Genomic DNA, 51,058 nt, shown 5'->3' with positions numbered 1-51,058 from the left:
GCACATCCGGTTGTTTAACATTAAAACAATGATGTATTGTTCAGTTTTCAAGGTGCCTGCCTCAACAGTCAGCTTTTATATTATATCTAAACTGTTTAGCTTTGTCAAGAACTTTTTCTCATTCAATCTCTTGATGCTTTTTAAGTTCCTGTCGCTTTCTTAAGCGCAGGAATTATTATATCTCATAAAACGACAACTGTCAATACATTTTCTAGTATTATTTTCATATTTTATTATTTATCTCTGTCATTATATAGTAATTGTCTTTTTTCTTCTATAATAATGCCGTAATAAGCTGTTATCTATATAATTCATGATTAATTGTTATTTAAATCCAATTTATCATTTAATTTGCCCTAATTTATCTCTAAAATGCACTTTGCTCGTAAACCTAATTTTGACACGCAGGCTTTTGCGAAATACAATATATGTAGTTTTATTATTCCTCTTATTAGAAAGGACTTTATTATGAAAAAAACTAATGCCGCCCGTATTTTAGATAAAATGAACATTGCCTACGATATAAAAGAATACGAAGTAGACCTCAATGACCTTAGTGCCGTACACGTAGCTGCAAATGTTGGCATGGATATAAAAATGGTATTTAAAACTTTAGTTGCCCGCGGTGATAAAACAGGTGTCCTAATGGCCTGTATTCCTGGTGATGACGAACTCAATTTAAAAAAGCTGGCTACTGTCAGTAATAATAAAAAAGTGGAAATGGTTCATTTAAAAGAGGTACAAGGATTAACCGGCTATATCCGCGGTGGTTGTTCGCCACTGGGCGCTAAAAAAAATTTTCCTGTCTTCCTGCATGAAAGTGCCCTCGATTTCCCACGTATTGCTATAAGTGCTGGCAAGCGCGGTGAACAATTACTGCTTTCTGCTGCTGACTTAATAACTGCCGCCAATGCTCAAACTGCTGATATAATAAAATAAATCAAGGCCGGGCTATTTTGCCCGACCTTGATTTATTTTATAGCCATATTTTATGCATAACTTGCTTCCATCAATTGTATGCATTTATATAAAAGATTATTGGCTGGTGTTGGTACATTGACTTTTTTGCCAAGTCTTTTTATTGTTCCTGAAAAAAGCTCTACTTCACTGTGCCGTCTAGCCAAAGCATCTTGACGCATCGATGGTATTCCCTCTGGTGTCAGTCCTTCAATTATTTTCGCCCACATTTTAAAATCCTGCATATCAAGCCCGATTCCTGATTTTTGCGCTACTGCTATAACTTCAAGCATGGCTGCAAACATAACATCACGTGCCTCGCTTGCCTGCTGTAAGCCGCCATAATTAGTTTCAAATACCATGCAGGCCTGATTAACCCCAGTATTAAGCATTAACTTACTCCACAGACGACGCGGCATATCCTCAGCAATTTCATATTTAAGTCCAGACATATCAAAGAACTCCGCTACTGCTTTTACTTTTTCATTTATTACACCATTATGACTGCCATAACATAAATAACCCATCTGCTTTGCGTGGGATTTATTGCCCGCTTTCGCTGCATCCATGCCTTGTGCCGTACACAACAGCACATTATCCTTCCCAAAAACTGCTGCTAATTTTTCTTCACTGGTTATACCATTTAGTACCGACAAGATAATTGTGTGTTCGCCAACAAAAGGTTTTATTTCTTCAATAATATTATCAAGTGCCTGATATTTAACAGCCACAATCAATAAATCTGCCTTAGCTGACTTTTCCATATAATTGAAGTCATATTTTTTATCGTTATGATATATACCCTGTTCCCGATATCTTTCTGCACGCTTAGCATCGGCAATTATATTTACAGCCTCTTTACCCATAGCATCAAAAATTTGTGCTGCATACATTGTTCCCAACGCACCAAGGCCTACTAGTGCCGCCGATTGAATCTTCATTAAATAATCTCTCCTATTCATTAAATAACTTCTACATTTATTATATTTTCCAATTGTGATAATTTCATGTTTATATCATTTTGTACAATTGCTTTTTCTCTAAATATATTAAATTCCAAACAAATTATATCATTAGGTAGTCGTTTTATCTGCATATTTCGTATTTCGATACCATCAGCTTGTATTAAGCGACAGATTTTCATTATCTGTCCCGCAACATCTTCCGTCAATATAATAACCGTCAGTGCCCTGTAGTTCATCCAATTATCCATGTGCGATAACAGTACTAGTACAGTAACAACAATAACAGCAGTAACAACTGCCCCCCAATAATAACCAGCACCAACAGCAAGTCCTACTCCGGCTACAACCCAAACACAGGCTGCCGTTGTGAGTCCAGTGATATTAACACGTTCTTTAATAATGGCTCCAGCACCCAAAAAGCCAATACCGCTGACTACTTGAGCTGCCAATCGTGCAGGGTCAGCATTAGTTCTGCCTTCCACACTATTATATAAAAGCTGTGACAGCAGCATTATCAGACAGGAACCTACACAAACAAGAATATTAGTCCTAAGCCCGGCTGTTTTATGTTTATATTGGCGTTCATAGCCGATTACTCCTCCTAAGATCGCCGATAGTATCAATCGCATACAAGCTTCTTCCTGACTCATATTATTGATGTCCTTTCGATAAATTTATAATTTAGCTATCATTGGTGATTTTATTGACTATCTAGCGCCTAATATCATTTTGCAAATAAACATTTAATCAGTATTTCTTATCTTGTTGGACAAAAACATGAATTTCCCGTGTATATGTATAATAGTTATCCACAACTTTGCACATTTTGTTGATAACTTTGTGGATAACTAGATCTGTTTTAGTCAATGTCTTTTATTATAGCTTTTTTATCTGTTTACAATGTTATAATAATATATTTTATCTATTATTTCAAATTCAGCATTTCTGCTAAAAGCATTACATTAAGACCTGTAACTATTAAGCCAATCAATAACAGCATTATTTTTTGCTTTATCGTATTAGCATATTTACCCATTATTTTTTTTGATGAGGTCAAATATATCTGCAAAAATATTGTAAATGGCAGCTGCATACTCAAAGCCATCTGGGAGTAAATAAGTCCATCAAAAGGATTTGTTACAAAAAATATAATTATAACTGCCAGCGCGTATGTTAAAATTACACCATGCCAAGAATGACGATCTTTTATATCATATGGTTCGTTAAATAAACCGGCGTAGATACTGCCGCCAGCCATTCCGGCCGTTGTTGTCGAAGATAAACCAGAAAACAATAAGGCTATTGCAAATAAAAGTGCTGCATGATCACCTAACAGTGGCTTTAAGATATTAACTGCCTGTGCCAAGTCATCCACTATAACATTATGCGTGAAAAACACACTGGCCGCAATCAGTATCATAGCACTATTTATGGCCCAGCCTATACCCATAGAAAAAAGTGTATCCATAAATTCATATTTTAATTGACGTACGATAGCCTTTTCATCCTCAAGATTCCATTGGCGGCTCTGGATTATTTCTGAATGAAGAAAAAGATTATGTGGCATAACCACTGCCCCTAATACACTCATAACTACGACCAATGAACCATGTGGAATCGCTGGGTATACCCAGCCCACAGCGGCCTTGCCCCATTCAATAGGTACCATATACAATTCAATAATAAATGCCAATCCAATAAGCGATACAAAACCGATAATAATTTTTTCCATTTTTTTATAAGAATTAGACCGCAATAAAAATGTGCAAAAAACTGCCATTAATATAGTTCCATAAATTATAGGAATATTAAATAATAACTGCAGTGCTATTGCACCGCCCAATATTTCCGCCAATGCCGTTGACACTGCTGCTGCCATCGCTGAAATTAGCAAAAACCCCGATACCGGCCGTGGCAGATAGCTTGAGGCTGCTTCTGAAATACACAGTCCGCTAGCAATCCCTAAATGGGCTGCATTATGCTGTAAAACTATCAGCATAATCGTTGAAAGAGTTACCATCCACAGTAGCGTATAGCCATACTCCGAGCCAGCCGCCAAATTAGAAGCCCAATTACCCGGATCAATAAACCCCACTGTTATCAGTATGCCCGGTCCAATATACCGCAGGAAATCCTGTGCACTTTTCCGCGTTATTTCTGTCATAAAATATTTCTTTATATTAAGCATCTATTTCCCTCCTAATGTATCTCAAGTATATGGTCTAGTATAACAAATTGATTGTATAAATTAAAATATTATTATAAAATAACTATTATAAATTATACTTTTATATTTACCCTTATTATAAATTCTACATAATTCAGGAGAATCCTTATGTCATACAATACATATCTTTTTGATTTTGATTATACTTTAGCCAACTCGGAAAAAGGCATTGTTATGTGCTTTGAAAAGCTATTTAAACAATATAATTATCCAAAGCAATCCACTACAGCCATCGCTTCTACCATCGGTTTATCTATGCCCAAGGCCATCAGTATTCTTACTGGTGAGACAGACCCCGTTATTATAAAAAATCTGCAGAATGCCTATCGCAAATTTTCCGATATCCATATGACACCGAACACATTCTTATATCCCGAATCTATTCCAACTTTGAAAAAATTAAAAACTGCTGGTTACAATATCGGTATTGTTTCCAATAAAACAGCTCACCGTATCTCGCAAACCCTCAATGAAGCTAAAATTGATGATTTAATTGATATTATCATCGGCACCGAGGAAGCCAAAGAACCAAAGCCTTCTGCTAAACCATTAATTCAAGCATTAAATCATTTTTCCATCAATGCCGCTTCTGCTCTTTATATCGGTGACAGTACTATTGATGCCCAAACTGCGCAAAATGCTTCTGTCGATTTTGCGGCTGTTCTGACTGGACAGACTGGAAAAAAGGACTTTGCTGCTTTTAAATGCATTAAAATAATGGATTCATTGTCTGAATTATAATTACAATTACCGCTTGACAGCAACATAAAACATTGTACAATAAAATTATACTATTAAATATAAAGCTGTTACTTCCCTATGTAATTATGCAAACTTTATTTTTAATTTATAAATTAAATAAAAAGAGGTGTAAATGCTTTGCAAGAAAAAGAGTTGATTATTTCAGAAATAATGATGCCCAATCAAGCTAATGTCGAAGGTAATATTCACGGCGGCGAAATAATGAAAATAATGGATTCCTGCGCCTATGCTGTTACCCGACGTTATGCTCGTACCAATGTTGTAACAGCCCGTGTTGATGAGCTGCAGTTTCATCAACCCATAAAAGTAGGTGATTTGGTCATCTGTTCAGCAAAAATCGCCTTTGCTGGAAAAACTTCGATGGAAGTTTATGTCGATGTCCAAGTAGAGGATTTACGCTCACATATGCCGCCTATTCCGGCACTATCTGCTTATTTTACGATGGTTGCGCTCGACCGTAATTCTAAACCGGCTCATATTCCGCCATTAGAAATCAACAATGAAGAAGAGCAAGTTGAATTTGCTGCTGGTAAAGCCCGTTATGAAGCTTATAAAAACAAACGCCATAATGAAGTTAAAAATACAAATAAATAATAAAAGAGGCTGTGACAAAATGATTCCTCATTTTGTCACAGCCTCTTTTATTATCACCGCAATAACGCGCGGGGAAAGATTATTTCTTCACTATTTTGTTCATTTTTGTAGACAATTGCTTCTACATTAAATACTTTTTCCAGCAGCTGCACCGATAAGATCTCTTCCGGCTGTCCCTGGGCAAAAATTTCATGGTCATGTAAAACGATAACATTATCCGCATAAAGCCGAGCATGGTTTATATCATGCAAAACCATTATAACTGTCATTCCACTATCTTTATTAAGCTTTTTTACTATCTGCATAACTTCCAGCTGATGCGCCACATCAAGATATGTTGTCGGTTCATCAAGCATCAATATATCCGGCTGCTGGCAAAGTGCCATAGCAATCCAGGCTCTTTGCCTTTCTCCTCCAGATAAGGATATCAATTGCCTTTTTTTAAGCTGATACACCGATGTCTGCTCCATTGCCCATGCCGTAATAGCTGCATCATCTTTATTATTCGCCTGGAATATATTCTTATAGGGAAATCTGCCATAAGCCACAAGCTCTTCTACTGTTAAATCTTCCGGTACAACTGGATTTTGCGGCAGTATTGCAATTTTTTGTGCTAGCTGTTTTGCCTTTATTTTAGCCAATGATTTTTCTTCCAACAAAACTTCGCCTTGATATTTATGGATAAATCCTGAAATAATTTTCAATAATGTCGATTTGCCGCAACCATTAGGTCCTAAAATGGCTGTTATTTTATTGCTGGGAAACACTGTATTTATATCATTTAGTATCAATTCCTGGTTTAATGTAACTCTCAAATTTTTAACTGTAATTGCATTCATTATAGCTGCCTCCGTAATAAAAAGAGAAAAAACGGGGCTCCTAATATCGCCATAAAAATCCCCACCGGCAATTCCAAAGGTGCAAAAGCGCAGCGGGCTACCGTATCACTCAAGGCTACTACCGCACCTCCTAACAATACCGATGCTGGCAGCAAAAAACGATAATCACTGCCAATGATCAATCTGGCAGTATGCGGAATAATCAGTCCAACAAATCCCAGCAATCCGGCTACTGCTACTGAACTAGCCGCCAATAATGCCGCTATTGCTGTTAAAAAAATCCTGATACGTTCTACATTCATACCCAACCCCTTGGCAATTTCATCACCTAACTGCAGAACATTTAAATGTCTTGTAAATAACATTGCTAAAATTATTCCAATTATTGTATATGGCAAAATCAAATGCACATGTACCCATGACCGTGCTGCAAAACCGCCCACCATCCACATTAAAGCGCCATGTACTCTGTCACTATAAAGTATCAATAATGCCGAAATACCTGCACCAATAAATGATGCTACTGCCACTCCGGCTAAAATTATTCGCAGCGGCTTTATACCATTCTTCCAAGCCAATATGTAAATACTTATTGCCGCTGCCATTGCTCCTACAAATGCTACTGGTGTAATTAAAAAGCTGTACTGCGGCACAACTATCATTATAAATATTCCCGCTATCCCCGCCCCCGAGGAAATTCCGATTATATGAGGATCAGCCAACGGATTTTTCATAACGGCCTGCAATATTGCACCGGCTACAGCCAAGTTCATACCGACCAGTATAGTGAGCAGTGCCCGTGGCAGCCTGATATTCAATAAAATTTGACTGTTTATTCCAGTATTTCCTGAAAAAGCAGCAATAATATCACTGATTGGTATATGTACTGCCCCCTGGGATATACTAACTAATAAACTTATCACTAATAATATCGTTAATACTGCTAATATTAATATTCGCCATAAAGCTATTGGCATACCGCATTTTTTATTTTGTATTTGTTTCATATTACACCCTATATGTAAAAATTGCGCTTACCGTTTGTGGTAAGCGCTATTATATTCAAGTATTTTTTATTATAATCTATTATTTATTAGCTGTAAACAAATCAGGATATATCTTTTGCGCCATTATCTGGGCCGCCTGAGGATAATGTATACCTGGATTTAATAGAAATAAATGTTGCGGTAGATAATAAACATGCTTATTCTTTACTGCGCTAAGACTTTTCCAAGCATCGTTATTTTCCACATTTTTTTCCATTGCGGCCTTAATAGTTTTCATATCTCCCATGCTGGTTATAAATATCACATCAGGATTCTTCTTTACCAGCATCTCTAAACTATATGGCGCGGATTCAGTATTACCATCCGGCGTATTTACGTCAGCTGCAACATTAGTAAATCCTAACATTTTCGCAACTGAACCGGCAATGGAGTTATCCAACTGCACGGTAACATCCTGGGCTGTACTATGAAGTATTGCCATTTTTATTGCTTTTTGCGGCAATTTTGCTTTAACAGCAACAATCTGATCATCCATTTTCTTAATTACAGCCGCTGCTTTATCTTGTTCTCCCGTTATTTTGGCAAAAATATCAAGACAACGTTTTACCTGCTCATAGCTTTTCATATCCAGTACTATAACCGGAATATTATTGCTTTCCAAAGTAGACACAAATTTATCATTCATGCCTTTCATCGCTATAACAAGATCAGGCTTAAGCCCCACTACTTTTTCAATATTTATGTCATAAACAGCACCAACTTTTGCCAAGTCTTTATAATACTCCGGAACTCCCATCTTTGAAGATGGGCAGCCAATTACTTTGGCATCAACATCATGCAGCGGCTCTAAAAAAGATGTTGATAAAGCGACTATTCGTTCTGGTTTTTTAGTCAAAGACACTGTTCTATTGGCATCATCAGTTATTGTTACATAGCCTTTATTCTGTGCTGTCTTTTTATCACTGCCACAGCCGGAAAAAATTGCAGCAATAAGTGCAATCACTATAAACAAGAATATCATTTTCCTGTTCATATCCATCGTATACACCTGATTCCATAATTCTTATTTTGTTCGCCGTGTTAAAATTGTTGATAAATAATTAGGTACGGCATTAACCTGTTCTATATTATCAATACGCTCTTCATCAGGCAGACCGCAACGACTGACCATAACAGCATTTTTGGCTAAATCCTTTTCTTTGAGCGTCGTGACAATATCATCAAAGTTCTTATATACCTTCATGATAACAGCATTATCAGAAAATGCTAATGCTTGTTTTATCTTATCAGCTTTAGCCGTAGCTGGTATAATACTTATTATATCGTTACCTTCCACCAATGGGTAGTCGGCCGCTCCAGCAATAGCACAAAAAGCTGGTATCCCCGGAATTGTTTCAATATTTATATCCTCAGTTTTCAGCAAACGATAAATATAAATATAAGTACTATAAAACATAGGGTCACCTAATGTTAAAAATGCCACATTTTTCCCCTGTTTTAATAATGATAATATTTCTTTTTTATTATCCTGCCATTGCTGAGGAGATGCTTCGAAATTCTTAACCATTGGAAATACTTGATAAATAATCTCAATTTCTTTTTTAAAGTGCGGTCTAGCAATAGATAGTGCTACACTGCCGTCTTTTTTTTCTGTTTTAGGCGCAATTATTACATCAACTTTTTCTAAGGTTTTAATTGCCTTCATTGTAAGTAAATCGGGGTCGCCAGGGCCAACACCTATTCCATAAAAAATACCTGTCATTAGTGATTCTCCTCAAATAAAATAAATAATATACACAGTTTAAAATTATACAAAATTTTCCTGTCAAAGGCAAAGATTTTTATAAAGCAATACCGCCCCCTAATTAGCAGGGGACAGCATTATTAAAACATTATTGGGGATGGCTCTATAACTTATTTAGCTTCTAATGCCTGCCAAGCTTCATTAGCACGTTCCACAAAAATCTGACGTACTGCCTTATTTTCACCTAAACCATGAATATAAGTTTTTACAGTAAAGCCTTCTTTTTCTAAAATAGATTTATGGGAATCAGGTTCATTACCCGCCATATCATTATTCGCATGGTCACCAGCAACCATCATCATTGGCATGAGGGTTACTTTTTTAATTCCTTTTGCTTTTAGTTGCGGAATTACAGTTTCAAGACTTGGCCAGCCTTCAACAGTATAAATATATGTGTTTTTCATATTAAGCATATTCATGTGATTCTGGATAACTGAATAGTACGCATTATCAGGGCTTGGAGTCCCATGTCCCATAATTAATACAGCTTCATCTTTAGCTGTATTTTTCGGGAACTGAGTAGAAAATGCTTTTAAGAACTCAGTCACATCATCGCGCTGGTTTTCCTGTCCCATCCAATACATAGCGGAAACGCCCAAGGTCATTTTTTTGAAGTCTTTTTTATAAAGATCATATACTGCTGTATCATAAGCATATTCCATACCAGGAATAACGTCCAAAGATGCTATTGCTACACGGGTATAACCTTGTGCTTTTAAATCCTTAAGGGCTTGTTCCGGAGTTGGAATATCAAGTCCTTCGTTTTTCTTGATACGATCGATAATAATATGGGAAGTAAAAGATAAAATTACTTTGGTATTAGGATGAGCTACTTTAATCGCATTTACAGTTGCATCAATTGTTTTTTGACGCGTATCTTTAAATGTCGTACCAAAGCTCATAACCAATATAGCATCTTTATCCGCTGCATTAGCCATCTGAGGATTATTATAAGTGCGAACACCTATTTCTGCGGCCTTTTTAAGTGCTGGGGTAGCATCATGAACCATTGGGTTTAATTTATAACTGGCATAAGAAGTTGCCATAAATCCCGTCATTGTCATACAAGCCATTGATGCGACTACCATTTTTTTCCAACTAAACATTGTTCAAACACGCTCCTATAAATTTGATTTAATAACAAATTTCAGCGTCAATCACTTATTTAGGCACAGACATCCCCATATACAAATAAAAAACCCTTCATTTAATAAATTAAAGAAGGGGGTATTTGCTGGCACCATATGACTATGCTGTCCGAAAATACCACCTACCCATCGCTCGCAGGTACTACAAGATAAAACCATATAGGCAGCTTATCCTACAAGGAAACGACAAGTCGGCCTTATGGATTAACTTTATCTTGTAACGGTGATCGACAAACAGGTAGTTCTCCTGGCTCTGAGTCATAGTTCATCTGCGCCTTCCCATACAGCATCATCGCTGTACAGTGACATCTTGCAGGTTTACTCGTCATTACAGTGGCGGGACCGCGTTGGTATTGCACCAACTTTTCTTTTATGTCTTACGACACCTGTTTCACTGATATTAAGTTTTGTCTCATTTATAATACAATTGATTTTATATATTGTCAATCGAAAAAGCAATATTTTCATAAAAATTATTACCGTTATTATTTTTTTACTAGAGCTATTGGCAAAAACATTGTATAATCTGATATAAGATTATTATGAAAAGGACAATTTTATGGAACAATATTCAGCTTTATTTTTAGGATTTATCAGCTCATGGGGCTATTTAGCCATTGCACTACTGATGGGGCTCGAAAATGCCTGTATCCCTATTCCCAGCGAACTTATTTTGGGTTTTGCCGGTTATCTTGTATTTATGGGTAAATTAACTTTTACGGGAACAATTATTGCCGGGATGATCGGCGGAATGATCGGATCAATAATCACCTATTATATTGGTCACTTTGGCGGGCGTCCATTTATCGACAAATATGGTAAGTATTTTTTTATGAAAAAATCCCATATCGATACTGCCCAGCGCTGGTTTGATAAATATGGCATTAAAGCCGTTTTCTTCAGCCGCATGCTGCCGGTTGTCCGCACTTTTATTTCCCTGCCCGCTGGCTTTGCCGGAATAAATATGAAAAAATTTATAATTTTTACCTTTGCCGGTTCACTGCCCTGGACCATTTTAATAATTCACGTTGGCAAAATACTCGGTGAAAACTGGATAAAAATGCTTTCTATCGGACATGAATTCAGCTTATTAATTTGTATATTAATAGTAGTTTGCATTATATTTTTCTATATTCGTCATTTAAGGAAAAAGAATAATTCCAATTAATATTCTCTCATTTTCAGACAAATATTACTTTTAATATTTTATACAATGGAGTGATTTTATGAAAGACTTATATCTTGATTGTTTCTCCGGCATAAGCGGCAATATGCTGATTGGTGCACTGCTCGATGCTGGCATGCCGCAAGACCAATTAGTTAACGAATTACACAAGCTCAACCTAGATGACAAAGAATATGCCATAACAATAAAACAAGTAAATAAGCAAGGCATCACTGCCTGTTATTTCAACGTAACAACCAATGAGCACAGCCCCCATCGCAATCTGCATGATATAACGATGATAATTTCCCAATCCAGTCTTGCCGATGAGCTAAAAGAAACTGCGGTAAATATTTTTACTAATTTAGCCCAGGCGGAAGCACATGTTCATGGTGTATCTATCGATAAGGTTCATTTTCATGAGGTAGGTGCTATTGATACTATAATTGATATTGTAGGCACTGTAATTTGCTTAAATTATCTGCAGGTAAAAAATATTTATGTGAGTAATTTGCATACTGGTACGGGTTTTTTTGACTGTGCTCATGGAAAAATGCCTATTCCAGCACCGGCTACAGCCTATTTGCTGAAACGCTTCCCATTTAAATCCGGTGAAATAAATAAAGAATTAATCACCCCTACTGGCGCTGCTATACTTAATACATTAGCCTGTGAAAATGCCAGCCAGCAAATTCCCTCTTTTGAAAAAATAGCATATGGCGCCGGTTCCTGGGAATTGGAACAGCCCAATGTCCTGCGCATGTATGTAAAAGATGTTTTAGCTGCTGCCCCGGTAAAAGAAGATTTACTGATACTCGAAGCCAATATTGATGATATGAACCCACAGATATTTGATTATTTAAGCGAAAAACTGTTCATTGCCGGTGCTCTGGATGTCTGGATTGCACCAATAATGATGAAAAAAAATCGACCAGCCCAAATGCTGTCAGTATTGACTAATAATGACAAACATGCCCAATGCTGCAGTATCATATTTACTGAAACTACTACTTTAGGCATTCGTCTGGCACCTGCCAAACGCATTGCTTTAGCGCGTAAAATAAAGCTTGTATCTACCGTTTACGGGCAGGTTCATTGCAAAATCAGTATGCATAATAATGCTATCAATAATATTTCAGCGGAATATGATGACTGTCATCGCATTGCCTTGGAAAAAAATATACCCCTGAAGACCGTCCAGCGCGAAGCGCTACGGCTGGCTTATTATCTTGCTGAAAACGGTTTATAATATATTGTTAAAAAGAGCACTGGCCTAAGCCCGTGCTCTTTTTTCAATATAATCAAATTTTAAACTTAAATACTGCACGTTCCAAACCTTCAGCCATTTTAGCTAAATGTTCACTAGCTCCGGCAATTTCTTCCATCGATGCTGATTGTTCCTGGGTTGATGCTGAAATAGTCTGTGTCTGAGCTGAATTTTTCTTGGCGGCATTATCAATATCATTAACTACTGTTACAACATCCTGGGTGCTGCTGGTTATCTGCTGCACTGCTGCTGAAATTTCGTGAATTTCACCTGACATCCTATTAACCATAGCCAATATTTTTTCAAAACTGCTGCCTGCACCAGCAACAACTTTTGCCCCTAATTCAACTTCATTTTTACCGTCATTCATATAAATAACAGCATTATCGGTTTTCTTCTGCATATCACCGATAAGCTCAGTAATCTGCTTAGCGGCCTCCTGTGACTGCTCAGCTAATTTTCTTACTTCTTCTGCTACAACAGCAAAACCTTTGCCGCCTTCACCAGCACGAGCTGCTTCAATAGCTGCATTTAAAGCAAGCAAATTAGTTTGACCAGCTATGCCGGCAATGACATCAACAATTTGCCCGATTTGTTTGGATTTTTCTTCAAGTTCACCAATTACCTGAGCTGTCGAATTGGTCTTATTTTCAATGGTATGCATCTGCTCTACAGCTTTTTGGATTGATTCACCACCATGATTTGCAGCACCGGCCGTATCCTCAGCCGAATTGGCAACCGTCTGGGTATTATTGGCAACCTGGGCAATAGCTGTAGAAATCTGCTCAACAACATCATTAGCATTATTAGCCGCATTTAATTGTTCTTCTGATGCTTCAGCTACTTTAGCTATGGCTCCGGCAATCTGGTCAGAAGCCTGCGCCGATTGCTCAGAATTAGCGGTGAGTTCCTCCGATGACGACGACAATTGCTCAATAGCATTTGTCAGTTCTTTTATTAAAGAAACTATATTTTCCTTCATTGTTTCGACAGCACGTGAAACCTCACCAAATTCACTTTTATCATTTAGGCTGGCGGCACTGATTTTCTTGGAAAAATCACCCTCGGCCAGAACAACAAAATACTGTTTAAAATCAGTTAATCGTCCAGCTATCTGTTTATAAATAAGAATACTTAATACGGCTATAATTATCAGCGATAGTATATCAATAACAATATACACTGCTTTTGTATATACTGCTAATGTGGTATTGTTTTTATCTATCTGGGCCGCTGTTGTTTCTACATCCTGCGACAGTGCCAATAAATCATCGTTTATTATGTCGTTAAGAGGCTTACCTTTAGATACAAACAGTTCAAAAGCCTCCGCCTTTTTATTCTGCATGGACAACTCTACTACCTTAGTCCTTATGGCACGATATTCCTGTACATGTTCCATTATCTTTTTTTGCAGACTACGCTGCTTATCTGACAAATCAAGCTGCTCAAAAGTCTTAGCATCTTCACTAAATTTCTTGGAGCGCACTGTTATATCATTATTATATTCCTGGTTTAGTGATACATTATTAGACGCCATTATGGCATAAATATCAGCTTCTAATTTACCCGTATGTGCACGAGCGTCATTAATGAGCATTGATGCCTTTAACTGCTGGGCATACATATCCTGTAAAGCATTAGTTGCATGATTTATTGATAAGTATCCTATTATCCCCACAATGAATAACGTTATTATTGAGCCTATCCCCAATATTCCTAATTTTACTCCTACCTTTAGATTGTTAAACCAACTCAAAAAAACCATCTCCCTGATGTAAACTTATCATTCTTTTGTAATTATTTGAATAAAATCTAATTACCGTAAAATTACTCATAATACTACACTAACTATTAATATATCACAAAATATTTATTAAGGCATTATTTATTTATCTACGATAAATCTATTATCAGTAAAATTTCAAAAAAAGACTATCGCATGTCCTTAGTAACATACGATAGTCTTCATTTATATATAATAATTCGAATTATGCTAATTGAATTTTAGATGCCTGAAAGGCTCCCATATAGGGGAGCTGGCAGCAAAGCTGCCTGAGGGGTTAACCCTTCCGACTTGACTTCGTCAAGCCACCTTCCTTATGTTGTAGCTCTTAATGCTTTAGCATTCTAGAGATACAGTACACACAGTGCAGGGACGGCTTTAGAAAACAGTAATTTATTAAGTAGCACAACATGAATAATAATTAGTATTATATCTTAAATTTACGAACAGCTTTCTCTAAGTCTTCTGCCATCTGCGATAAATGCTCACTGGAAGTCGCAATTTCTTCAACAGATGATGCCTGTTCCTGTGTTGATGCTGAAACAGTCTGCGTTTGAGCTGCATTTTCCTTAGCACTGATGTCAATATCCCTTACCACTGTAACAACATTTTCAGTACTGCTGCTGATTTCTTCTACAGCTGCTGAAATTTCATGCATTTCTGTTGATATATTTCTAATCATATTTAGTATTTCTTCAAAACCATGACCTGCTTCAGCGACGACTTCTGTTCCTCTATCTACTTCTTGTTTATTATCATTCATATAAACAACAGCATTGTTGGTTTTCTTTTGTACCTCATTGATAAGTTCTGTAATCTGTTTAGCAGCATCCTGTGATTGTTCTGCCAACTTTCGTACTTCATCAGCTACAACGGCAAAACCTCGGCCTGATTCACCGGCACGAGCAGCTTCAATCGCCGCATTGAGTGCCAATAAGTTAGTCTGACCAGCAATACTGGCAATCACATCAACAATTTGTCCTATCTGCTGTGATTTTTCTTCCAGTTCACTTATTACACCAACTGTTGAATTGGTTTTATCGGCAATTGCTTTCATCTGTGTTACAGCCTTTTGTATTGCTTCTTCTCCAGTATTGGCTGCCTGCGCTGTATCTTCTGCCGAATTGGCAACAGTCTGCGTATTATTAGCCATTTGACCAAGTGCTGAAGAAATTTCCGTAACTACGTTTTGGGCATTATCGGCGGCCTCTATTTGATTTTCCGATACACCGGCAACCTTGGTTATAGCTGTCGCAATCTGATCAGAAGCTTGTGCTGACTGTTCAGAACTAGCTGCTAATTCTTCAGAAGAAGCTGCCAATTGATCAATCGTTTCCGTTAATTCCCTTAGTAAGTTTATAATATTATTTTTCATGATATCTACCGAACGGGAAACATCACCAAATTCACTTTTGTCATTAAGGCTGGCTTCACTTATAGGTTTAGCAAAATCACCCGTTGCTAAAATCTCAAAATAACGAATGAAATCATTTAAACGTCCGGTAATTTGTTTTATGATTAAGATGCTTAATAATACAACAAAGATAGCTCCTACGGCAACTACACTCTTAAATAAATTTTTATGGAATTGCGCATCCTGCTGATTGATCTTATTAAGGTTTTCCGCCCTTGTTTGTATCTCATCTGACAATATCTTTAAATCGCTGTTAAATTTATCGGAAAGATGTTTACCATCATGCATGAATAAAGCAAAGGCCTCTTTATTTTTATTCTGCATTGCCAGCTCAATTATTTTGCTGCGCACATCACGATACTCTTTTAGCTCCGCCAGAATATTTTTATACTGACTACGATTTTGCGATGTAAGTTCTAATTTTTCAAAGGCTGCTGAATTAGCATTAAAATCCTTAGCTACTGCAGCAATATCCTGATAAAATTTCTCTTTTAGTACCGGATGTTCGTTGGACGTAAATGATACTATATAGGTTTTTGCGAAGAAGTATATATTGTTCTAACTGAGGGGGGGATAACACCCAAGGAATAATATTATATCGCAATAAATCATTCAGCCCTTTTTCGGGCCTTTTTTGAAAAGAGATAATTGGTCTTTGCAAGAAACAGGGTAGATCGGACTAGAAGTTATAGTTTTTAAAGTAGAAATTATCGTTTTAATAATTTCCCATGGTTGGCGAAGATTAACTTTTTTGTTTACGATGTAGTCCTGCACTATGCATATCGAGCATCATGGTGGCATTTGCTAGAATAGCGACGCGAAGTGCATGATACATGTTAGGATATTTTCCGGGAATTGAGGTTGGAGAAATGGGGGGACAATTTAATGATGCATTAGTTCGACAGTTAAATTACATTGGCTAGTTCTGTCAGTTTTTTACTAATTTATGTTATAATTATAATATTATTATGAAAAACGGAATTTTATAAAAACATGGAGGTTGGGTTATCAGGCAATCCTTCCTCTGAAAAATTGTCCGGAAAAGCGTTGCCGATCCAGCTCCTCAAGAAAACTGTCCATTTTATTGTAGCCTATCCATTGGCTTGTGAATATCATCCAAAAGGTTTTGAGATGTCATATACTGATCCTAATACAGAATATACATTTACTTCTGCGCCAATTGGTAATGTGAAAGTGGAAACTAGATCTAGTACCAATTATTATGTATATTGCTTATCTTGTGTATATGATATTAATTTGTATACGCAATTCGAAGCTGATGCATGTTTGGTTATAAAAAACACAGCGTTATTCAAAGAAAAGTTGTTTAAAGCATTTGAGGAAAAAATGTCGAATGGGTGGATTGGCTCTTACCGAAAGATAAAATATATAGATCCTTTACAAGACTTTGATAAGAACCGGATTGTTTTTACAGAAAAAGTTTTTGATTATTGGTATCAGCAGGAAGTGCGATTCGCATGGGTACCAGAGCAGATTCAAGATAACAGTCTAGAACATGTTTTTTTGGATATTGGCTCAATGGAAGATTATTGTGAGCTAATTCAATTAAAATAAGAATATTGTCTCTGTAATTGGATTAGATGGATTAAGGGTAGCCACGCTAATGAGAATAATATAGTTGCTGAGGAAATTTAACGTACAGTATGGTAGTAAAGAAAAATTACAGACCTATTTTAATTTGGAAAAGTTTTCTATTCTCCAAATTGTTGAGGTTGCATTCTGTTGAGGTATACAAAAATTGAGAAGGCAGAATAAAAATATCTTTGAGGTTATTATACGCGCGGTCGTTATAGAGTAGTAGATGGTGACAGGAAGATGACTGATGTACGAGCTATCGATATTCTTAAAAATCATGATAGCTAGGGAAATGAATTTTATTGGTTACGATATGGAGCGATTGGAAATTTAATACCGCAAATTATGAGTGAGCCTGTGGGGTATCTGACTTGGCGATGCACACGGTCGAATCGATGTTGCACCAGTTTCATAAATCGTTTAAATGATACAATCGTCATGATTGTATCATTTTTGTTCTGCGCCAGGACGTAAGATGATCGAAAATGATACTATATGTAGGTTGCGTGGATGTAAAATAACAATATATTGAGGCATTTTACTATGTAAAGGAGATTGTTTTAACATCGCTAAGGAAAAATATTATATCGTGATAAACCATCAGGCCCTTCGGGGCCTTTTTTATGCAAATCAATAGAATCCAGTCTGCCAAAAATAGGAGCATGGGCGTGAAAGCTATAATTTTAAAGTATAAACTATTGTTTAAGGGTTTTTTCTTGGAATAAGGGAATAATAGAGGAATTATCTCAAAAATATGGAAATATATAATGGAACTATGAATTAAGACAACTTCGAAACTATTTCTTAATGTGAATCTCGTGGTATACTGGAGGCGATCAATGAAAAAGGAGATAATCATCATGTCACGCACGCGCCGTCATTTCACGTCGAAATTCAAATCCGATCTCGTCATCGAGCTGCTCAAGGGTGAGAAAGACCTCAACACGCTGGCGGCTGAGAACGAAATCCTGCCGAACCTCTTGCGGAACTGGAAGAACGAGTTTCTCAGCAAGGCAAGCATCATATTCGATGATTCCAGAGAGGACAACCTCAATCAAAAACTCGAGACCGAGCGGAAGGAGAAAGCCTCCTATGCCCGCAAAGTTGGCCAACTCACCATGCAGGTGGATTGGTTGAAAAAAAAATCTGAGGAAATTCTTGGACCGGACTACGAGAAACAGTATTCTCCAAAACCTTTCGAGGAGTGAGTGCAAGGAGCTTTCCCTTCGGAAAGCAGCGAAGCTGCTCGGCGTCAACCGCACAAGCCAATACTACCACCCCAAAGAGAACACTCCATCAGATGAAGAGCTGGAATGCAAGCGCATCATCGATCGTTTCCACACGGACAATCCTGCCTGGGGCGCAAGGCAGCTGGCCTCGCAGCTGCAGCGCCTCGGGCATCAGGCCGGACGACGCAAGACAGCTCGCTATATGCGCGAGATGGGCATCGACGTCATCTATCCGAAGATGAACCTTTCCAAGCGGCAGCAACAAGCGCAGGTGATGCCCTACCTGCTGAAGCATGTGGATATTCAGCAGCCTAACCAGGCATGGTCCATCGACATCACCTACATTCCCCTGGAGCACGGTTTCGTTTATCTGACAGCCATCATCGACTGGTACAGCCGCTGCATTGTTGGCTGGGAGGTGGACGATACCCTGGACACCCGGATGGTCATTGCCGCCGTAAGGAAGGCTCTCCGTATAGCAAAGCCGCAGATTCTCAACTCCGACCAAGGATGCCAGTTCACCAGCAAGGAGTACAAGGCTTTTCTCAAGGAACACAACATCCGCCAGAGCATGGATGGCAAGAGCCGCTGGGCCGACAACATCAAGATTGAGCGGTGGTTCCGGACATTCAAGTATGAGGAAGCCTATCTCACGCAGTACCGCAACATCCGGGAGGCTCGCAAGGCCATCCGCAATTACATCAACGTGTATGACTTCCAGCGCTGCCACTCAGCCATCGGGAACGTCCCGCCAGCAGAGCGCTACTTCCCGGCACTGCTGCTCAATGCTGCAATGTCTGCTGCCTGATACATTTAGAAATTTATCGATTTTGGTCTTGACAAGCGTGCCACTATAGATTCTATTTGGAGGGTAAGTTCTTCACAACATAATAGAGGTGCTATTAATTTACTCAATAAAGAGGTATTTGAAAATTTATATGGAAAATTATAAATATGTATAATGGTTTTTAGAAAAACGAATTCTATAGAACTTTGATTTACAAAAGTCCTATAGAATACAGGCAGTCACGCCTCTGGAAACTTCTCCAGAAAAGTGTTGATAATTCAATGCCGAAATAGAGAATTAATAATATTTGCTGTAGCAATAATTGAGACGGCGAACAGGGTGGTTATTTTATGGACGAACAGGAGAAAGAAAAGGCGATCGACTTATTTCAGTTCATCAGGGAAATGAGTTTATTGCGTACCAAAATTATAAATGATATTCATGGACAAAACTGGTACCGTTTTTTTGATAGCATTCCACAGGATGAGCAGAATATTACGCTTAATTATCGGGATCGTGTAGAAGAGAACGATGATATTGGTGGAGCGGAAGAAGTGATTCTTTCTGTACATAAACCAGCATTTCAGTCTTGTCCTGAACCTAATGAGGTATTTAAAGACTGGTTGAATCCAGGATGGGAAAAGTTTTCTATGAAAGTAACCATAAAAAAGAGTCGTGCTTTCCCATCTGAAGATGCTGACCAGAAAATTCGTTATGAGTCGTTTTCATCCAGTGAAATTCGTGTGAGTCTTTATGAAGCCTGGCTGAAACAACGGGACATTTGGGTCCTAAAACAACAACAGATAGATGTCGTGCGCCGTCTTTTTGTTGATTTATATCAATTATATGTAGATTTAGAACGTGATGCTGAAACTATAGAGCTTATGGTGGGAAATGGTCTGCTAATGGATCAGCAGAAGAAGATAGTTAATCATCCTATTTTGCTTAAAAAAGTCAAAATGAAATTCGATGCAGAGCATAATATCCTTTTAATTTGTGATACGAATGTAGAATCTGAACTTTATACTACTTTGCTTAGTAGTATAGATGATATCAATCATACCATTGTACAGAAGCTAAAAGAGGATTTGTATACCGGGGATTATCATCCACTAGATCGTCATGATGCGTATGATTTTCTGAAAAGTGCTATTCATAGCCTGTGTCCGGATAGCCTTTTCTTGTACGAGGAAGAGTCTGTACCTGCTGGTACGTCAGATAAGCTGTTTTTGGCAGCTAAGCCCGTATTTTTTGTGCGTAAACGGGTCGATGGAGTAGACCGATTTATTGAACGGACGCTGGAAAATATTAAAGCGACGGATTATATCCCTACAACGATTATTGACGTAATTGGTGGAGGGAAAATAGATGCTGTGCCAGAACTGAAGGAAAAAAACATAACAGAACAGTTGGCGGAAGTTGGCGGTGAGGATAGAGACATCCTTCTTGCCAAACCAGCAAACAAGGAACAGTTGGAAATTGCGCAGCAGATTGAACGGCATAATGCGGTGCTAGTACAGGGGCCACCAGGTACAGGGAAAACTCATACGATTGCGAATCTGATGGGACATTTTCTGGCAACAGGCAGAAGTGTCTTGGTAACCAGTTACACCAAAAAAGCATTATCAGTGTTGAAGGGACAGTTACCGAAGCCTTTGCAAGATTTGTGTGTATCGGTGATAGATGACTCCAATAATGATATGGAGCGTTCAGTGGATGGCATAACAGAATACCTTTCTCTTTATACAGCTAGTGAATTATTGAAAAAAGCAGATTCAGCCAAAAGGTCTCGGGATGAAATTATTCATAAAGTAGCAGATCTTCGTCAAAAAATCTATGCAATAAAATATAGTGAGTTCAAACCGATTGCCTACAATGGTGAAAGTATCTCGCCTTCAGCTGCAGCCAGGTTTGTTCATGAAAACGCTGAATCATTGGCCTATATTCCGGGAAAGGTGGAATTATATCGTCCTTTACCGTTGAGTTTTGAAGAACTGTCAACGCTTTATCATAGCAATGCAAGAATCTCATGTGACGAGGAGAAAGAACTGGCTTCTGATTTGCCAGACCCATCTCAATTACTATTGCCAGATAGATTCACACAATTATTGTCTGTTATAGAGAATCGGCAGAGAGATATAGAGCAAATGGTAGCTTCTTTGGGTATGCATTGTAAATTTGATGATGCAGGAGAGAAACTTGTTTTAGAATCGGATGAAACATCTATGATACTGCAGACGGCGGAAGAAAGCTCAGTGCAGGCATTGGAAACCTATTTAGCTACTTTTGAATCAATAAAGGATTGGATGACTTATGCAGCTGTCGATGGCAAAAGAGGCGGTGGTGCCCGTAAAAAATGGGAGATTCTTTTAGATAGTATTCAACAAACTTGTGGTTTTGCCGATCAAGTTGCCGAAGAAACTTTTGGTAAAAATGTGGAATTCAGCAATGTATGTGATTTTGGCATGCTGCCGGATACAATACGTAAAATGCAAGAAATCTTTACCGAAAATGGGAAGATATCGCGGTGGAAACGTATGTTACATAAGGATTATGATAAGGTTGACCAGATGGTGTCAATAAATGGACAGGCACTTTCTTCGCCTGAGGACTGTTCTACAGTTTTGCATATCATGAAGTTGCAGGAGCACCGTGAACAATGTTCCCGGTATTGGGATGAGCTTTTGGGAAAACATGAAGTACCGGAATTTATGAGTCTGAATGATGGTGAGGAACCAGAGGTTGTTGCTGAGCGAATGGTGCAGCCAATCAAACGATATCTTGATTGGTATGAAAAGGAATTTGGAAAGCTTATAGGTCTTGTGGAAGATGCTGGTTTAGAACAAGGGAAAGTGTTTTCACGGGGACAGTTTGATTCAGAAATTGAGTCGATGCAGAATGTTTTGTATGCTGTGGCGGATATATTGCCATGTCTCACGAAAATACAAGCAGCCTTTTTGCTTTATTGTGAAGCAAAACAGGAATTGTCTGTTTCATGTGATAATTTAATTGCATTATCTGGGAGACATTCAGTTTTGTGCAATATATTGTATGGAGCGTTTTCCGCCAAAGACTCAGTGAGATATGCTGAGATTTTTGCGGAGTTAGATCAGCTTTATTCTAAATATGCACTACAGATGAATCGTAATGAGTTGCTGCAACGTCTTTATACTGTAGCACCTGAGTGGGCTGATAGTATCCGTAATCGTATTGGCATTCACGGCGAAAGCCAGGTGCCAGATAGAATAGAAGATGCATGGCGATGGAAACAGTATGCAGGAATTATACAGGAACTGACGGCAGAACCATTTGAGGAATTACAGCGTCAAAGTTTGAGCCTGAGTAAAAGTTATCGAAGTATAACGACTGAGCTTGCAGAATATAGTGCATGGTATTATTTGCTGAAACGGACAGAATCAGATTTTACGATGCGGCAGGCTCTGCAGGGGTGGAAACAGACGACTAAGAAGATTGGTAAAGGAACTGGTAAAAATGCGCCCCGACTTCGAGTGGCTGCGCGAAAACTTATGGCACAATGCCAAACTGCCGTGCCAGCTTGGATTATGACGATCAATACCGTGATGAACAGCTTAGTACCAGGGAAAAATATGTTTGATGTAATCATTGTCGACGAGGCTAGTCAGGCTGACGTTTCTGCGTTACCAATAGCATATCTGGCAAAGAAAATTATTATCGTTGGTGACGATAAACAAGTGAGCCCGATGGCTGTTGGTGTAGACTTCGATAAGATGAATGCTTTAGTAGATATGTATATCAAGGACAAGATACCAAACTGGCATCTGTATACAGCAACATTCTCTCTTTATGATGTTGCTAAGACAGTATTCCAGCCACTGATATTGCGGGAACATTTTCGTTGTGTACCGGATATTATCGGGTTCAGTAATATGCTTTCCTATGAGTATAAAATAAAGCCGTTGCGAGATACGAGCGATTGTAAACTTTTTCCGGCAGTAATCAATTATCGTACAGCGGGGATCCGTGAGCAGAAAGTAAATAAAGTGGAAGCAGAATCCATTATTGCATTGATTATGGCTTGCATCGATACGCCAGAATATAAAGGGAAGACAATAGGTGTTATTTCACTGTTAGGAGATAATCAGGCTAAATTAGTACAAAAGATGCTATTTGAGCATCTTGATCCGGTTGTTTTTGAAGAGCGACATATTCTTTGTGGTGATGCGTCGAATTTCCAGGGAGATGAAAGAGATATCATTTTTTTATCGATGGTAGATAACAATGATGATGATGGACCGCTACGAATGACTGGACCGGGGGTAGATGATGCTACCAAAAAACGATATAATGTCGCCGTTAGTCGGGCGAAAGATCAGCTTTGGGTTGTAAATTCATTAGATGCGTCGAAAGATTTAAAGCAGGGAGATATGCGAAAATTATTACTAGATTATGTAACGGATCCGGCAGCTGTAGATGTCGTTATGCAAGAGGTAGAAGAGCAAGCTGAGTCGCCTTTTGAAGAGGCTGTAGCAAAGAGCTTGGTGGCTAAAGGCTATCAAGTGATACAACAATGGCCGGTAGGAGCTTATCGTCTTGATATGGTTGTAGTAGATGGAAATGAGAAGGTTGTCGTTGAATGTGATGGGGAACGCTGGCACAGCGGTGAGGAGAAAATTCGTCAGGATATGGAACGGCAAACCATTTTGGAACGTCTCGGTTGGCGTTTTATACGTATACGTGGCAGCGAGTATTACAGTAATCCAGAGAAAACCATGGAGCGTGTTGTAAATAATGTGCAGGAATTAGGCATTTGTCCGGTTGGGCAAACGGTTACTGCGCAGGCAGACACATTGCTTTTACAAGAAATAAAGCGTAAAGCAGCGGCATATCTGGCGGAATGGTCTGAAACGGAGCATGCTCAAATGGAATTAGTGAATGCTGATCTGGGAAATAGACAGTGTTATTTTGGTTCTTAAAGAGAGAATGGTATAGTGAATTCTTAAAATACTTATTTGTCAAGACATGATTATATGTAGAGCGGTTTTTCTAGAGTATCTTCACATATGAAATATAAAGGTTAGACTAATAATCATAGGAGTGATAAATTATGAGTGATCAGGGATATGTGTATATTTTAATCAATCCATCTATGAAAGGGATTATAAATGTGGGGGGGACGAGGCGTGATCCAGACGAATGGGCGAGTGAGTTATCTGCATCGACGGGAGTGCCTACTCCATTTTTCGTTGGATATCAAGCTGAAGTAAATAATTATACCCATGCTGAAGCATTTGTTCATAAGTTGTTAGATGCGTATCGTGTTAATGATAATCGCGAATTTTTTAATACATCTATAACGGAAGCCATAAATGCGATTATGGAATATATAAAAATTGATGATCAGTACGATGAGAATAATTCTCAATTAGAAGCTGACTGTTTGGATGCTCAGACGTCTGCATATGAGGTAGAGGAAAAGATCGCCGATGATTATTATAATGGGACAAATGGGCAATTTCAGGATTATGAAGAAGCTATGAAACATTATAAGAAGGCAGTGGCATTAGGCTCAGGGAGCGCATGCCAGTCTATAGGGTTGATGTATCGTTTGGGCGAGGGTGTTCATACTGATCTTCGAGAAGCTTTAAGGTGGTATAAAGAAGGATTACGACGCAAGGCATATGGAACTTACTATCATATGTTACAAGTCTATCTTGCGTTAGAAGAGTTTGAAAACGCAAACAAATGTATGCAAAAAATTTTTTTTGAAGATGATTTGTTTTATATGTCAATGGGGACTGTATCATATTTAAAAGCATGTCAATGGAAGAATATAGATAATAATTTTATTGAGCTAGAGCTTATTCAAAGACATATACCGAGAATTAAAGATTATTTGGAGACACAGGCACAGTCGAATGATAAGTATAAAGATATGTATATTGAAATGGTACGTGATTTGAATTCAGCGTGCGATTATTATCATATACAACAGACTGGAAGTGATAATCAAGAACAGTTAAACATGCAGAAAGCACTATTGAAGGCATATAAGTCTGGGCATTATAAACGATGCCCTACGTGTAAAAAGATTTGTTTCGAAAATGCTGTAGTATGTCCTGTATGTGGGAATAAATTGATTTAAAAAATTGAGGCTTCACTACTTTGTGTGGGTAGAAAAGCCATCCCCTAACTAAATAAATTGAAAACCACCTGCATCCGTGGTAATGTAGAAGTTCCTACACCAAAACATTCCGAGGAGGATGCAAGTGGTCTCTACTTCTACATTATGCAAAAATCTTTTAAATGTCAAGAACATCATGATTGAGGATGTAAAACTTTGGACGGACAAAGATGCAGTTCGCCATCTCACAATCAATGTTAAGCCATACAAGAAAGATCAAAATCGTTGCCCTATTTGCGGAGCAAAGTGCCCGGGCTACGACACTGGCCGCATCAGCAGATCTTGGCGAGCCCTTGATTTTGGTGGCGTCATCGTACAGATCGTTGCAGACACCTCGCGCATTGAATGTCCGCACCATGGCGTCCATGTCGCCAGTGTGCCTTGGGCTTATCCCGGCTCTCGCTTTACTAAAGAGTTTGAAACCAGTACCGCTTGGCTGGCAACGCAGCTCAATAAGAGTGCTGTTGCCAAATATATGCGTATCTCATGGGATACCGTCGGCAAAATCATTTCCCGCGTCCGTGAGGACATCGAACCGAATCTTAAGAGCCGTTTGGATGGGCTAAAGGAAATCGGCATTGATGAGACCAGCTACCGTAAGGGACATAAGTACATCACGGTCGTCGTGAACCATGCGACCAATACCGTTGTATGGGCACATAAGGGACACGGCAAAGCCATCCTGACGCTATTCATGGAAGAACTGACGAAGGAGCAGCGAGAATCCATCCGGGTCGTCACTGGCGACGGTGCAAAATGGATTACATCCTGTGTTGAGAAATATCTGCCGAACTGCATCCGTTGTGTCGATGCCTTTCACGTGGTGGAATGGGCGATGAAAGCACTCGACAATGTCCGCCGTCAAAGCTGGCATGAAGCAAAATCTGTTGCCGAAAGTTATGGCAAGCGACGGAAAGGCCATCCCAAAGCAGCTGATGAAGAATATGCAGCAGCTTCCGCCGCCAGGCAGCGATCTCAGGATATCAAGGGATCAGCTTATGCTTTAGGCAAAGCACCTGAGAACCTTACTACGACGCAGGAAGCCAAACTGGAAATGATACAGCTTTCGGATAACCGGCTTTACCGCGCGTATAAGCTGAAAGAAATGCTGCGGCTCCTATTGAAGATGACTAATGTGGATACTGCTGAAGGTGAACTGACACGCTGGGTGAAATGGGCACGGCATTGCCGGATCCCTGAGTTTGTTGAACTGCAACGAAAGATTATGCGGCACAAGGATCATATCCTCAATACCATCCAGTTGCAGGTAAGCAACGCTAGAATCGAGTCCACAAACAACAAGATTAAGCTGATTATTCGACGCTCGTTTGGCTTCCGGAATGAGAGTGTAATCCATTCTGTGTAAACTCCATGGATTAATGCTGGAAATTCAAAAATCACGAAAAATATATGCCAACATAATGGCACTTGTTGCCTCGCTTGTCAATCAGCAAGCAGGCTATTTTTTTGCCATCATTCCAAATCAGCCGGTTCAATACGGTCAGCAAAATAAATGAAAAGCTGGGAAACAATTTTATTCCAATCATGGTTGCGGCCACTCCACTTCTTGGTAATATCTATGGTCGCCAGATAGAGCAGCTTAAACAGCGAATCATCCGTAGGAAAAATCGTCCGGCTTTTAGAAACTTTCCGCAGCTGGCGATTGAAATTTTCAATCTGGTTCGTCGTATAAATCATCTTCCTCATTTCCAAGGGGTATTTGAAATAAGTGGATAGCTGCGGCCAGTTATTCCGCCAGGACTGAACGGAAGAGGGATATTTATCGCTCCATTTTTCTTCCAAGGCGTCCAGAGCCACTTCCGCTTGTTCAAGGGTAGGTGCCTGGTAAATTCCCTTCAGATCTTGGATAAATGCTTTCATGTCCTTATAATAGACGAATTTAGTCGTATACCGAATCTGGTGGACTATGCAGCGTTGTACTTCTGCCGCAGGATAAACTGCGCCAATGGCATCGACAAATCCGGTCAAACCGTCAACAGAGGCAATAAAGATATCTTCCGTTCCTCGGTTCCTGATTTCGTTCAGGACGCCGACCCAGTATTTTGCACTTTCATTGCCGCCAATCCAAAGTCCAAGGACCTCACGGTAACCATCCAGACGAGTTCCAATGGCAACATAGACGGCTTTCTTTACAATCTGAGCATCCTGTCTAACATGAAAATGGACAGCATCCATGAAGACAATAGCGTATTTCTTGGCCAGCGGTCTGTTCTGCCATTCTTTAGCAATCGGGAGAATACGGTCTGTCATGCGGGAAATCATTTCAGCAGAAGCATCTACGCCATAGATTTCTTTTAGGTGTGCAGTGATATCCCTGGTGGTCATCCCTTTGGCATACATGGACAGTACTTGGTCCTCGATATTAGAAACGTCCGTCTGATTCTTCTTCACAGCCTGCGGCTGGAACTCACCTTTCCGGTCACGAGGAATGTCGAGAGGAATATTACCCATTGTAGACGTCACGGTTTTTTTGCTATAACCGTTCCGGCTGTCATCCGTATCCTTGTTTTTATAATCGTACTTGGAGTAACCCAGATGCTCATCCATCTCAGCTTCCAGCAAGGTTTGCAACGTATCCCCGAAGAGATCTTTGAGCATGTTCTGAACATCCTGCGCACCTTCCGGCTGATATGCACTCAGCAGTTTCTGGAGAAAATCCTTACGTTCTGGGGAAAGTTTTCTTTGTCTGGCCATAATAAAACCTCCTAAATTAATATTTATTCTAACATTAATCCAGGAGGAATAGCTCATCTATTCTATTTACACATAATTTGTTACAGTCTCTCTTTTGGTAGTGCTGAAATAATTGTGTAAACCTCCAATGTTAGGTAAAATAAAACTAATATTGGAGGTATTTTATTATGGCAAATAAAGAAAATAACAAACTCAAAGATCTTATAAAAGAGTATGGTATTAAAGACATGAATGATGTCCATAATTTTGTTAAAATGCTTACGGCTGAAACCATCCAGACAGCTCTTGATGCTGAATTGGATGAAGAACTTGGTTACTCCAAATATGACTACAAAAATAAAAACACCAAAAATAGTCGCAATGGCTATTCGACTAAAATTGTTCAAAGTTCCAACGGAGAAATGGAACTTAAAATACCGCGTGATCGCGACGGAGATTTTGAACCACAATTAGTAAAAAAACATCAAACAGATATTTCAACCATTGAAGATAAAGTGATTTTTCTTTACTCACAAGGCGTATCCACTCGTGATATCCAAAAAACAATGCAAGAAATGTATGGCATTGATGTAGATGACAGTCGTGTTTCAAGAATAACAGATAAATTGTTGCCCCTTATTAATGAATGGCAAGAGCGCCCATTGCAAACGGTTTATGCAATGGTTATTTTAGATGCCATTCATTACAATGTCCGTGAAAACGGCATTGTCACAAAAAAAGCTGCATATATCGCCATTGGTACGGATTTAGAAGGACAAAAAGATGTTTTGGGCATTTGGTTGGGAGCTAGTGAATCCTCTAAATATTGGCTTTCTATACTGAATGGGTTGAAAAATCGTGGAGTTCAAGATATTCTTATTGTATCCGTAGACGGTTTATCTGGATTTGTACAAGCCATCAATGTTGCGTTCCCTCAAACAGAAGTACAGCGTTGCGTAATTCATCAGATTCGAGCTTCGACACGTTATGTATCGTATAAAGATGTTAAGCAGTTCACCGCTGATTTAAAACCAATTTATAAAGCCCCAACCGAAGAGGCTGCTCTATTTGCTTTAGATGAATTTGAAGCTAAATGGAACTCAAAATATCCGTTAGGCGTAAAATCTTGGAGAGCTAATTGGAATGAACTCTCTACCATGTTCAAATATTCACCAGAAATACGTAAATTAATTTATACAACCAATGCGATTGAAAATTTCAACCGTCAATTGCGAAAAGTGACCAAGACAAAAAGTGCCTTTGTTTCGGATAATGCTTTGATGAAATTGCTGTATTTAACAACCATGAACATCATTGATAAATGGACAATGCCCATTCGAAACTGGGGAATGATACTGGATAACCTCATGATTTATTTTGGTGATCGCGTCAAAATTTCTTTGTAAAACTTAAATTAATTTCATCCTAATATTTGGACTTTACACAAAAATGTACGCACTCTCACAGTTGGGTTTAAATGGCATGTTAAAACTAAATGCACACGGTCGAATTTACTTTGCACCAGGTTCATAAATCGTTGAATGGTACAATCGTTCTGATTGTATCATTTTTGTTCTGCGTCAGGATCCTCTGTATTCATTAGTCCATAGATATCGGCTTCAATCTGATGGCTCTGTGAACGCGTATTATTGATAAATTGCACTGCCAATAAATTCTGGCTGTACATTTTTTCCGTGCTGTCAGAAGACTGCTCTAATCCCATATAACCGATAACGGCAATAATGCCTAAGGCTATAATGGCGCCTGCTCCTAATAAACTTATTTTTACACCTGTCCGCAAATTGTTGAACCAATTCAAAAAAAATTCATCTCCCTAATTAAAATTCATTAATTTATTACAAGTTTCATTTCCATAAATAATAATCATTTGAAAGTATTATTTACATAGCAATGATATCGCCGTTTTGAATAACATTTTTTACTTATTAATAATGGCAAATACAATGATCGGAGCAAGCGGACTAATCAATTGCTGTTGTATGAAACCAGTTCCCTAAAAAGACCTGCTACATTAAATTCACATACTAAAAAGACAGCTATCCTAAAAGATATAGCTGTCTTTACATTCAAGCAATACTTATTTATTAAGCTTAGCAAAATCTACTTAAATATCTTTCTTAATCATTCATATATATTTTTTAGTAAAACATTAGGAAAACTAATATTCTTGTCCTATCCTAACATATATGAAAATGATAATCAAGTGATATTTTGCCTTTTTTATTTATTCTTCCGATAATGTCGGATGCTGCTGTACATAAACAGCTACAGCATTATATCTGCTTTCACCAACTGTATTTGGTTTTATCGGATACCATACTAAATATAACGGTTTTTGTACCCAGCGCTCTTCACCGCTTTTTTTATAAAAAGTTTCTTCGCCCAATAATAATGCTGGTTCTGTTAAATTTATCTTGCATTGAGTAATGCTGTAAAAACCATCCGTCAGAACATTAGTATTTCTGTTTACCATTTTTTCTTCATAGACCACAATCTGTTTATTTATATTACCGTCTTTGTCTTTATCATAATGCATCGTTGCCTTATTAAAATAATATGTATCATTATTATCATGACCTAAGTCAATAGCTACCCAGTCAGTATCTGCTGATTCATCTTTTGCGGCAGCCATGGCTACTGCTGAAAAAGCTACTAACAACATACATAGCAAAATAACTATTTTTTTACGCATAAAATTACCTCTTTCTATAAAATATATTAACAATACTTATATCACACTTTATAAAAACTACTTTTTATAGGTTTATACTGCATACTAGATTTGATTATATCATAAATTTATTATCTATGCTAAAATTGTAAAGGGTGTTATTATGAATAAAAAAATTTCTTCTGACAAAAATAAAAGCAGTTTACAAATTTTTGGGCGGGTCAGCGGTCTGGGCATCACTTTTGCCTTAATCACCTGCATTGGTGGTTTTATTGGCTATAAAGCCGATATCATTTTTAATGTCAAGCCTATCTTCACCTGTCTAGGCACAGCTTGTGGCTTTATTTTGGCCCTTATCAGTATTTACCTAATAATAAAGAAAGACATTCTATGATAAATTTTACTGTTCCCGCTGATTATCCCCAGCAAAAAGCCCGCTATTTTCTGGCATCTCATGCTAAAGTTTCCACTAATTTATGGAAAAAAATAAAATGGCAGGGACATTTATATATAAATAATCAGGAAGTTCATGCTGCCAGTGCCGTAGTAAACAGCGGTGATACTATCAGCTATGAATTAGCCGTATCTTCACAGATTATACCTTGTGACAAACCACTTTCTATTGTATATGAAGATGACTGGCTACTCGTTATAAATAAACCAGCCAATATGCTTATCCACCCTACTACCAAAGACCACAGCGATACTTTGGTAAATATCGTAGTAAACTACTATCAACAGTCACAGCAAGTAAATATCGGCTGCCATCCCGTATATCGGCTTGACCGTAATACTACCGGTCTTATCATTGTTGCCAAGCAGCCGCAAATACAATATGCCCTGACAACAAGCCATGACAAAATATGCCGTTTTTATCAAGCCCTTGTCCAAGGAAAGCCAAAGCCAGCTGAGGCAATGCTGTGCCAGCCTATCGGACGCAAACCAGATAGCATTATTGAACGTATTGTCAGTAAAAATGGACAATCAGCCCTTACCCGCTATAAGGTATTATTGAGCAAAAATGATTATTCTTTGGTACGCCTTAAACTCTACAGCGGCCGAACCCACCAGATAAGAGTCCATATGAGCCACTGTGGACATCCATTGTTGGGCGATGATTTATACGGTGGTGATTGCACTCTGATTGAGCGGCAAGCCTTGCATGCTTATCATGTAATTTTTGAGCATCCTATCAGTCATAAAAAAATTGATATCAAAATCCCCTTGCCAGCTGATATGCAAAATATTCTTGATTCATATAAATAATTCTATTTGTACTTATGGTACTGTTGCATTTATTTGCAATATGTCCTATACTTCATCATGTAGAGCTATTATGACAGCATCGATAATCGAGCTGTACATTTGGCAGTATCCCTTAGGGAACTGCACTTAGCCCTATCATATAAATTTATACTATATAGCTTTGATCGTTTGCGACAAAGACTGCCATACATAACATTATTAATAATAATGTCTTTTTTGTCTGCATTTATACGCTTTTAAAGCTATATCAGCGGACAGAAAAGGCATTTTTTTGTGTCCGCCAATAATAAAAGGATGGTGGTATTTATAAACATTGGCTTCATTGGTGCCGGCAAGGTCGGCACTGCCCTTGGACTTTATTTCCAAAAACATCAGCTTAATATCAAGGGGTATTATAGTAAAACCGCACTTTCTGCTAAAAAAGCCGCCTTAACAACCACGTCTAAGCAATATACTGATTTAACAGCGCTGCTCACTACTTGCGATGTAATATTTATAACTACTACTGATATGGCACTACCAGTTATTGCTGCAAAAATTGCCCAGATGAAATCTACTGCTACCATCTTTTTTCATACCAGCGGTGCCCATAGTTCTGATATTTTATCGGAAATTAAAAAAGCTGGTAATGCCATCGGCAGTATTCATCCCTTACAAAGCTTTGCCGACATCAATACAAGTGCTCTTCTTTTAGAAAAAACTTTTTTTACTATTGAAGGAATGCCTGCTGCTATAAACACAGCTAAAAATATTTTACAGCAAACAGGTGGAAAGTACTGCGAAATTACCTCTGCGCAAAAGCCTTTATATCATACCGGTGCTTCTATTCTAGCCAATTATCTAATCACCGTAATCAGTTTTGGGATGGACTGTCTGGAACAGGCCGGTCTTAATAAAAGTGATTTATTATCTGCTATTGAACCATTATTACGCGGCACTATTGATAATATCTTAGACAAAGGTCCCACAAGTGCTCTTACTGGTCCGATTGTCCGAAGTGACGTCAATACTGTTAACCTTCAATTGCAGGCAATAAAAAAAAATCTCCCCGAAAAGGAATTTTTATTCCGCAGTTTAAGTTTAGCCACTGTTGATATGATAAAAAACAAACGATTAGATGAACACCAAGCAACAGTTTTTTATAAATTATTAAAAGGATATAACAATCATGAATAATAAATTTACAACTCAATCATTTTTCAAAGCCAAAGAAAATAAAGAAAAAATCACCATGCTTACCGCCTATGATTATTCTATGGCTCAATTAGTTGATAACAGCGGCATTGATGCTGTTTTAGTCGGCGATTCTGTCGGCATGGTTATGCAGGGACATGATTCTACACTGCAGGTAACGATGGAAGATATGATCTACCATTCCCAGTGTGTTGCTCGTGGTCTAAAACATGCCCTGCTCGTAACCGATTTGCCATTCTTGTCCTATCATGTCAGCATTGAAGAAGCTGTACGCAACGCCGGGCAACTTATTCAGCAAGGTCATGCTGAAGCCGTTAAGCTAGAAGGCGGACAAAATATGGCTGCTACTGTAAAAGCCATTGTTAATGCCCAAATTCCTGTCATGGGACATATTGGTCTTACACCGCAGTCAGTAAATATTTTCGGTGGCTTTAAGGTTCAGGGTAAAGAAGAAATTACCGCTCAAAATCTAATCAATGATGCTTTAGCCTTGGAGGCCGCTGGTGCTTTTAGCATCGTCCTTGAAGCTGTTCCTGAAGCTCTGGCTAAATTAATTACGGAAAAGCTCCATATTCCCACTATTGGTATCGGCGGTGGACGCTATTGTGACGGTCAAATACTAGTTATAAATGATATTTTAGGTATGTACAGCGATTTCACCCCTAAATTTGTCAAAAAATATGCCAATTTAAATATAGATATTAATACTGCTGTAACAACTTATATCAGTGATGTAAAAAATAGTGAATTTCCTAAACCCGAGCATACCTTTGGTATCAAAGATTCCGTACTAGATAAACTATATTAATTTAATTTCTAATAATTCGTTAACTTGCCAAAATCCCAATATTAAGATAAAGTATTACAGTACATATTATATTTTATTATTTCTAGGAATAATTTTATTCCTTTTCTTATATATTAAGATTGGAGATTTTGGCATGTTTAATAAGCTTATTAATACCACTAAAAAAAGAATGGCCTTCCTTATACTGTTATTTCTCATTTTATTATTGCCGATCCCTTGTATATGGTTGTATTTTAACTTTACCAATAATACAACAATTTTGCATAACAACCCTAAAAATATAACCGTTATTCCTATTACAGCTAAAATAAACTCACGTATTATAGAAATCAACGTAGATGATGGTACTAAAATAAAAAAGGGCATGATATTGGCTCGTCTTGATGATTCTAATTTACAGTCGCAGTTAAAAAAAGCCCAGCAGAATCTGCTCGATGCTAAAGCTGACTTACAAGCAGCGCAAACACCGCATTCGCCGGCTGAACAAAATACGCTTGTAACTAAAGTTGATGAATCGGTAACTGCGGCTGAAAAAGCTCGTGCTGATTTTGACAGTGCATCTGCTTTATATCAAAAAAATCTCATTGACAAAGCTCAGCTGGATACTAAACAACAGGAATTAACTACTGCCCAAAATAAACTTACGGCCGCGGAACAAAATTACAAGCATAGTACTATCGGCAATCGACCTGAAGACATTACCTATTATGAGCGTAAAAAAAATGAAGCAATGAACCAGGTAAATAGTTTATACACCCAGATAAATGACACCGTTATAAGAGCATCTTCCAATGGCATCGTCAATATAAAAAATGCCCAGGTAGGTCAGCAGGTTCATCCTGATTTGACACTTTTCAATATTGTGGTATTTAAAGAAATATAATCTTCACCCATATAAAATAATAATTTTATATGGGTGATTTTTTTATTAGTTTTTTCTTTTTCATAGCAATTTTCTTCAATTATTGACAGCATTGATAAAAGTAATATCCATTTGTCTTTTTAATTCCATCTATTGTCTTGTGTATATAGATTTTTAAGTTGTAATATTGTATAATTAAACGATGTAAATTACTTTACTATACAGAAAGGTGCTGCTCTCATATGTTTACATTTAAAAATCTAAAATTCGCAACACTAGGTCTTACAGGCATTCTTGCCGCATCAATTATTGCCGGATGCGGTTCACAATCCGCTGATAACAGCAATAGTAAAAAAAATCTCAAAATAGGTGTCGTACAGCTAGTTGAACATAATGCTCTGGATGCTGCCAATAAAGGCTTTATCGCAGGTCTTAAAGAACGCGGCTATATTGAAGGAAAAAATATTACCGTTGACCAGCAAAACGCTCAGGCCGACCAATCTAATCTGCAAAATATTGCCCAGCGCTTTGTTGCCAATAAAGAGGACTTAATCTGTGCAATCGCTACACCAGCCGCCCAGACAATAGCTAATGCAACCAAAGATATTCCAATAGTCGGCACTGCTATCACCGACTATAAAAGTGCCCGGTTAGTAGCTTCTAATGAAAAACCCGGTGGCAATGTAACAGGCACTACTGATATGAGCCCTATAAAAGAACAGATTGATCTGCTTATAAAACTTTTCCCTAATGCCAAAATAATTGGTACAGTATATTCCTCCAGTGAAATTAACTCCGAAATTCAGGTTAAAGCCATGACAGCATATGCTAAAAGCAAAGGCTTAACGGTAAAAACCGCCACTGTATCAACTGTAAATGACATTCAGCAGGCTACCCAAAGCCTTGCCGACAAAGTAGATGTCTTCTATGAACCTACAGATAATGTCATCGCCTCGGCTATGCCTACACTTATAGCTATAACTAATGCTGCTAAACGCCCCGTAATCTGCGGCGAACCCAATATGGTAAAAAAAGGCGGCTTAGCTACTTATGGCATTGACTACTATAAATTAGGACTGCAAACCGGTCATATGGCTGCTGATATCCTTGATGGCAAAAAGAAACCTGCTGATATGCCTATTGAATCAGCCAAAGACTTGAAAATAACTATAAATAAAAAGAATGCAGCACTTCTAGGCATAACCCTGCCTGCTGATTTAACCAAGGATGCTGACATCATCGAATAAATTTAACTAGGAGAATTAATTTGGACTTAATTATCCCTACTATCTCACAAGGTCTGCTATGGTCGATAATGGCCATTGGTGTATATATAACCTTCCGCGTTTTAGATATAGCTGACTTAACCGTAGAAGGCAGTTTTCCGCTTGGTGCTGCCACGGCGTCAGCGTTATTGGTTGCTGGCTATACTCCTATTATGGCAATTTTTATTGCCTGCATTACCGGCATGCTCAGCGGTATTATAACCGGCTTATTGCATACAAAATTAAAGATACCGGCCTTATTGGCTGGTATCTTGACAATGATTGCCCTGTATTCCGTCAATCTGCGCATCATGGGCAAAGCTAACATCTCATTACTGCAAATTGATACCATCTTTTCCTTTTTCCCATTAAATGTTGATAAACAAATGATGATATTAATTATTGGCTTTATTGCCGTTATCATAATTGCTGTTATTAACTATTGGTTTTTCGGTACGGAAATTGGTGCTGCCATCCGCGCTACCGGCTATAATCCGCATATGATACGTGCTAACGGTGTTAATACCGATATGACTATCGTTTTAGGCTTATTGCTGAGTAATGGTCTTGTTGCCATATCAGGCGCTTTAGTTGCCCAAAGCAATGGTTTTGCCGATGTCGGTATGGGCGTTGGTACCATCGTTATCGGCTTAGCTTCAGTTATTATCGGTGAGGTTTTATTCGGTACAAAAAGCTTTAGGAATTCATTGATTTCTGTTATTCTTGGCTCGATAGTTTATCGCATAGTCATTGCTGTCGTTCTGCAATTAGGCATGCCGCCGAATGATTTGAAACTATTCACTGCCGTATTAGTTGCTTTAGCTCTTTCCATGCCGTTATTTCAGGCAAAGCTCAATGCAAAAAAGAGAAAGGCGGCCAACTAATGCTTACAGTTAACAATATCTCTAAAACATTTAATCCCGGCACTATTACCGAAAAAATTGCTTTAACCAATGTCTCCCTGGAATTAAAAGCTGGTGATTTTGTTACGGTTATCGGTGGTAACGGTGCTGGTAAATCAACATTAATGAATTCCATAGCTGGCACTTTTCCAGTAGACAACGGGCAAATAAGTATTGATAATAATGATATTACCAAATGGTCCGAGCATAAACGTGCCAAATATATCGGTCGTGTTTTTCAGGATCCCATGATGGGGACTGCTGCCGGCATGATGATCGAAGAAAATTTAGCAATTGCTTCACGCCGCGGCAAAACACTTTCTTTACGCTGGAGTGCTCCCAAAAGTGAGCGCAATAAATTTCGTGAACTACTGCAGTCGCTTAATCTCGGTCTGGAAGACCGTTTGGAGAGCAAGGTGGGACTATTGTCAGGCGGACAGCGTCAGGCTCTGACCTTATTAATGGCAACAATGGCCCAGCCAAAATTATTGCTGCTCGATGAACACACTGCCGCGCTTGATCCCAAAACAGCGCAACAGGTACTAAATATAACTAATGACATCGTTAATAAACGACAGCTAACGACCTTAATGATCACGCATAACATGCGTGATGCCCTGCGCTGCGGCAACCGTCTTATCATGATGTTCAATGGACAAATTATCGTTGATGTCAGCGGTGATGATAAAAAAAATCTTACCGTCAATGACTTATTATCAATGTTTGAAAAAGCTTCGGGCAGTGAAATGGCCAATGACCGTATGCTGCTTGGCTGATACCAAAAGACGATTACTATCAACTGTAATCGTCTTTTTTTTGCCTATTAATAAGCTTAGCCTTAGTTATAATATTTTCACCAAATTTATTTTTGAGGCTGTCAATCGCTTTATACAATTTTTCCTGCTTAATTTTACTCACATCATTAAATAATGACATTTCTGCCGGTTCAGTAAAATTACTGCCTGTCAAACCTAATAATCTTATTTTATTCAATACAGGCAGCTGTTTAAACAATGTCTGTGCAGTCTTATATAATACACTATCAAAATCGGTACTCTCCGGCAAAGTGATACTTCTCGTATATGTCGTAAAATCATCTGTGCGTGCTTTTATACTTATAGTTCTGGCCTTTATTTGCTTTTGCCGCAAACGCCAACCGACTTTTTCCGCCAAATGAAGAAATTTTTCCATTACAATTTCTTCGCCGCTAATATCCTCGGCATATGTTTCTTCATTGCCAATAGACTTAGCAATATGGCTGCTTTCAACTTCCCGTTCATCTATGCCTTGAGCCAGCTGCCATAAATGAACAGCCGTTTTTTCACCCAAGGCATTCTTTAAACTATTAATATTGCCCTGCAGAATATCCTTGACCTGCCTGTATCCCATATTATGGAGTTTTAACGCTGTTTTTTGACCGACGCCCCATAATTTGCCCAATGGTAATTGGGCAATAGACGATTGTTCCTGCCCGTGCCTTATTATTACCAGTCCATCTGGTTTTTTTAAGTCAGAGGCAATTTTAGCCAAAAATTTATTAGGAGCAACACCGATTGACGCATGAATGCCAGTTTGCAACAATATCCGCTCTTTTAATTGTCGGGCACAGCTATTAATGCTTTTATAGATTTTATCCATACCACTTATATCAAGAAAAGCCTCGTCAATTGACAATGGCTCTACTTTAGGCGAAAACTCAGCAAAAATAGTAAATATCTCAGCTGATACCTGTTTATAACGCTCATGACGCACTGGCAGGAATATGCCCTGCGGGCAAAGCCGTTTGGCCTGAATCCCCGGCATTGCCGAATGAACACCATATTTTCTGGCTTCATAAGATGCTGTACAGACAACACCACGTGCTTTATCGCCGCCTACAATAACAGGCTTCCCCCTAAGTTCCGGATTATCAACCTGCTCTACCGATGCAAAAAAAGCATCCATATCCACATGCATTATATAACGTTTCATAAAATACTCCTGTCATTATCGCCACCATGAAAAAAACAAGTCATAGTCTATAAATATATAGAAATATTATTTTTTGGAAAATATTTAAATCAGCATAGATTATCTGCCGCATTTTCCCTACTGTAAGCAAGGCTTCTTCTAATTGCTGCCGACTAATAATTCCATTGCCAAAGCGCGCCTGAAGTACTATATTTATAAACTCCGGCAATGCGATATTATGCCAGCGTTTTTCCTTGTCCTGCAAATAATACATATACTCGGTATAATCCATCTGCCGCAATGGTCTTATCCCTAAATAATCGGTTAAACGGTTCACATATTGATAAATATCTAATATCTGTTTATTACTGTTATCACTAACAATAATAAGCAGTTTTTTTATTTTGCTTTGGCAATATTTTCGCCAGGCGATAGAACCAATAAACAAAATTATCATCAACAACAGTATTTTCCCATGATATTGCTGCGACTGCCTAGCATCTATAGCTATATTCTCTTTAGCTGGTGCTGCCATTTGTTTTGCTGGCTGCTGTGTTTTTCCGGCTGCTTGTTGAACCTTTGCTTTTGTCGGCCTGGCTGTAGCATTTTCCGACGGTGTAAATTCTACCGGACGCCAGCCCCAGCCATCTTCATAGATTTCTACCCAGGCATGTGCCTGTTTATCGCTAAGAATTATGCTTTTAAGCGGATTAGAATAATTGTCCATACCAATTTTCTGTCCGTCCTTAATAAGCTGTACAGGAACTGCATAGCCAACAACATAGCGGGCTGGTATCCCCGCCTGCCGCAAAATCAAAACTGCTGCTGAAGCAAAATAAGTACAATAGCCCTTGTGCGATTCATTTAAGAAATACTGCACAAAATCATGCTTGGCTGGAACTTTGCCTGGACTCAACGTATATTGATAATTTTTTTGAAAATATGCCTGTAATCGTTCAATAAGCTGTTCTTTTTGCTGTTCATCATAAACTTTTTCCACAGGAAACACCTGCAAAAACTCATCCAAAACGCCTGCCGGCACCTGTCGATAATATTTATATACAAAATCACGATACTGTTTTTCCGCCTGATAATAATAATTTATATATTTATTCTGTGCATGATAAGCATCAATAAATTTCGCTACAGCTCCATAATCAGCTGGCGGCAAATATATTTTTGTCTGATAAAGCTTCTGTCCATTGGTATCATATATTCTATCATAGCGAAAAATCTCACTTGATATATCCGCATCATAAGGGAAAAAATACTGCTCTTTATTGGTAAATATATGCCTGATAGTAAATTTATAATCCCGCTGCAGCCCGGCATTTTCTGCTGCGGCATATTGATTAAGAAGTGCCTGACCTTTAGCATCTCCCTTTAATGCCGCAAAAATAATAGCACTTTGATCATACCATGCACCAGCTGAATAATTATCGAAAACAGCCTGATTATTTATATAGATATTATCAGGTAAATGCTGCCATGAGTTATTAACATAAACAGCACCGGAATAATTACGCAGGTATAAATCCGCGCTGCCCGGCACAGAGGTTTCTATCTGCATAATTTTTTGCCCTGTCTGTGATAAAGTATCAATATCGCCGAGTTTGCCTCGGCCGTTGAGACCATGCAGAATATCATCAAAGCTTGTTGCCCGCCCTGTCGGTGATAGATAATCATTTAAATAGGAATTAGCTGCTGCCGCTATATTTTTTATTATAGCTGGCTGCCTGTATTCACGTGGCGGAAATACATACTGCAGCAGACAGCCTGTTCCCAAAACGATTAATAAAGCTGTTATTGACACTGGCAAGCTCTGCTGTCCACTCCAACTCAATAGGCTAAACCAAAAAATCACTAATAGCGTAAGAGGAATAAGCCCTGGCATCACATTTAAATACAGCCCCCAAAAACACAAAGGCAATGTTGATAAAATAATAACGGCACTGCCCTTTATATCTATCATCAATAAATTTAAACACACGGCTGTCAAACTTATCAATGCATACATTGCTGGCTGATATAATATATTTTTGTCAGCTGCCGCTATTATAAATGGCTGCCAATCCAAATGATATGGCTGCTTGATAATTTCAATAAAACTATTAACTAAATATACTGCGCTTACATATATTTCATGATTATGTACCCAAAACATATATGCCAGCAATAATAATCCCAATCCATAAAAAACTATAATATAAGCTTGTTTTTTTTGGCAATTGACTATAAATAAAATTGCACTAATCGCTGCGGCAAAGATATATTCATCATTATGCACTGATAAAGTACTGTAAGCATACAAACAATGCAATATCGCCATTACCCCTAAATAAAGGACCAAAATACGGCTAATATTCCTGCTCATAAACCTTCCACCTCAGTTAAGCTAAGCACCAGCTCATTTTTATCGATATAAATTATTTTATTATCAATATATTCTATATCATTATCATGCATCATTATTATCTGCGGAGATGGATACAGTTTATCAAGCGATTTTGTTCTTATATTATCAGTTGTTGTTATATAAATTATCTGCTGACAATCAACTGGCATATCACTGCTTATTTTAGACCAATGTTCTATATAATCTGCTGTTTCTCCGGCATTTTTCATAAACGCCGTTATTTCATAATTTAATCCATCTCTATTTTCAATCTGTCGACAATATACTTCATTATCCTGCCCTAAATAATACCAATTAAAAACATTATATTTTTGCAGAAAAAACTGGGCAAATTCATAAAAAAATTCATACATAGCATTATTAAATTTTTCCGTCAAAGGATTATCAAATATTACCAGCTTATTGCCCACTGCAATCTGGGCAGTATATTGCCTTATATAAATATCATCCTGCCTAGCGCTGGCTGGCCAATGAATATGGCGAATATCATCACCCAATTGATATTGTTTTATTTCAGTGAATTCTTTTTCTTTATCCTGCAAAACATTGTATAATTGCGTATTCCTATAGTAATCTGTCTCTGTAATTTGTTTAGGCATTGTTAATATTACCTGTTCAACAGCATATTTTTTGCTGTAAGAAAACAACCCAAATATATCATAATATTTTATTGTTTTTATATTTATTATTGTTTTACCGCATAAGGTACTATTATATTCATAAACGACCTGCCCCCGTCGATTGAACGATATGTCCATCTGACTGACTTTCTGCTGCCAGCGATTAAGTTCTGCTATCGTCAGCGTCATCTTTATCAGTGCTAATATCCAGTTATTTTTGATATTAACAATCAGTGCATTTTGACTACCACATAATATCACTGCTGCTTTAGGCATGATATTAATTTTTATCAGCCTTACTGCTGCTATAAACAGCAGACCAGACAGAACTGGTGCTGCTATTAACAATGCCAATAAATAAAATGCCGTATATTGTGAATATAATATAAAAATTGCCCCAGCAAAAAACAAACATAGACTATAAATAAACCAGTGTATCAGCATTATCTGCTCCCCGTTATCTGCGGCAGGGGAATTTTTCTGATAATATCCTCCAGTATGCTATCCGCTGTTTGCTGCTGCAAACGAGCCTGTCCCGTAATATGCAGACGATGCGCAAAAACCGGTTTTATCACTGCTAGTACATCACCAGGCTGAACATAAGTCCTAGCCAAAAGCATTGCCCTGGCTTTTGCCATTTTGGCCAAAGCAATAGTCCCGCGCGGACTAATCCCCAGCATAACGGCTGAAGTTTCACGTGTAGCCTTTACCAATTGGGCTATATAATTCAATATATCATCATGAATAAATATAGCATCGGTCCGTTTTTGCAGGGTTATCACATCTTCTTTTGTCAGTATGCTGTGCAGCTGTTCTAACGAAATTGAACTTATCCCCTTTAAAATGGCTATTTCTTCTTCGACACTCGGATAACCAATCATCAGGCGAATCAAGAACCTGTCAATCTGTGATTCCGGCAATTGCTGCGTTCCTATAAACCCATTAGGATTTTGTGTAGCAATTACAATAAAGGGCCGCGGTATTTCACGCACTATATTATCAATGGTAATCGTGCCTTCCTCCATGACCTGAAGTAATGCCGACTGTGTGCGTGGTGACGTCCTATTTATTTCATCAGCCAATAGTAAATTACTCATAACGGCACCCTCAATATAACGAAACCCCTGTTTTTGTTTATCATATATAGAAAAACCTGTTATATCTGACGGCATTGTATCCGGTGTAAACTGAATTCTTTTCGGTGTCAGTCCCAACACCTTGGCAAAAGCCATAGCTATCGTGGTTTTTCCTACGCCTGGGATATCGTCAATCAAAATATGACCATCGGCTAAAATAGCCATCAATATATATTCTAAAACATCACGCTTGCCTATTATAACTTGTTCTATTTCATTTAATACAGCTTCTATTTCCTGGTTCATATTTATTGTCCACCCCTGCATATAGATATGCTTTATTATTTTTCTGGTTGATATTTTATAAAATAAAAGCAATCACTCAGCGTGACTGCCTTTATTACCATGGTTACTTATTTAAAATACTATTTTTGTTAACCGGTTCTTTCACCGTAACCGCTGTTTGACGAACATGCTGCGGTATCGCCAGTTCCATTACATCATTGATCGGTTTTATTGTTAATGATATATGTCCCTGCAATGAACTTGTCAATACCGATATATCAGCCCCTGTCGCATCACCGGCTATATTATTTTTGGCATTTTTATCAACTGTATCTGTTTTCGCTAAAAAATCTGTAATTAACTGTGTCAGTACTTTTAGCTGTGGCGTTATATTAAAATCAGCACTTATTATTGATTTTGTTGTTTTATCTATTGTTAGATGCGCTTCAATATCGCCGCTGTTTTGCAGTTCCGGCTGAATTACCGTCATCATATTCCAGACAAAATCTTTTTCTTCATTCGGTATATTCTGCAGCATAGCTTTGGCGTCAACCATATTCGCATAAGAAAATATTTTTTTACTGGAAAAAACTACTTTTAACTGCTCGATATTTTCATCTTCGCTTATTACTGATATTTCCTTAGCTGCTTCCATTATTTTCTTTGTCTTTGTATACTGTTTCTCGTCGGGCGCTGCCACATCATCCAGATAAGCCGTTACATCTTCAGGAATCTTGGTTCTGTTCATAATCCATTTATTATACTTACCATCTTTATCTATAGTAGAGCTATAAGTCTCTATTGCATTATTATTTATTTCACTATACTGCATCATTGAAAAAAGCGGCTGCTCTGCTTTTCCCAATAGGCTCATACTAGCCTTTATGTCACTTTTCATTAAAAGCGGGCTGCTTTGGCATTTCATTATATTTCTTATATAAATACTGCCCAATACATTGCTCACCTGCAGTTTCATATCATACTGAGCACTGATTTTATCCATACTGGATAATGCCTGTTCATATGTTTTACGTGCTGCTTCCTGTTCCGCTATATTCTGTGCAGCAGCGGCTGCAGTCATTACATTTATAAAAATTACCAGCAGCAATATAATTTTTTTTATTTGCCTATTCATCTATGTACCCCCAAATTATTTATGATACCTTATTGTTTATTATAACTAATATTAGTCCTATCAACAACAATAATAAATGAAACATTATATTTCTTTTATTATTTATTTTTCATCGCCATTGTTTGACAAATATATTTTTTCTGTAAATTATAAAGGGTTTTTTTTTTATTTGACGAAATCACATGAATAAGACTTATTGAACTATTAACGGAATAATATATAGTACCAAGAAGGGAGTTGTTTTTTTGGATATTTTTAGTAATTTAAAAGTAACGCATCGCCTAGTCTTACTTACGGTTATATTATTACTTAGTGTTATTTGTGTCAGCCTCACTGGCTTTTATTTTATCAATAAAGCCAAAAATTCCATGGATACTCTATATTCTGAAAAACTTACCGCCGTTAAACTTACCTATGAAAATCGCACACATGGCCGCAAAATTGAAGCAGATGTTGCCGAACTTATGCTTACCAATAATCCCAGTGAAAATGACCGCCTGGCCAAGGATATTGAATCCCGCAGCAGTGCTATCACTGAAAATCTAAAAAAATTCGAACAAATACCGATGGATAGTGAAGAAAAAACTAATCTCAGCAAAGTATATGATGCTTTAGAAAAATACCGCAGTACCCGCATAAAAATATTCGACTTGGCAATGGCTAATAAAAATGATGAAGCCAATGTCTTATTTGATGCTCAGGGTAAACAACTTTCCGAGAATTTTTCTGTCGCTATACGAGCTTTAGCCGATTCTTCTGTTGCCTCTGCTCAGAAAATGAACGAGCAGAACAAAGCTGATTTTTCCTTTGCCATTACTATATTTGCCGCCATAACGATATTGAGTATTATTATTGGCACTTTATTGGGCTGGGCTATTATTAAACAAATAAAAACACGTCTGCATGATTTTTCTGAATATATTAATGTATTGGCACAGGGCAATTTTTCTGTTGCTGTTTCAGAAAAAAGCCTGCACGATAACAGTGAATTTGGCATTGTATCTATCAGCATTGAAAAAATGCGTGACAGCATAAAAAAACTCATCAGCCATTCCGCCTCACTGTCTGACCAGCTGGCTGCGTCCTCAGAAGAACTGACTGCCAATGCCACCCAATCTGCCCAAACTGCTAACCAAACTGCTATTTCTATCACTGAAGTCGCCAGCAGTGCCAATTTACAATCGCAGTTAGCTGCTAATGCTGACAGTATGACTAAACAAATTTCTGATGCTGTCGATCAAGTCGCCATGGATATGCAGACTGTTTCCACTGCGGCTGAAAATACTGCCTCCACTGCCAACGATGGTGAAGATGCCCTTAATCAGGCTATTAAACAAATGAAAACAATTGAAGATAAAACCAATACTACTGGTGATGTTATTGGTGAACTCGAAGAAAATTCCAAACAAATTGGTCAAATTGTTGATGTTATTTCCAATATTGCCGGACAAACTAATCTATTAGCCTTAAATGCCGCTATTGAAGCTGCCCGTGCTGGGGAAGCTGGCAAAGGCTTTGCCGTTGTTGCCGAAGAAGTCCGCAAATTAGCCGAGCAATCCCAAGATGCCGCTAAAAAAATCACCGAACTTATCGGTCAGGTTCAGGCTAAAACATCTAATGTCGTATCCTTTATGGATGACAGCAAGCAGGAAGTACAAACAGGTGCTACGGTAATTGCCAATGCTGGTGAAAGCTTCGAAAAAATTCTTCATATGGTCCGCGATATAACCGCTAAAATCCATAATATATCCTCTGCCATAAAAAAAGTTACCGACCATACCGAAAATGTTGTAACTGCCATGAAAAATATTGATATAGAAAGCAGAAAATCATCGGAAGAAACCCAGACCATTTCCGCTGCTACAGAAGAACAATCCGCTTCAGTCGAAGAAATTGCTTCAGCCAGCCGGCATTTAGCCGAGATGGCTGAAGAGTTGCAGCATGCGATAAAGGAATTTAGCATTTAAACTCCCCATTCAGCTAAACCAATCACCCCATAAAACAATATCAGCCAATTTACCGCAAAGAAAATACTATTATTTCATGCCATATACAATTAGCTGTTTATTTGTAATATTTTTCCTTGTACTATTTCTATCTATATACGATATTAATCAGTAATAAAAAAGGAGTGATTTTTTTGGATTGGCTTAATAATCTCAAAGTATCGCATAAATTAACCCTGCTTATTGCTATTTCCATAATAGCACTGGTTTTATCCGGCAGCATTGGTTATTACGGGCCAACAAAAATAATAATGCCTTAAAAAAAATGTACAATGAAAAGCTCATTGCCGTACAGCTGCTTAATGAGAATCGGGCCTATGCCCGCCATATTCAATCAGTTATGTTTGAATTTATGCTTACTGATGATCCCGAATTAAATAAAACTTTATCCGCTGATATTCAAGATAAAAAACAGCGGTTTGATGAAAATCTCACTAAATATCGTCAATTGCCTTTAAGCACACAAGAGAAAAGCAAGTTGCAGCAGCTTGATAACGCTATCGAAAAATATCGCGCTGTACAAAAGGATATTTTCGCTTTAGCTGCCGAAAACAAGAATACCGAGGCCTATAATTTATTTAATACGCAGGGAAAAATTTTATCCAAAGAATTCACTAATGGTCTAACTGAACTCTCCCAAGCCAGTAATGAAGCTGCTAATAAAATGAGTGAAGACAGCCAAAAGGAATTCACATTTTTAGTCACGGTATTTGTAATAATTATCCTCTTTTTTTCCATTTTCAGCTTATTACTGGGAATAATTATGATAAAACAGATTAGCGGCCGCATTCAGGACTTTATTACCTTTATAGCCTTTCTATCTGATGGCGATTTTTCCCATCAGGTTCCTGAAAAAAGCCTGCAGGATAGAAGCGAATTCGGCAGTCTGTCGCGCGCTATTGACAAGATGAATAAAAACACCAAAGACCTCATTTCCCATATTTCCCAAACTTCTGACCATTTAGCTTCAGCCTCAGAAGAACTTACTGCTAGTGCGGAACAATCCTCACAAGCAGCCACGCAAGTTGCCAATTCCATTACAGAGGTTGCCAATGGTGCTGAGAAACAGTTGGAATTAACTAATAATGCTGACATCCTTGTCAATCAAATTTCTGATGCTATAAAACAGGTAGCCACCAATACTCAAACTGTATCGGCCTTTGCCGATAAAACAGCTATCGCTGCTAACGATGGTGATACCTCGTTAAAACAGGCTGTTACTCAGATACAAACCATTGAAAATACCACTAATCATACTGCCACTGTTATTAGTGAGCTGGCTGAAACCTCTCAGGAAATCAGTCAAATCGTCGATGCCATATCAAATATTGCCGGACAAACTAATTTACTGGCCTTAAATGCCGCTATCGAAGCCGCAAGAGCTGGTGAAGCTGGCAAGGGTTTTGCCGTAGTTGCCGAGGAAGTACGCAAATTGGCTGAACAATCACAGGAATCAGCTAAACAAATAATCGAGCTTATAACAAAAATCCAAAACCGTACAAGCAATGCTGTAGAATACATGAACAACAGTAAACAGGAAGTAACCGCTGGTGCCGCGATTATTTCTCATGCTGGTGAAAACTTCAACCAAATCCTTACGATGATAACAAAGATGACTGACCAAATACGAGAAACCTCATCTTCTGTTCAGGAAATTACCAGCCATACAGAAAACATTGTCAATGCCGTACGCCATATTGACGATGAAAGCAAACACACCTCAGAAGAAACGCAGACCATTTCAGCTGCCACGGAAGAGCAATCAGCTTCTATGGGTGAAATAGCTTCCGCCAGCCGTCATCTGGCAGAAATGGCTGAAGGATTGCAAAATATGATAAATAAGTTCAGAACTTAATAGTTTAAACAGATAAAAATGATTAATCAATCATTTTTATCTGTTTATTTATAGACTGCAAATAACTAAATATGCTATGCTAAATTTATCTAATTTGTTATTTGTGAGGTCATTATTATGAAATTAAAACTTTATGGTTACTATCAACTGCCGCATATAGCACAACCGATATCATTCGTTTTTGACGATGTTTTCGATACTACCTTTATGAAAAAATACAGCCGCTATAAGTCCTTTGACAGTTTTTTAACCAATGGCAAATTTTCTATTTCCTGTCAGCAGGATTTCGAAGATTTATCAGAAACATTAATGGATAAACATGTTGCTAAAAATACTAAATTTAAAACCTGGCAGGAAATGATTGATTTTGCCACTGACCGTTATATAAAAAAGAATATCAAAAAAATATAACTTCTTATCATGTTCAGGAGGATTTTATATGGCTACTGCTGCTTTACATTCTATCTCTCATGTTACCCTTCATAATGGTAAAACTGAGCATTATGACGAAAATGCTATTAGTACCGACATGTACCAGCATATCTTAGATCTATTCCCACTTACTATTGATAAAAACGGGATTGATATTGAATTTGATACTAATACTTATCATATTGAAACACAATATGATAACAGCGGGGGCATCACTAAGATATATGTAAAATTAAAAAATCCGACCTGGGCTAAGGCGCATTTACTAACCTGTGGTTACAGCAATAATGATTATTATATTTTCAATCAGATTATTAAAGAAAAAATTGGTGAACGGCATATTATTATAACACCGCAGCTTCCCTATCTTATCAGCCGAATTGAACCAGGTATTATAATGGATCAGCCAGCTTTACAATGGCTTACCCCTTTTGCCCGCGCTATTGCTTTAGTTGCTCTGGATACAAATAATTATCTGCAATTTATAAAAAAGAAACAGCAGTCATAAAATTTATGACTGCTGTTTCTTTTCTATATATGTCCCGATTTTATAAGTGCTCACCTGTCCGCATTCGCCATTATGACATGTACATTTCAATACACTGTACGGCCCAATGTTTATATCACGGCTAATGGATACATCTCCCTCATCATAAGGTGTTCCGCAAATAGGACATTGTCCGATAAATTCATTAACAGCCGGTGTAAAATACTTATAATAATTAGTATGCTTACAGCTGGCACATGGATAACTATACTTAGAATTAGCATTATACTTACATTTATCACAAATAAGATATTCGCCCATACATTTACCTCTTAGTCACACAATTATATTTCGACTATTTCTATACTTGGCATCTTTTCCAGCAAATTACATTCAACTGCCAATTTATAAAAGAGCTGCAATGCATTTAATCGCACTTCATCCACATCATATTTTATCACTTCAAAATAGTCCATTAGTTGATTTCGTGAAAAAACCGTTTTTTCCTTTACCATATCAAGCATTAATGATTTATTTTTAATGCCATTATCAAAACCGCCGCGCAATCGTTTATATATTGCTGCTACCTCAGCCTTGTGTTCCCGATAAAAATTGCGGTTTACCGCCCAAACAGCATATACCATTGGCAAACCAGTCATTTTTTTCCACTGTTCGCCTATATCGTAATAATATAATCCAGCCTGATGATTGTGGTTTACATATAAAGCATCATCACCTATAAGCAAAGCCGCGGCATAATCATCATTTTCCTCAAATAAATGCCGGGGATCTATTTTTTTTATCTCATAATGCGGCACCAGATTATAAGCTTTTTGTAAAATGATTTTTAATAAACAATGTGATGTCGCTGATTGTGCTGTCAATATTATTTTTTGCTGATTAAGCTCGTTTATCGGCTTGCGCGATACCAATATAATACTTTGCACTTCACCATCAGAAACAATGCCAATATTAGGCATTAGCATCGCTTTATCGCTTATCTGGGCAAAAGCAAATGATGACATTGGACTTATATCCAGCTCTTCATTAGCCATGGCCTTATTTAAATCAGACGGAACAGCCATAACCAAAGACATGTCTTTGTGATAGCCGCATTTAAGCAGGCTATATGTCAATGGCAGGCAGTTGAGAAAATTTATATGTCCTACACGTGGATGCATATTTCATGCCTCCCTCTCAATATTATTAATGTATTTATTTACTTTTTTTGTTTTGTATATCTAATATTCGCTGCAAATCCCGCATCATATGCAAATGTGTTTCATATTCCAAATCATTAGCATCATAAGTCATACGACGTTTTAATTCCATAATACGTCCTTGTAATTTTTGTTTTAATTCATCTGTCATTTACTATCTGTTTCTCCATTTATCAAAAACAATAA

General features: G+C 37.9%; 46 protein-coding genes and 1 riboswitch. Of the genes, 25 read left to right on the top strand and 21 right to left on the bottom strand.

Annotation, left to right across the window (positions count from 1 at the left end):
- The first annotated feature begins 468 nt into the window (after nt 1-468).
- Entirely contained in the window at nt 469-939 is a 471-nt protein-coding gene (ybaK, locus tag HNR32_RS02180; protein WP_183859206.1) for a Cys-tRNA(Pro) deacylase, read from the top strand.
- Nucleotides 940-989: 50 nt separating this feature from the next.
- Here the strand turns inward: ybaK and HNR32_RS02175 are convergent, their stop codons facing one another.
- The 3 genes from HNR32_RS02175 to HNR32_RS02165 all read right to left on the bottom strand — a co-directional run bounded on the left by HNR32_RS02175 (nt 990) and on the right by HNR32_RS02165 (nt 4,110).
- Nucleotides 990-1,898: a ketopantoate reductase family protein gene (locus HNR32_RS02175; protein ID WP_183859204.1), complete on the bottom strand. Its 909-nt coding sequence runs from the start codon at nt 1,896-1,898 to the stop codon at nt 990-992.
- A 20-nt stretch (nt 1,899-1,918) separates the two neighbouring features.
- A complete protein-coding gene (locus HNR32_RS02170) occupies nt 1,919-2,572 on the bottom strand; it encodes an MgtC/SapB family protein (RefSeq protein ID WP_183859202.1) in 654 nt (217 codons plus the stop codon).
- Nucleotides 2,573-2,847: 275 nt separating this feature from the next.
- On the bottom strand, nt 2,848-4,110 hold the full coding sequence (locus HNR32_RS02165) for an Nramp family divalent metal transporter (RefSeq protein ID WP_183859200.1): 1,263 nt from the start codon (nt 4,108-4,110) through the stop codon (nt 2,848-2,850).
- 147 nt (nt 4,111-4,257) lie between these two features.
- Between HNR32_RS02165 and HNR32_RS02160 the strand changes: the two genes are divergently transcribed.
- Together HNR32_RS02160 and HNR32_RS02155 are read left to right on the top strand one after the other, a co-directional pair.
- On the top strand, nt 4,258-4,890 hold the full coding sequence (locus HNR32_RS02160) for an HAD family hydrolase (RefSeq protein WP_183859198.1): 633 nt from the start codon (nt 4,258-4,260) through the stop codon (nt 4,888-4,890).
- Nucleotides 4,891-5,028: 138 nt separating this feature from the next.
- On the top strand, nt 5,029-5,505 hold the full coding sequence (locus tag HNR32_RS02155) for an acyl-CoA thioesterase (RefSeq protein WP_231038134.1): 477 nt from the start codon (nt 5,029-5,031) through the stop codon (nt 5,503-5,505).
- A 53-nt stretch (nt 5,506-5,558) separates the two neighbouring features.
- Here the strand turns inward: HNR32_RS02155 and HNR32_RS02150 are convergent, their stop codons facing one another.
- The 5 genes from HNR32_RS02150 to HNR32_RS02130 form a co-directional block, all read right to left on the bottom strand.
- On the bottom strand, nt 5,559-6,344 hold the full coding sequence (locus tag HNR32_RS02150) for an ABC transporter ATP-binding protein (RefSeq protein WP_183859196.1): 786 nt from the start codon (nt 6,342-6,344) through the stop codon (nt 5,559-5,561).
- Nucleotides 6,344-7,351 carry a FecCD family ABC transporter permease gene (locus HNR32_RS02145; protein WP_183859194.1) on the bottom strand — a complete coding sequence of 336 codons (1,008 nt, stop codon included), beginning with the start codon at nt 7,349-7,351 and terminating at the stop codon, nt 6,344-6,346. Before HNR32_RS02145 ends, HNR32_RS02150 begins: the two co-directional genes overlap by 1 nt.
- 79 nt (nt 7,352-7,430) lie before the next feature.
- Nucleotides 7,431-8,390, bottom strand: coding sequence for an ABC transporter substrate-binding protein (locus HNR32_RS02140; protein WP_231038133.1), 960 nt, complete (start codon nt 8,388-8,390; stop codon nt 7,431-7,433).
- Nucleotides 8,391-8,414: 24 nt separating this feature from the next.
- Nucleotides 8,415-9,113, bottom strand: coding sequence for a precorrin-2 C(20)-methyltransferase (cobI, locus tag HNR32_RS02135; RefSeq protein WP_183859192.1), 699 nt, complete (start codon nt 9,111-9,113; stop codon nt 8,415-8,417).
- A gap of 152 nt (nt 9,114-9,265) precedes the next feature.
- Nucleotides 9,266-10,261 carry a sirohydrochlorin cobaltochelatase gene (locus tag HNR32_RS02130; RefSeq protein ID WP_183859190.1) on the bottom strand — a complete coding sequence of 332 codons (996 nt, stop codon included), beginning with the start codon at nt 10,259-10,261 and terminating at the stop codon, nt 9,266-9,268.
- Nucleotides 10,262-10,523: 262 nt separating this feature from the next.
- Nucleotides 10,524-10,708: riboswitch (cobalamin riboswitch) on the bottom strand.
- Nucleotides 10,709-10,862: 154 nt separating this feature from the next.
- On the opposite strand from HNR32_RS02130, the gene HNR32_RS02125 reads away from it, so the two are divergent.
- Both HNR32_RS02125 and larC read left to right on the top strand, forming a co-directional pair.
- Entirely contained in the window at nt 10,863-11,471 is a 609-nt protein-coding gene (locus HNR32_RS02125) for a DedA family protein (RefSeq protein ID WP_183859188.1), read from the top strand.
- A gap of 58 nt (nt 11,472-11,529) precedes the next feature.
- A complete protein-coding gene (gene larC, locus HNR32_RS02120; RefSeq protein WP_183859186.1) occupies nt 11,530-12,717 on the top strand; it encodes a nickel pincer cofactor biosynthesis protein LarC in 1,188 nt (395 codons plus the stop codon).
- 52 nt (nt 12,718-12,769) lie between these two features.
- Here the strand turns inward: larC and HNR32_RS02115 are convergent, their stop codons facing one another.
- A complete protein-coding gene (locus HNR32_RS02115) occupies nt 12,770-14,500 on the bottom strand; it encodes a methyl-accepting chemotaxis protein (protein WP_183859184.1) in 1,731 nt (576 codons plus the stop codon).
- A 445-nt stretch (nt 14,501-14,945) separates the two neighbouring features.
- Nucleotides 14,946-16,460, bottom strand: a complete 1,515-nt coding sequence (locus HNR32_RS14335) for a methyl-accepting chemotaxis protein (protein WP_311636306.1) — start codon at nt 16,458-16,460, stop codon at nt 14,946-14,948.
- 465 nt (nt 16,461-16,925) lie between these two features.
- On the opposite strand from HNR32_RS14335, the gene HNR32_RS02105 reads away from it, so the two are divergent.
- From HNR32_RS02105 to HNR32_RS02085, 6 genes are all read left to right on the top strand, one after another.
- Nucleotides 16,926-17,507, top strand: a complete 582-nt coding sequence (locus HNR32_RS02105) for a hypothetical protein (RefSeq protein ID WP_183859180.1) — start codon at nt 16,926-16,928, stop codon at nt 17,505-17,507.
- An 860-nt stretch (nt 17,508-18,367) separates the two neighbouring features.
- Nucleotides 18,368-18,736 carry a transposase gene (locus HNR32_RS13805; protein ID WP_105325519.1) on the top strand — a complete coding sequence of 123 codons (369 nt, stop codon included), beginning with the start codon at nt 18,368-18,370 and terminating at the stop codon, nt 18,734-18,736.
- Entirely contained in the window at nt 18,687-19,565 is an 879-nt protein-coding gene (locus HNR32_RS02100) for an IS3 family transposase (protein WP_196611136.1), read from the top strand. Before HNR32_RS13805 ends, HNR32_RS02100 begins: the two co-directional genes overlap by 50 nt.
- 1,010 nt (nt 19,566-20,575) lie before the next feature.
- Nucleotides 20,576-24,499, top strand: a complete 3,924-nt coding sequence (locus HNR32_RS02095; protein ID WP_183859178.1) for a PDDEXK-like endonuclease domain-containing protein — start codon at nt 20,576-20,578, stop codon at nt 24,497-24,499.
- Nucleotides 24,500-24,630: 131 nt separating this feature from the next.
- Nucleotides 24,631-25,668 (top strand): GIY-YIG nuclease family protein, encoded by a 1,038-nt coding sequence (locus tag HNR32_RS02090; RefSeq protein WP_183859176.1) that lies wholly within the window; start codon nt 24,631-24,633, stop codon nt 25,666-25,668.
- 124 nt (nt 25,669-25,792) lie between these two features.
- Complete coding sequence (locus HNR32_RS02085; protein ID WP_183859174.1) at nt 25,793-27,073, top strand: ISL3 family transposase; 1,281 nt, start codon at nt 25,793-25,795, stop codon at nt 27,071-27,073.
- A gap of 107 nt (nt 27,074-27,180) precedes the next feature.
- On the opposite strand, the gene HNR32_RS02080 is transcribed toward HNR32_RS02085, so the two are convergent.
- On the bottom strand, nt 27,181-28,422 hold the full coding sequence (locus HNR32_RS02080) for an IS256 family transposase (RefSeq protein WP_231038131.1): 1,242 nt from the start codon (nt 28,420-28,422) through the stop codon (nt 27,181-27,183).
- A gap of 167 nt (nt 28,423-28,589) precedes the next feature.
- Between HNR32_RS02080 and HNR32_RS02075 the strand changes: the two genes are divergently transcribed.
- Nucleotides 28,590-29,807 carry an IS256 family transposase gene (locus HNR32_RS02075; protein ID WP_183859172.1) on the top strand — a complete coding sequence of 406 codons (1,218 nt, stop codon included), beginning with the start codon at nt 28,590-28,592 and terminating at the stop codon, nt 29,805-29,807.
- 158 nt (nt 29,808-29,965) lie between these two features.
- Here HNR32_RS02075 and HNR32_RS02070 read toward each other — a convergent pair whose 3' ends face one another.
- Entirely contained in the window at nt 29,966-30,220 is a 255-nt protein-coding gene (locus HNR32_RS02070; protein ID WP_183859170.1) for an MCP four helix bundle domain-containing protein, read from the bottom strand.
- Between the two features lie 426 nt (nt 30,221-30,646).
- Nucleotides 30,647-31,114, bottom strand: a complete 468-nt coding sequence (locus HNR32_RS02065) for a hypothetical protein (protein WP_183859168.1) — start codon at nt 31,112-31,114, stop codon at nt 30,647-30,649.
- A gap of 142 nt (nt 31,115-31,256) precedes the next feature.
- On the opposite strand from HNR32_RS02065, the gene HNR32_RS02060 reads away from it, so the two are divergent.
- From HNR32_RS02060 to HNR32_RS02025, 8 genes are all read left to right on the top strand, one after another.
- Nucleotides 31,257-31,487 carry an AtpZ/AtpI family protein gene (locus tag HNR32_RS02060; protein ID WP_183859166.1) on the top strand — a complete coding sequence of 77 codons (231 nt, stop codon included), beginning with the start codon at nt 31,257-31,259 and terminating at the stop codon, nt 31,485-31,487.
- Nucleotides 31,484-32,359 (top strand): RluA family pseudouridine synthase, encoded by an 876-nt coding sequence (locus HNR32_RS02055; protein WP_183859165.1) that lies wholly within the window; start codon nt 31,484-31,486, stop codon nt 32,357-32,359. Before HNR32_RS02060 ends, HNR32_RS02055 begins: the two co-directional genes overlap by 4 nt.
- Nucleotides 32,360-32,653: 294 nt before the next feature.
- The gene (locus HNR32_RS02050; RefSeq protein WP_183859163.1) at nt 32,654-33,535 is read left to right on the top strand and encodes a Rossmann-like and DUF2520 domain-containing protein; all 882 of its coding nucleotides are present in this window, start codon (nt 32,654-32,656) and stop codon (nt 33,533-33,535) included.
- On the top strand, nt 33,528-34,361 hold the full coding sequence (gene panB, locus HNR32_RS02045) for a 3-methyl-2-oxobutanoate hydroxymethyltransferase (protein WP_183859160.1): 834 nt from the start codon (nt 33,528-33,530) through the stop codon (nt 34,359-34,361). Before HNR32_RS02050 ends, panB begins: the two co-directional genes overlap by 8 nt.
- A gap of 133 nt (nt 34,362-34,494) precedes the next feature.
- Nucleotides 34,495-35,244, top strand: coding sequence for an HlyD family secretion protein (locus HNR32_RS02040; RefSeq protein ID WP_183859158.1), 750 nt, complete (start codon nt 34,495-34,497; stop codon nt 35,242-35,244).
- Between the two features lie 221 nt (nt 35,245-35,465).
- Nucleotides 35,466-36,470, top strand: coding sequence for an ABC transporter substrate-binding protein (locus HNR32_RS02035; RefSeq protein ID WP_183859156.1), 1,005 nt, complete (start codon nt 35,466-35,468; stop codon nt 36,468-36,470).
- Nucleotides 36,471-36,490: 20 nt separating this feature from the next.
- Nucleotides 36,491-37,372: an ABC transporter permease gene (locus HNR32_RS02030; RefSeq protein ID WP_183859154.1), complete on the top strand. Its 882-nt coding sequence runs from the start codon at nt 36,491-36,493 to the stop codon at nt 37,370-37,372.
- The gene (locus tag HNR32_RS02025) at nt 37,372-38,166 is read left to right on the top strand and encodes an ABC transporter ATP-binding protein (protein ID WP_183859151.1); all 795 of its coding nucleotides are present in this window, start codon (nt 37,372-37,374) and stop codon (nt 38,164-38,166) included. Before HNR32_RS02030 ends, HNR32_RS02025 begins: the two co-directional genes overlap by 1 nt.
- Before the next feature lie 19 nt (nt 38,167-38,185).
- Here the strand turns inward: HNR32_RS02025 and HNR32_RS02020 are convergent, their stop codons facing one another.
- The 5 genes from HNR32_RS02020 to HNR32_RS02000 form a co-directional block, all read right to left on the bottom strand.
- A complete protein-coding gene (locus HNR32_RS02020) occupies nt 38,186-39,361 on the bottom strand; it encodes a DNA polymerase IV (RefSeq protein WP_183859149.1) in 1,176 nt (391 codons plus the stop codon).
- A gap of 40 nt (nt 39,362-39,401) precedes the next feature.
- Nucleotides 39,402-41,714 carry a transglutaminase-like domain-containing protein gene (locus HNR32_RS02015; protein WP_183859148.1) on the bottom strand — a complete coding sequence of 771 codons (2,313 nt, stop codon included), beginning with the start codon at nt 41,712-41,714 and terminating at the stop codon, nt 39,402-39,404.
- Nucleotides 41,711-42,820, bottom strand: a complete 1,110-nt coding sequence (locus HNR32_RS02010; protein WP_183859146.1) for a DUF58 domain-containing protein — start codon at nt 42,818-42,820, stop codon at nt 41,711-41,713. Before HNR32_RS02010 ends, HNR32_RS02015 begins: the two co-directional genes overlap by 4 nt.
- Entirely contained in the window at nt 42,820-43,758 is a 939-nt protein-coding gene (locus HNR32_RS02005) for an AAA family ATPase (protein ID WP_183859144.1), read from the bottom strand. Before HNR32_RS02005 ends, HNR32_RS02010 begins: the two co-directional genes overlap by 1 nt.
- 103 nt (nt 43,759-43,861) lie before the next feature.
- Nucleotides 43,862-44,872 carry a hypothetical protein gene (locus HNR32_RS02000; RefSeq protein WP_183859142.1) on the bottom strand — a complete coding sequence of 337 codons (1,011 nt, stop codon included), beginning with the start codon at nt 44,870-44,872 and terminating at the stop codon, nt 43,862-43,864.
- Between the two features lie 245 nt (nt 44,873-45,117).
- Here HNR32_RS02000 and HNR32_RS01995 point away from each other — a divergent pair, with 245 nt between their 5' ends.
- The 5 genes from HNR32_RS01995 to HNR32_RS01980 all read left to right on the top strand — a co-directional run bounded on the left by HNR32_RS01995 (nt 45,118) and on the right by HNR32_RS01980 (nt 49,673).
- Nucleotides 45,118-46,839: a methyl-accepting chemotaxis protein gene (locus HNR32_RS01995; RefSeq protein ID WP_183859140.1), complete on the top strand. Its 1,722-nt coding sequence runs from the start codon at nt 45,118-45,120 to the stop codon at nt 46,837-46,839.
- Between the two features lie 173 nt (nt 46,840-47,012).
- Complete coding sequence (locus tag HNR32_RS14030) at nt 47,013-47,138, top strand: hypothetical protein (protein ID WP_260162428.1); 126 nt, start codon at nt 47,013-47,015, stop codon at nt 47,136-47,138.
- Between the two features lie 5 nt (nt 47,139-47,143).
- Entirely contained in the window at nt 47,144-48,733 is a 1,590-nt protein-coding gene (locus HNR32_RS01990) for a methyl-accepting chemotaxis protein (protein WP_196611133.1), read from the top strand.
- A 117-nt stretch (nt 48,734-48,850) separates the two neighbouring features.
- The gene (locus tag HNR32_RS01985) at nt 48,851-49,144 is read left to right on the top strand and encodes a hypothetical protein (RefSeq protein WP_183859138.1); all 294 of its coding nucleotides are present in this window, start codon (nt 48,851-48,853) and stop codon (nt 49,142-49,144) included.
- A gap of 28 nt (nt 49,145-49,172) precedes the next feature.
- The gene (locus HNR32_RS01980) at nt 49,173-49,673 is read left to right on the top strand and encodes a hypothetical protein (protein ID WP_183859136.1); all 501 of its coding nucleotides are present in this window, start codon (nt 49,173-49,175) and stop codon (nt 49,671-49,673) included.
- A gap of 3 nt (nt 49,674-49,676) precedes the next feature.
- On the opposite strand, the gene HNR32_RS01975 is transcribed toward HNR32_RS01980, so the two are convergent.
- From HNR32_RS01975 to HNR32_RS01965, 3 genes are read right to left on the bottom strand one after another with little or no spacing between them, the layout of a single operon-like run.
- A complete protein-coding gene (locus HNR32_RS01975) occupies nt 49,677-49,973 on the bottom strand; it encodes a hypothetical protein (protein WP_183859134.1) in 297 nt (98 codons plus the stop codon).
- A gap of 23 nt (nt 49,974-49,996) precedes the next feature.
- Nucleotides 49,997-50,833, bottom strand: coding sequence for a menaquinone biosynthetic enzyme MqnA/MqnD family protein (locus tag HNR32_RS01970; RefSeq protein ID WP_183859132.1), 837 nt, complete (start codon nt 50,831-50,833; stop codon nt 49,997-49,999).
- A 34-nt stretch (nt 50,834-50,867) separates the two neighbouring features.
- The gene (locus HNR32_RS01965; protein ID WP_183859130.1) at nt 50,868-51,023 is read right to left on the bottom strand and encodes an aminoglycoside phosphotransferase; all 156 of its coding nucleotides are present in this window, start codon (nt 51,021-51,023) and stop codon (nt 50,868-50,870) included.
- Nucleotides 51,024-51,058 lie beyond the last annotated feature (35 nt).

Source organism: Pectinatus brassicae (assembly GCF_014201835.1).
Taxonomy (GTDB): domain Bacteria; phylum Bacillota; class Negativicutes; order Selenomonadales; family Selenomonadaceae; genus Pectinatus; species Pectinatus brassicae.
The sequence above is the reverse complement of the archived record's forward strand: the minus strand, read 5'-3'. Positions and strand labels throughout refer to the sequence as shown.

What these genes read in the sequence shown, in the direction of transcription:
- HNR32_RS01990 (WP_196611133.1), top strand. Translation starts at nt 47,144, where the DNA reads ATGTACAATGAAAAGCTCATTGCCGTACAGCTGCTTAATGAGAATCGG.
- HNR32_RS02060 (WP_183859166.1), top strand. Translation starts at nt 31,257, where the DNA reads ATGAATAAAAAAATTTCTTCTGACAAAAATAAAAGCAGTTTACAAATT.
- HNR32_RS02175 (WP_183859204.1), bottom strand. Translation starts at nt 1,898, where the DNA reads ATGAAGATTCAATCGGCGGCACTAGTAGGCCTTGGTGCGTTGGGAACA.
- HNR32_RS02075 (WP_183859172.1), top strand. Translation starts at nt 28,590, where the DNA reads ATGGCAAATAAAGAAAATAACAAACTCAAAGATCTTATAAAAGAGTAT.
- HNR32_RS02165 (WP_183859200.1), bottom strand. Translation starts at nt 4,110, where the DNA reads ATGCTTAATATAAAGAAATATTTTATGACAGAAATAACGCGGAAAAGT.
- larC (WP_183859186.1), top strand. Translation starts at nt 11,530, where the DNA reads ATGAAAGACTTATATCTTGATTGTTTCTCCGGCATAAGCGGCAATATG.
- HNR32_RS02170 (WP_183859202.1), bottom strand. Translation starts at nt 2,572, where the DNA reads ATGAGTCAGGAAGAAGCTTGTATGCGATTGATACTATCGGCGATCTTA.
- HNR32_RS02050 (WP_183859163.1), top strand. Translation starts at nt 32,654, where the DNA reads ATGGTGGTATTTATAAACATTGGCTTCATTGGTGCCGGCAAGGTCGGC.
- HNR32_RS02010 (WP_183859146.1), bottom strand. Translation starts at nt 42,820, where the DNA reads ATGCTGATACACTGGTTTATTTATAGTCTATGTTTGTTTTTTGCTGGG.
- panB (WP_183859160.1), top strand. Translation starts at nt 33,528, where the DNA reads ATGAATAATAAATTTACAACTCAATCATTTTTCAAAGCCAAAGAAAAT.
- HNR32_RS01970 (WP_183859132.1), bottom strand. Translation starts at nt 50,833, where the DNA reads ATGCATCCACGTGTAGGACATATAAATTTTCTCAACTGCCTGCCATTG.
- HNR32_RS01965 (WP_183859130.1), bottom strand. Translation starts at nt 51,023, where the DNA reads ATGACAGATGAATTAAAACAAAAATTACAAGGACGTATTATGGAATTA.
- HNR32_RS02145 (WP_183859194.1), bottom strand. Translation starts at nt 7,351, where the DNA reads ATGAAACAAATACAAAATAAAAAATGCGGTATGCCAATAGCTTTATGG.
- HNR32_RS02000 (WP_183859142.1), bottom strand. Translation starts at nt 44,872, where the DNA reads ATGAATAGGCAAATAAAAAAAATTATATTGCTGCTGGTAATTTTTATA.
- HNR32_RS02090 (WP_183859176.1), top strand. Translation starts at nt 24,631, where the DNA reads ATGAGTGATCAGGGATATGTGTATATTTTAATCAATCCATCTATGAAA.
- ybaK (WP_183859206.1), top strand. Translation starts at nt 469, where the DNA reads ATGAAAAAAACTAATGCCGCCCGTATTTTAGATAAAATGAACATTGCC.
- HNR32_RS02115 (WP_183859184.1), bottom strand. Translation starts at nt 14,500, where the DNA reads ATGGTTTTTTTGAGTTGGTTTAACAATCTAAAGGTAGGAGTAAAATTA.
- HNR32_RS01985 (WP_183859138.1), top strand. Translation starts at nt 48,851, where the DNA reads ATGAAATTAAAACTTTATGGTTACTATCAACTGCCGCATATAGCACAA.
- HNR32_RS02040 (WP_183859158.1), top strand. Translation starts at nt 34,495, where the DNA reads ATGTTTAATAAGCTTATTAATACCACTAAAAAAAGAATGGCCTTCCTT.
- HNR32_RS02035 (WP_183859156.1), top strand. Translation starts at nt 35,466, where the DNA reads ATGTTTACATTTAAAAATCTAAAATTCGCAACACTAGGTCTTACAGGC.
- HNR32_RS02160 (WP_183859198.1), top strand. Translation starts at nt 4,258, where the DNA reads ATGTCATACAATACATATCTTTTTGATTTTGATTATACTTTAGCCAAC.
- HNR32_RS02065 (WP_183859168.1), bottom strand. Translation starts at nt 31,114, where the DNA reads ATGCGTAAAAAAATAGTTATTTTGCTATGTATGTTGTTAGTAGCTTTT.
- HNR32_RS02130 (WP_183859190.1), bottom strand. Translation starts at nt 10,261, where the DNA reads ATGTTTAGTTGGAAAAAAATGGTAGTCGCATCAATGGCTTGTATGACA.
- HNR32_RS02125 (WP_183859188.1), top strand. Translation starts at nt 10,863, where the DNA reads ATGGAACAATATTCAGCTTTATTTTTAGGATTTATCAGCTCATGGGGC.
- HNR32_RS02025 (WP_183859151.1), top strand. Translation starts at nt 37,372, where the DNA reads ATGCTTACAGTTAACAATATCTCTAAAACATTTAATCCCGGCACTATT.
- HNR32_RS02140 (WP_231038133.1), bottom strand. Translation starts at nt 8,390, where the DNA reads ATGGATATGAACAGGAAAATGATATTCTTGTTTATAGTGATTGCACTT.
- HNR32_RS02150 (WP_183859196.1), bottom strand. Translation starts at nt 6,344, where the DNA reads ATGAATGCAATTACAGTTAAAAATTTGAGAGTTACATTAAACCAGGAA.
- HNR32_RS01975 (WP_183859134.1), bottom strand. Translation starts at nt 49,973, where the DNA reads ATGGGCGAATATCTTATTTGTGATAAATGTAAGTATAATGCTAATTCT.
- HNR32_RS02105 (WP_183859180.1), top strand. Translation starts at nt 16,926, where the DNA reads ATGGAGGTTGGGTTATCAGGCAATCCTTCCTCTGAAAAATTGTCCGGA.
- HNR32_RS02020 (WP_183859149.1), bottom strand. Translation starts at nt 39,361, where the DNA reads ATGAAACGTTATATAATGCATGTGGATATGGATGCTTTTTTTGCATCG.
- HNR32_RS02080 (WP_231038131.1), bottom strand. Translation starts at nt 28,422, where the DNA reads ATGGCCAGACAAAGAAAACTTTCCCCAGAACGTAAGGATTTTCTCCAG.
- HNR32_RS02015 (WP_183859148.1), bottom strand. Translation starts at nt 41,714, where the DNA reads ATGAGCAGGAATATTAGCCGTATTTTGGTCCTTTATTTAGGGGTAATG.
- HNR32_RS02005 (WP_183859144.1), bottom strand. Translation starts at nt 43,758, where the DNA reads ATGAACCAGGAAATAGAAGCTGTATTAAATGAAATAGAACAAGTTATA.
- HNR32_RS01980 (WP_183859136.1), top strand. Translation starts at nt 49,173, where the DNA reads ATGGCTACTGCTGCTTTACATTCTATCTCTCATGTTACCCTTCATAAT.
- HNR32_RS02055 (WP_183859165.1), top strand. Translation starts at nt 31,484, where the DNA reads ATGATAAATTTTACTGTTCCCGCTGATTATCCCCAGCAAAAAGCCCGC.
- HNR32_RS13805 (WP_105325519.1), top strand. Translation starts at nt 18,368, where the DNA reads ATGAAAAAGGAGATAATCATCATGTCACGCACGCGCCGTCATTTCACG.
- cobI (WP_183859192.1), bottom strand. Translation starts at nt 9,113, where the DNA reads ATGACAGGTATTTTTTATGGAATAGGTGTTGGCCCTGGCGACCCCGAT.